The following is a 56,550-nucleotide window of genomic DNA, read 5'->3' as shown; positions in this document are numbered from 1 at the left end:
ACCTCGACCCCGGCTACCTCGCCGATCTCGGCCTGATCATGGGCAATATGGCACTGGCCCTGATCGGACGTTTCGCCGCGGGCACCCTGCCGATCACCGAGATCCTGGCCACCTTGGAACGCACGGCCTACCGGATGACGGCCGACAACGAGGCCGCGTCCCGGCGTAACGCCACGACCCGCTGACCGCATCAGGACGACTTCGGCAGATCCGTTCCCGCGCAAGCGATACCTGTTTCCGATCGGCATAACGGGGCATACGCCCGATGTGGCGGCCTATCCCGGCACATCCCCACGTAGATCCCATACCGAACAGGTGAGCTCAATGATCATTCTCGGCGCAATTCTCCTCATCCTCGGACTCGTCCTCGGCATCTCGCTGCTGACCACCATCGGCGTGATCCTGCTGGTGATCGGCGTCGTCCTCGCCCTGGTCGGCGGCATGGGCCGTCCGGTCGGCGGCCGGCGGCACTGGTACTGATCCCCGGCCGGACTAGCTCGGAGGAAACATCATGTATCTGTCCCGCATCATTCCGATTCTGGTGCTGGTGTGGCTGGTGATCGGCGTGATCGCCGCAGGTCAGCGTGGCTATCTCACCGATCGTGAGCAGAACTGCGCGACGTTGGGCACCATCGCGGTGACGATGATCGCCGGTCCGTTGAACTACATGGGGGTCAACCCCAAGGTCGACGACTGCAAGCTGCCCGAACCCAGCCAGTAGTCCGTGGCGGTCAGCTCCGGCGCGGCCACTGCCTGCCGCCGCCGGACAGGGTGGCCGGGCCGGAGCCGCGCCGGTCGCCGCCGGACGCGCGCCGCAGCGGCGCGCGCCCGGCCCGGTCCTCGGCGTTGACGTCCAGCTCGGCCAGCCCGACCACGATCAGCAGACCGATGACGACCAGCGAGACGGTGGCGATCAACGGCAGCAGCAGCTGCACCGGCGCCACCCCGTCGACCGCCGGTACTCCGGCACCGTGGCGCGCCCGCATCGCCGCCATCGCGGTGTAGTGCATGCCGCACACCGCGACACTCATGACCAGCGCCGCGCCCGCGGTCTTCACCAGACCACGCACATGCAGCTGGAACCACAGCGCCGCCGTGGCCGCGACCACCGCGATCACGATCGACAACACCACCAGCTCCGGCCGATAGGCGATCTCGGCCCCGGTGCGCACGGCCCGCATGCCCAGGTAGTGCATGGCGGCCACCCCGAGGCCGGTGATCGCGCCGCCCAGCGGCAACGTCACCGGCTGCCGCCGTCCCCGCGTCACGATGGTCAGCCCGATCAGGACGACACCGATCGCGATGACCGCGCTCAGCAAGGTCATCGGCACGTCGTAGCGGATCGGCGCCCCGGCGATGCTGACACCGAGCATGGCCGTGAAATGCATGACCCAGATCGCGGCCCCGCCGATCGCGACCGCCGCGGCGATCAACCACCCGATCGGCGCGGCCGACGATTTGGCGTGCACCGCGCAGCGCAATCCCAATACCGAGCCGATGAACGACAGGCAAAAGGCGAGGACCGGATTCATCCAGCCATTGCCGAAGTGCTCGATGTGCAGCACGTTGTCCCCCGGAGTTCGATCAATTCCGCATTTCCGATGGCTAGAGAGTAGTCCACCAGGCCCGCATACACGCGTTATAGCGAAAGACCGATGAATGTGATTCGAATTCCGTTCCGGCACATTCGAATTCGGCTTTTCATTCCGCATCCCACACAGTCCGGATCCCCGGAATCAGCGCCCCGAATATTGGGGTCAGTTATTTCGAACCGACCGGTTGCAATTATCCGATCGAGGCTCTCATGACTTCTGCGCGCGAGCCCGGATCAAATTCGCCAGCCGCTCCAGCGATTCCTGGTTGCGCGCGGCGAAGACGAGGTCCTGGGCCAGTCCGGGGATCAGCTGTGCCGGACCGCCGGAAGCCCGCTCGGTCATCCGGATGGTGGTGTGGCCCGGCTCCTCCTCGGTCAGCGTCAGCCGGATCCAGGCCGACCCCACCGACCACAGCCGCGCCTCCAGTTCCAGCCGATGCGGCGGGTCGACGGCCCGCACCACCGTGGTGTCACTGATCAGCACCGGCCACAGCCCGAATCGGTAGTGGATGCGGCTGCCGACGGCGGGCCAGTCCGGGTCGACCCGGCCGATATGCGAGGCGCCGACCACCCAGCTCGCGTACAGCCAGCCGTCGGACAGGGTCGAGAAGGCCGCGCTCCGGTCCACCGGCACCGTGACTTCGGCAGTCAGCATGTCTGATTTCCTCGTCCGTCGCGGGAGTCGGGCCACTCCAGCGTAATTGGCGCGCGAGCCCGCCGCGCACCGAGTTCGGCCGAGGTGAGACGGCACGGCGCGCCGGACCCCCGAAGATGCGGGAAAATTGCTGTACACCGTTTGGACGTGGGATCGTTCCCCTATGTCCACCGAAGAAACGCGGCTCGGCGACCCGCCGGGCCCCGCCGACGAGGCTGCCGAACGCACCCTGTTCGGTCATCCGATCGGTTTGACCAACCTGTTCGGCGTCGAGCTGTGGGAGCGTTTCTCCTTCTACGGCATGCTCACGATCCTGGGCTACTACCTCTACTACTCGACCACCGAGGGCGGGCTCGGCCTCGACCAGAGCACGGCGCTCGGCATCGTCGGCGCGTACGGCGGCCTGGTGTATCTGTCCACCGTGCTCGGCGGCTGGATTGCCGACCGGGTGCTGGGTATGGAGCGCACCGTCTTCTACGGCGGCGTCGTGGTGATGGCGGGCCATATCGCGCTGGCGGTGCTGCCGGGGCTGACCGGTGTCGGTGCCGGTCTCGTGCTCGTCGCGCTCGGCAGCGGCGCGCTGAAGGCGAACGCGTCGTCGCTGCTCGGCACGCTGTACGCGCCCTCGGACGCCCGCGTCGACGGTGGCTTCACGCTGTTCTACCTCGGCATCAATATCGGCGCGTTCACCGGACCGCTGCTCACCGGTCTGCTGCAGCGCGAGTGGGGCTTCCACGCCGGCTTCGCCGCCGCCGCGGTCGGTATGGCGCTCGGCCTGACCCAGTACGTGATCTTCCGGCGCAACCTGGGCACCCACGGCCGTGACGTGCCCAACCCGGTCACCCGCCATGAGCTGACCCCGGTGCTGATCGGTGTCGCCGTCGCCGCGGTCGTGGTGGCGGTGGCCGTCGCGGCCGGGCTGATCACGCTGGACAATCTCTCCGACGTCACCACCGGCGTCATCGTGCTGGCCTCGATCGCCTACTTCTGGGTGCTGCTCACCAGCGCCAAGGTGACCCCGGTCGAGCGCACCAGGGTGCTCGCCTTCATTCCGCTGTTCATCGCCAACGCGGTGTTCTGGTCGCTGTTCCAGCAGATGTTCACCATGCTCGCGGTGTACTCCGACGAGCGCGTCGACTGGCGGATCTTCGGCTGGGAAGCGCCCGCGAGCTGGATCGGCTCGGTCGAGCCGGTGTGGATCATCGCGCTCTCGCCGCTGTTCGCGCTCATGTGGACCAAGCTCGGCAACCGGGCGCCGAGCACCCCGATCAAGTTCGCGCTCGGTGTCATCGGCATGGGCATCGCGTTCTGGCTGTTCGCGCTGCTGAGCGGATTCGAGGGCAAGACCGTCCCGGTACTCGCGGTGTTCGTCATCCTCGGCGGCTTCGCCGTCTCCGAACTGCTGCTCTCGCCGATCGGTCTCGCGGTGACCACCCATCTCGCGCCCGCCGCGTTCCGCTCCCAGATGATGGCCCTGTACTTCTTCTCGGTCGGTATCGGCACCTCGATGGCAGGCACCCTGGCCCGTTTCTACAGCCCCGACAGCGAGACCGCCTACTTCGGGATCAGCGGCGCCGCCGCCATCGCGGCAGGCCTCGTCGTGGTCGCGTGCGCCCCCTGGATCAAGCGCCACATGCAGGGCGTGCACTGACCTGCCTCCGGGTACTCCCCGAAGACGTTCGCACAGAAGGAGAAAGACCGTGCCGACACCGGAAGCCACACCAGCGGCAGGCCGCAGCAGCGGATTGTTCCGCACCAAATCCGTCGAGCAATCGATTCTCGACACCGACGAACCGGATTCCAAACTCCGCAAAGACCTGACGGCGTGGGATCTCACGATCTTCGGTGTCGCGGTGGTCGTCGGCGCCGGTATCTTCACGCTCACCGCGCGCACCGCGGGCAATGTGGCAGGCCCGTCGGTCTCGCTGGCTTTCGTGTTCGCCGCGATCGCCTGTGGCCTCACCGCGTTCTGCTACGCCGAATTCGCCTCGACGGTGCCGGTCGCCGGTAGCGCCTACACCTATTCCTATGCCACCTTCGGTGAATTGGTCGCCTGGATCATCGGCTGGGACCTCATTCTCGAATTCGCGCTCGCCGCGTCGGTGGTGGCCAAGGGCTGGTCGCAATATCTGGGCACGGTCTTCGGATTCGAGTCCGCCACCATGCAACTCGGCTCGGTCACCTTCGACTGGGGCGCGGTCACGCTGATCGCGGTGCTCGGCGTGCTGCTTGCCATCGGCACCAAGGTGTCCTCGCGGGTGTCGGCGATCGCGGTGGCGATCAAGCTCGGCGTCATCGCGCTGGTGCTCGTCCTCGGCATCACCTACTTCAAGGCGTCGAACCTGAGCCCCTACATCCCGCCGTCGCAGCCGGCCGAAGAAGGCACGAGCGGACTGCACCAGTCGCTGTTCTCGTTCCTCACCGGCGCGGGCGACAGCAACTTCGGCTGGTACGGCCTACTCGCCGCGGCCAGCCTGGTGTTCTTCGCGTTCATCGGTTTCGACGTCGTCGCCACCGCCGCCGAGGAGACGAAGAACCCGCAGAAGGCGGTGCCGCGCGGCATCCTCGGTTCGCTGCTCATCGTGACTGTGCTCTATGTCGCGGTGTCGCTGGTGCTCACCGGCATGGTGCCCTACACCGATCTGGCCGGTGAGAACGCCACGCTGGCAACGGCCTTCGCGATCCACGGCGTCGACTGGGCCAAGAACGTCATCTCCATCGGCGCGCTGGCCGGCCTGACCACCGTGGTGATGGTGCTGTTCCTCGGCCAGACCCGCGTGCTGTTCGCGATGGCGCGCGACGGGCTGCTACCGCGCTGGCTGGCCCACACCGGTTCGCGCGGCACCCCGGTCCGCCTGACCGTCATCGTCGGCGTCGTCTGCTGCGTGCTGGCCGGCTTCGTCGACTTCGGCACCCTCGAAGAAATGGTGAACATCGGCACGCTGTTCGCCTTCGTCCTGGTCTCGGTCGGCGTCATCATCCTGCGCCGCACCCGCCCCGACCTCCCCCGCGGCTTCCGCGTCCCCCTGGTCCCCCTCGTCCCCATCCTGGCCGTCCTGTCCTGCCTGTGGCTGATGGTCAACCTCTCGGTGGACACCTGGATCCGCTTCATCGTCTGGATGGCCATCGGCTTCGTCGTCTACTTCGCCTACAGCCGCCGCAACTCCATCCTCGGCAAGAAGTCGCCGACAACCGACTGACCGGCACTGTCGGCGATAAGGTCGGACCGGCGCGGTCATCGGCGACACGCCGGGCCGACCTTGTCTACCGACACGATTCCGGTACACCCGTACGAGTCGCTAGGCTGTCCGGGACGCCCCTATAGCCCAATTGGCAGAGGCAGCGGACTTAAAATCCGCGCAGTCTGGGTTCGAGTCCCAGTGGGGGCACTCAAGAAGACCCATGTAGATGGGTCGCGGCGTCATTTCCTTGCAGTTCGACGGGCTTTCGCCCCACCCCCGTGCCACCCCAGAGCGGTCAGGCGTCCCCGGCAGTCGCGGGTGGCCCGTGCAGCGGCTTGGTCGTCCGCGTGACGATGGCAAGCCGATGACAGGCATGGCAAGAACACTCAGCCTAGAATCCCTTCCGGCTTGAAAACTGAATGGAGAATCACATGGATGATCCCGCCATCGGCGCTCTCTTCGCTGCCGCAATGACGGTCGGTATTGTCTTCGGGTGCGTCAGCCTGGCCATCGCCGAGCGGAAGCGCCGCAGCCCTGGCGGATTCTTCCTCGTGGGGTTCCTCTTGGGGCCGATCGGCGTTCTGGCAGCGGTGCTGGCAGCGCCCGGCGAACCGGCACCGCCAGTCGGCATGCGCGCTGTGCTGTGCCCTCGGTGCAACGCACGCCAGAACATAGCCAGGGGCCAGGCCGAATTCGAGTGCTGGCAGTGCAAGCTGGTCAGCCCGCCCCCAGCGGCGAACCGGGCGCGGTGACCGGGCTACCGACGCGCTTTTCGCCCGGCCGAGCTGGCAGCTGCCGACTTGCGCATGTCTGTGCAGCGATCGGCTCGATTCGGCGTGCGGCTTAGGCGACTCCGCTGACCGTGTGGCGACCAGCGCGGCGGCGATCGGTAGAGCGGTAGTTGAGGTATCGAATTCCATCAGGTGTCCCCTTCGGTTCGGCGGTCAAGTGCGATTTCGACGTGTGCGACGTCGACAGATGTGGCACCGCTGTCGCGAGCAATGCGCTCGGCGACTTCCAGCACGCGCTGCAGCGCAGGCGAATACAGCGCGTCGAGGTCGAGCGCTACCGGGCTTGGCTCGGCTGGGTCGGCGATCGCGGCCAGCGCTCCCGCGATATCGGCGTACAGGTCGTCGTCGGGGTGAGGCCCGGCAGCGCAGGCCGGTCTAACGTGGCCGGTCTCGTCGATCGGTGCCCAGGTGTTGAGCCAGCCCGCGACCCCGGGCCGGTCGGCTTGGACGACTTCGCGCATCGCGTCGATGACCGCCGACCGCGCTGCCGGGAGCGTGCCCGGCTCGTGATCAGTACCCGACACGACGATCCAGCCTCATCAGGCCGGCACCGACCAAGACATTGATCGCGGCCATTTTTCGAGGACAGATGGTTCCATCACAGCCGCGATGGGCCTGAAACGTCTTGCGCGCCTGGTCGATCGAGAACCGCTTCAGCGGTGCCGAGTGCACGATCACCGCGGTGCGCCCGGTCTGCTCGTCGTCCTGGGCAATCGTGGCTTGGGCCGCTTCGCGGGCGATCCGCGCCTGTATCGCGTCGACCGTCAACGCTCGTTTCCCGGGCCTAGTTCGTCCCCACACTGTGGGCTCCCCTCGTCGGTGACTGGCTCCCGCCGCCGGGGATTGCTCGACCCGGCGGCGGGGCTGGAATCAGATTCGCCGCAGGCAGGAGCTCCGAAGGACAGTGAAGGGACAGCGCCGGTGACAATGCGCGACACAGTGGCGTACCTGCCCGTACGCTCGAATACATGGGGACGCATGTAGGGCAGGCCATAGCGTCGGAACGGAAGATCGCGGGCCTGAGTCAACGACAGCTGGCGACCCGTGCCGCGTACAGCCTGAGCATGGTCAAGGCCGTGGAGCAGGGTCGCGAACTGGCCTCCCCCGGATTCGTATCCGCCGTCGCACGCGCGCTGCGCATCACCCCTGAGCAGTTGACCGGCGCCCCCTTCAACGACGGCAAGCCCTTGGCCGACGCGGTGAACGGCCTCTCGATACTGCTGGCCGAGGGCCGATACGCCCGCGCCGAGGAACCGGGCAGCCTGGCCCAGCTCGACACCGACCTCACCGCCGCACAGGATCTCTACCGCCGCGACCGCACCCGCCAGACAATCGAGGTACTACCCGCAATCATCCGCCGCCTGCACGGCGCGGTGCGCGCGCTCAACGGCGACGACCGAGCCCGCGCGTATTCACTGCTCGCGTCGGCCTACATCCTGGCCGAGTGGTCCGCCCGCCGCACTGGGCATCTCATGCTGGCGTTGCCCGCGCTCGACCTCGCCGACAGTTATGCGCCCCACGCCGACGACCCGAACTACCAGGCGTTTTCCGCGCTGGCCCGGGCCCGGATCCTCACCCACTACGGGGAATCCGAGGTCGCTGCACAGCTTATCGACCAGTCGATCGGCGCGGCTGACAACACCAGGCCAGGCATGGTCCTGGCCGGATACTCGCATTTGGCCGGCGCGATCAACGATGCCCGGAAGCTCGATTACTCCGGTGCCGTCGCCCACGTCGATGCCGCGCGGGAGCTAGCGGCGCACACCGGCGAGACTGATCTGTATATGACCGCATTCGGACCGCTGAACGTCGATATCCACTCCCACGCAATCGAGCTCGAGGCAGGCGACCCGAACCGGGCAGCGATCGGCGGTGACGGCCTGGCCTATAGCGCCGATGCACCGCCTACCCGCGTTGCGCACCACTGGCAGGACAACGCCCGCGCCTGGCTCATGAGCGGCAAGCCCGATCGTGCGCTGGCCGCGCTGAACAAGGCCCGCGCCGCCGCTCCCCAACAGACCCGGTTGCACCCGTCTGTGCGGGAAACCATGTACGGGATCGCCGCCGCCCAGCGGCGACAGTCCGAGAGCTTGCTCGGGTTCGCGCACTGGCTCGGCGCGACCCTGTGACCGCGGGTCCACGCGTCGCCGACGGTGGACAGACAGGTCCTGGCTGGAATTCGGATGCCACGACCGATTAGACGCTTCGCACCCTGTGCGGAGTGTTTTCCTTTGTTGCACAATCGATTTCGATGACAAGCCGTAAGCCGGAAGGGATGATCGATACGCCGATCGACAGGTCGTCGACGCGCACACAGCAAGGGGGCTAGCTGTCATGGGGAAGGTCGATACCAAGGGCGTGTGGACGCGCGTCAGTGTGGACGAATCACAGTTTCAGGGGCTGCGGGAACCCGGCACCGTATCGAGCAGCGGTGTCAGGGCCGGCATCAGATGGGGTACCGGTGGAGACGGCGTGCCGAGCGGCTACGACTTCACCGGCCTCACCGGCGTCGACGCGCGCCTGGACGGCAAGAACTTCAATCTGGGCATCTTCACCCACTACAACCACCGAGTCGTGGTGCAGCACAGTCAGTTCTGGGTGTATTTGCGGGTGACGGTGGACTTCCTGGACGAAGGATTCGACCACACGTTCACCTTGCGTTTCCGCCACGACGAGACACCCAACGTCCCCGGGGACGTGGACGATCGGATCAAGCTGCCGATCGTCGACGAGCACGACATCGTCCGCGTCGACGGTGCCGAGTATCAGGTAACCATCAGCGGTTTCCGGGATCACGGAGGCGAGGGAGAGGTACAACCGAGCTTCCCCAACCCCGAAGGCTCGATCAAACGAGTGTGGCTCGTTGCCCGATTCGAGCCGATTGTCGAGCCTGGTTCCTGAACCTCGGCACATCGCCGAATTTGCGCAGTCCGGATTCGAGTCCCAGTGGGGCACTGTCCGCTAAGGTGTGCCGTTGGCCGGGCCGATCTTCGGGCTCGGCCGCGGTGACCTGTACGCGTGGATTCTTCGACAGCTCGAAGGGATCGGCATGCATTCGGTGGTGGCCTTGATCGTCCGCATGGGTTGTGTGCTGGCCATGGTCTCGGGCGCGGTGGGGTTCGCCGCGCCCGCGTCCGCGGATCCGCCGGACTCACCGCTGTGCGCGTGGCGATTCATGTCCAACAGCACCATGCTGAATGTGGCTTTCCCCGACGCAAACTCGACGTACTGGCTGATGCCCTACGCGCTGGGGCCCGGCGATTCGATCGAGTTGTCCGGTTCCTATCCGGCCGCCCGGTATTTCTCGCTGAACACCTACGGGACCGACCTCGACACGGTGGACACGTTGCGCGACAACCAGATCGTCGCCGACCCGGGCAGCGCCAATCCGTACATCGATGCCGGCGCCGCATCGCTGCCCGCGTCGCAACAGCGCTGGCACGCGAGGTTGGTCAACGGACCGGCCGATCACAGCCGCAACGAGCTCCAGGCCGTCGCGAGTGGACAGAGCACGCCGATCGGGTTCGCCATCGTCCGCGTCTATGTTCCCGACGACCCGGCCTCGCTCAGTGGCGGCGTCGCGCTGCCGGAGGTGAAGCTCTCGATCGCGGGCGCCGACGTGCCGAGCCAGCCGTGCGCGCAGACCTTCGACCCGTCCGGCTACACCGGCCCGGTCGCCGATGTGGCCAAGGACGCCTTCGATCGGGCGATCGCCGCGGCGGCGTCGGGCGCGTTCCCCGGCAACAGGCCCGAGGCGTCGTTCGGCAATCCGGCGAGCACCGCCGGGCTCTTCCCGAACGGCGACAACAAATACGTCGGGACGCGCATCAGCTATCAGCCGGGTCGGCTGCTGGTGGTGCGTGGCAAGGCGCCGATCTTCCCGGATACCCGGGCGGGGCAATCGCCTACCGATCCAAGCCAGCAGGTGCGGTATTGGTCGATGTGCCAGAACGACTTGCTCTCGCCCTATCCCGTTGTCGACTGCGCGGCCGACTTCCAGACCGCGCTCGACGAGTCCGGCTACTACACCTATGTGGTCGCCGCGCCCGCGGACGTGCCTGCGAACCTCGATCCGGAGGTGACGGTGATTCCCTGGGGCAGCACCGACGTGGACAAGGTGCTGTTCCTGCGGAACATGATCCCGAGCGCGGAGTTCTATCCGTTTTCGGTCCAAGCGTCCCAGGACTCCGGCAGCGACCCGGCCACCACGATGGGCCCGTATTACCCGCGAGCCGCCTATTGCAGCGCCGAAACTCTCGCTGCGGGCGGCGCCGGAGCCTGTCTCGGCGCCTGACCGTTCGGGTCGCACAGGTGGCGTGATGCGGCTACGGGCAGTCCGGGGCCGGGGCGTCCACGAAGAGCGGTTCATTCGCGCGGTTGACGTACGCGACATACAGCTCAGCAGGCTCGGTGCCGAGGTTGCTTCCGGTATGTACGTGATCCGGGCCGACAGTCTCGGACAAACCCTCGCCAGCGGCGTACGTCGTCGGCACGCAATCCGTCTCATAGCGCGTCACCTGGCCCGCTGTCACGACAGCGAAGACATTGCTGTCGTGGTAGTGCCAGCCGAGTGACCCTCCGGGCGCGATGGTGATGCGCCGGAAGGTGAACTTGCTCGGCAACGAGGTGAAGGGGCTGAATCCGCTCACATCGACCTGCGCCAGCGGTTCGACGGTCACGCCGGAGGACGGCGTGGCCGAAGCCGAGGGCGCGAGGGCGGCGACCGCGGCGGCGACCACAACGGCGCCGGCAAGGGCATTCCGGTGGATTCGCATCTTCCGAGTATACGAGCGGGCTACCAGCCCGAACCGCTGAAAATGACTACCCGGCGATCAGGCCCTTGGCGATATGGGTGACCTGGATTTCATTGCTGCCCGCGTAGATCATCAGCGACTTGGCGTCGCGGGCGAGCTGTTCGACCTTGTACTCGGCCATGTAGCCGTTGCCACCGAACAGTTGCACGGCCTCCATCGCGACCTCGGTGGCGGCGCGGGAGGAATACAGCTTCATCGCCGATGCCTCGGCGAGGGTCACCTTGTCACCCGCGGCGGTGCGTTCGATGGCGTTGAACACCATGTTCTGCACGTTGATTCGCGCGATCTCCATCTCTGCCAGTTTCAGCTGGATGAGCTGGAACTGCGCGATCTCCTTGCCCCACAGCTTGCGGGATTTCGCGTAATCGATGCACAGGCGGTGACATTCGTTGATGATGCCGAGCGCGAGTGAGGCGATGCCGATGCGTTCGGCCGCGAAAGATTCCTTGGCGCTGTCCTTTCCGTCACCCTTGGCCGGGTTCTCGGATTCGCCGAGCAGCCGGTCGGGGGTGATGCGGACATTTTCGAAGAACAGTTCGCCGGTGGGCGAGGAGTTCATGCCCATCTTCTTGAACGCGGGGCTCTGCACGAAGCCGGGCATGCCCTTGTCCAGGACGAATGTCAGCACCTTGCGGTCGCGGCGGTCGGTGCCGTCTTCCTCGTCCAGCTTGGCGTAGACGACGGTGACGTCGGCATACGGACCGTTGGTGATGAACGTCTTGCGGCCGTTGAGGATGTAGTCCTCGCCGTCGCGACGGACGTAGGACTTCATGCCACCGAACGCGTCCGACCCCGAATCGGGCTCGGTGATGGCCCAGGCGCCGACCTTCGCCATGGTGACCAGTTCGGGCAGCCAGCGCTTCTTCTGCGCGAGGGTGCCGCGGCTGCGGATGGTGCCCGCGGTGAGACCCAGGCTCACACCCATCGAGGCCACCAGGCCCAGGCTGACGCCGGCGAGCTCGCTGTTGAGGATGACGCCCATGCTGCCCGCACCGCTGAACCCGCCGCCCGATTTGCCTGACCCGGTGGTGCCCGCTTCTTCGCGGGCGATAGCCCTCTCGAGCCCTTCCCGCGCCATCTCGTCCAGCCCGAAGGTGGCGTAGAGCTTGCGGATGATGTCGAACGGCGGCAGTGCGCCGCTCTCCAGCTGGTCGACGTGCGGGGTGACCTCCTTGGCGATGAAGCCGCGCACAGCCTCGCGGAACATCAGGTCTTCGTCGGACCACTGGTACATCTCTGGACTCCCGAGGGCTCGCCGGAACTTTGCCTCAAATATAGAACACGTTCTAGTTCTCTGGGGATCGGCGGCCGCCCGGCGTAGGTTGATGGGTAAGCGAATCGTCGACACGAAGAGGTGTTATCGATGCGGGTTGCCAATCGAATCAGGGGACTCACCAAGGTAATTGGGAAAGCTCGGCGCAATCGGGGGGATCTGGCCGGCTGGCTCGGGCGGCGGCCACAGATCGTAGTCGCGATCATGACTTATGAGACAGCGTTGCTGTTCAGCAACAAGCTCGATCCCCGGCTCAAAGAACTCGCCGAGCTCAAGACGGCAGGGTTGGTCGCCTGCCAGTTCTGTCTCGACATCGGATCGGCGGTGGCGCATACCAGCGGACTGACCCGCGAGCAGATCACCGATCTTCCCCGCTACCGGACCAGCGATGCCTATACCGAGCTGGAGAAGCTGGTGATCGCGTTCGCCGAAGCGATGACGTCGACCCCGGCGGTCGAGATCGACGAACTGCGCGACACCCTGCTCACCCACCTGTCGAAGGCCCAGCTGACCGAGCTGGCCGCCGCCATCGCCTGGGAGAACCACCGGGGACGCCTCAACCAAGGCCTGGGCATACAGCCGACCGGCATGGCCGACGGCATGGTGTGCGCGATGCCGGAACCGCGCACCGAGCACACCGGGCTGAAGACGCAACCTGGTTCCTGACGCTCGATGGACTAGCGGTCCGCCCAGGTGGGGGCGGTGCGGGTGATGATCGGGGCGACGAATTCCTGAAGCATGGCGTGTTCGTCGGTGTCGTCGCGGCCGGGGGTGGCCAGGAACGAGACGATGATGCGGGTCAGCCAGCGGGCGAGGCGGCTGCGTTCGGGGTCGCTGAGGTCGGTGTCGGCGAACATGGCCGCGGCGAGGGATTCGATGACGTCGGAGTCCTGGCTGATGCGGCCCGCCGTGCCGGAGTCGCCGGGGCGGAACCAGGCGATGAGCAGCGGGTCCGCGCGGACTGCCGCGATGGCGCCGAGCATCGCGGCGATGATGCGCTCGCCGGGGTCGGCGATGTCGCGGACCTGTTCGGCCAGGTCGGCGACGATGCGGCGGGTCTCGCGGTGCACGAAGGCGATGCGCACGGCGTGGCGATTGTCGAAATAGCGATACAGGGTCGCCCTGGAGCACCCGGCCGCGGCGGCGATATCGCGCATCCCCACCGCGGCCACCCCGTGTTCGGCGAACAGTTCGGCGGCCGCGTCGAGGATGCGCTCGGCGGCCAGATCGGCCCGGTCGGTGGCCAGCCAGTCGCCGCTCACGCGCCCACCGCCTGGAACGGCACCGCGACGGGCCAGCGCACGTAGTTGCCCTGCGACCAGCGCACCGCGTCGAGGTCGACGGTGAAGTCGGGACAGCGGGCGAGCAGTTCCTCGAGCGCGACGCGCGCCTGCATGCGGGCGGCCGCCGCGCCGAGGCAGTGGTGGTGGCCGTGACTGAAGGTGAGAATGCGCTTGGGGTTGCGGCGGATGTCGAGTTCGGCTGCGGTAGGGCCGAATTCGCGTTCGTCGCGGTTGGCCGAGCCATAGAGCAGCAGCACGCGACGGCCCGCGGGGATGGTGGTGTCGTGCAGTTCGACATCGCGGGTGGTGGTGCGGGCCAGGCCCTGCACCGGCGAGGTCATGCGGAGGAACTCCTCGATGGAGTCGGGGATGAGCGACGGGTCGTCGATGAGCAGCCTGCGCTGGTCGGGACGAGCGGTGAGCAGCTGGACCGCGCCGCCCAGATTGCCGGTGGTGGTGTCGTTGCCGCCGGTGATCATCGTGAACGCGAATCCGAGGATCGCGATCAAGCCCTCGTTGTCACCCTCGTCGCCGAGGCCGGAGGCCAGCAGGTGCGAGATCGTGTCGTCGCCCGGTTCGACGCGGCGGCGGGCGATCAGCTCGCTGAAGTAGCCCACCAGCTCGCCGACGGCGGTGAAGGCGTTCTGGTCACCCGCGGCCAGCCCCGCGCCCGCGACCGCGCCACCGACGATGTTCTCCGTCCACTCGTCGAACTTGCCGTGATCCTGTTCCGGCACCCCCAGATAGTGGGCGACCACCATCGTGGGCAGCGGCTTGAACAGCTCCCCGACGATGTCGCCCCCGCCCGCTGCGCGCAGCCGCTCGATGCGCTCGACGACGAACCTGCGCACCGCGGGCTCCACCGAATTCACTTGGCGGGGAGTGAATCCCGGTGCCACCCGGCGCCGGAAGTCGGTGTGCTCGGGCGGATCCATGAACACGAACGGCTTGACCGCGCCGAAGCCGGCTGCCGCCAGGTCGACATAGTCCACGGTCAGCCCCGATGCGGAGGAGAAGGTCTCGGGGTCCTTGGCGGCCGCCCACACATCGGCATGGCGCGACAGCACATAGAAGTCGTCGGCTTCCAGCTCTTCGGGGATCACCCGGTGGACCGGATCCTTGTCACGCAGCGCGGAATACATGGACCAGGGGTCGCGCCAGGTTTCCCCGGAGCGCAGCTCGAACCCGACCACATGAGACGTCGTTGAACTCATGCCTCCAAAGTAAGACAAAAGTAAGCATATGTCTAACACGAGTTTCTGTCCGTGACCGGCGCGCCGGGCACGGCAAGGAGGTCAGAGCAGCCCGGGTGTGGTGCCCGGTACCGCGGGCGGCGCGTCGGGTTCGCGCACCATCCGGAACGAATTGAGCAGGCCGAGCAGTCCGGCCAGGATCGGCACGAGCAGCGCCGCCTGTAGCGCGAGTGGCCGTGCGTCGGTGTTGATCCGGACGATCTCCTCGCGGATCGCCGGGGGCTGACCAGCGAGCAGCGACTCGAGTTCGGTATTGCTCATGACCTGCGCGTCGTCCTCGAGGACCTGGGCGACGTGCTCCTGCTCCGCGGGTGGGAGCACCTCGCTCGACTTCGTCATCGCGGTGAAAGTGAGCGAGAGCGTGGCCAGCATGACCGCGCCGGCGAACGCCAGCCCGAACGAGAGCCCGAACGACCCGGCGGCGGAGTTGGTGCCCGAGGCTTCGCTGACCCGTTCCTCCGAGATCGGCGCGAGCGTGTAGTTGTTCAGCTGCGAGACGAGCAGACCCAAGCCCGCGCCTGCGACGACGAGCGGCGGCAGCAGCGCCCACCCGAACTCCGCGCGGGGCACCAGCGGGAGGAGCACCGCGATACCGACGGTGACCAGGACGAACCCCCACCGGATGATCGGCGCCGAACGCCGAGCCCCTGCCTTCTTCCCCGCGAGCAGCGCGACGGCGAACATGCTCAGCGACAGCGGAGCCAGCGACAGGCCCGCCTGCATCGCGTTGTACTCGAGCACCATCTGCAGGTAGATCGGCAGTGCGATCATCGTGCCGCCCAACGCGATCTGCTGGAGCATCTGCCCAGTTATTCCGAGCCGGAACACCTTGGACCGGAACAGGTCCGGATCCATCAGAGCGGGTTCGCCGCGCCGTTTCCGGCGGATCAGCCAGAACGCGAGCCCGATCAACGCCGCCGCACCGGCCACCAGGAAGGCCCCGACGGCCTCCCCACCTTCCTGCCACACCAGGATCCCCAGCACAATGCCACCCATGCCGACGACCGACAGCGCGGCACCGACCACATCCACTCCGCGCGCCCCCGTGTAGGGCACGTCGCGAACCAGCCCGATACCGGACAGGACGGCGGCGATGATCACCACCTCGAGCGCGAACCCGACGCGCCACGACAGGTAGGTCGTGACGAAGCCGCCGAGCAGTGGTCCCACCGCGGCGGCGATCGCGGCCGCCGCGCCGACGAGTGCGTACACCTTCTTCTGCGCGGCCCCGTGGAAGTTGCCGTGCACCAGGGACTGCATGGCGGGCAACAGCAGGGACGCACCGATGCCACCGACCACGGCCCACAGCACGATCACCGCGGTCAGACTCTGCGCGAAGGTCATCGCGGTCGCCCCGGTCGCGTAGCCGAGCAGGCCCAGCACGTAGGCGCGTCTGCGGCCGATCAGATCCCCGACTTTGCTGCCGATCAGGATGAAGGCCGCCGACACCAACGCCTCGAGCGCGATCGCGGACTGCACACCACTGACGGTGGTGTCGAGGTCGCGCACCACCGCCGAGATCGACACGTTCATCAGCGACGTGTCCACGACGAGGACGAACATCGCCATCGCCAGCAAGACCGCCAGCAGCCGTCGGCTACCTGACCAATGATCAGCACCCCCGGAAACCGCCTCGTCGACCATGGCAGTCCCACCACCTCGCTCGTCGTGAACCGGCGGCAAACCCGGTTCGGGCCATCCCACTGCTGAACCAGAGAGTAGGCCGCTCGAGACCCCGATGCCCGCAACCAGCCACCAACCGTTACGAGGAGCCCACTTCGGCGCCGACAAGCACCGCCCGCGTCGGAAAAGCGATTGCCCGCGTCGGAAAAGCGATTGCCCGGGTACCGGGCGATGTGGCCTCCTTGGGGGGATGAAAAGACAGCGGCCGGGGAATGCCCGGGATATCGCAGACGGGTTGAAACTGCATCGGTATACGGTGCGGGGAGTTCGTGGTGTGCGGACGGTGATCGTGCCGCGGCCAGGGACGCACGCCCGGTTCAGTACGAACCGGTTCCATGAGACGTGGCATGTGCTGTCGGACGACCATGGGGCGAAGCTGTTGTCCCGGCTGCTGTGGGGGCTGTCGTATCAATCGCGGCCGGGGACCGTGATCCTCATCGACCGGGAGTTCCTGATGCCGACGCCGTTCGACGCCGATCCCGCCGATCCCATCGTGCTGGTGCCGGGATGGTTCACCCGGTTCGACGATCAGGCCGCCGCGGCATTGAGCCAACAGGTACGGAGAGGGAATCCGGAGGGGACTGTGCGGTGGCGGTCCTTCGGACTGGACCGAACGCTGGAACCTGGGGCGTTCGACAGCTGGGCGACCCGGCAGCACTATCGACGAACGCGGGGCGACATCGTTCGCCGGCGCGGAATGCTGGTGCTCACCCCGCGCACGCCCGACGACTGCCGCGCGTGGGCGATCGGCGCGGCGCGACTCGATTCCGCGGGCTACGGTTCCGATCACGTGTATCTGGACGAATGGAATCGCGGCCACGACGGCGAAATCCAGATCTTTCGCGCATTTCGCCCAATGGTCGGGGTCGCCAGGGAGGCGCGGGCCCGCGTCCTCGCCCGCGATGAAATACCTTCGTCCCCGGACGACTTGCGTGCCGCCGTCTGGAACGAGGCGGAATCCGTTCGGGGCGATGCGCACTTGCGAATTCGCGAATACTACGGACGCGGTGCCGAACTCGGCCACGCCGCCGCGGCGATGCTCGCCAACGCCGATGTGCGTTCGCTGGACGATCTCACCGAACTCGGCGCCGTCGAAACCTACCGGCGGCTGCGCGCGGCCGAGGTGAAAGGCCTGAACCTGGAGATGCTCTGGGCGCTCGATGGGGCGCTCACCTATCGCGACCGCCGACTGATCGGGCCGGAGCGGCGCCGGGAGCTGGTCGCCGCGCTCGGGCCTGCGCCCGTACGAGAGCGGATCGCCCTGCGCCGCTATCGCGCTCCGGTCCGGCGCGCGGCGAGGGCTCCGCGACTCGCCCGAGGTGAATAGGGCGCGCAAGGATATCCATCCAACGGGGCGGGCGGTCCGAATAGTGGGTGTTCATCGACCACGAATTTCGAATTCACCCGAGGGGTCGAATTCTTCGGGCGAATTCGGAGAGGGAGTTTCTCCGATATGTTCCAGAACTCGAGTTCCAGCGTGGGACGCCGGATGCTCGCTGCCGTGTTGCCGGTAGCGGTGGCTGTCACGTTCGCCGGTGTCGCCTCGGCCGAGGTCGATGCCGATCACCAGGCGCGCTTCGCCCAGGGCTTGTCCTCGGTGGGTAATGCCGAAGGGATCGGCTACAGCACCGCGGTGACGCCGGACCTGCGCACCGTCACGGCGACCGTCGACGACGGGCGCTTCGTCCTCGGGCCGGACGGCACACTGACCGTCGAATCCGCGACCGGCAGCCCGATCGCCCAGGTGCCGACCAGCTTCGGCACGGTCGGCGGCAACACCATCACCGTGGCCACCGAGATCTCCGCCGACGGGCGCACGCTCGCGGCGACCCCGCAGGTGTCCCAGTCCGCGGCCCCCGAACTGAAGACGATCGCCACCAATCCGGCCGCGCAGAACTCCGACCCGATCCAGAACGCCGCCGCCCTCGGTGCCGGGGTAGGCCTGATGTCCGCCGCGATCATGTGCGTGCCTGCGGTCATGGCCGTTCTCGTGTACGCGGTGTGTGCCGGGATGATCGGCCTGCCCAATGCCCTCATCGGCGCGCTCATCGGCGCGGCCGTCGGCGCCGTGGCACCCGAGATCATCCCGCAGGTGCTTCCCTGATCCTGATCGCCTCATCGCCGCGCACCGAAAGCATCACGGTGCGCGGCGATGTCGTGTCAGGCGGGCCGGGCCGCTCAGCCGAGGATCGACATCGCGATGCCGTCGAGGATGTCGTGCTCGCTCACGACCAGCTCGGAAACACCGGCGCGGCGGGCCAGTTCGTCGGCCAGCACCTCGGTGATGACAGCGCCGCCGCCGATCACGTCGACCCGGCCCGGGTGCATGGGGCCGAGGGCGGCGCGCTGGTCGTGGTCCATGCCGATCAGGCGGTCGCACACCTCGTGCACCTCGGCCAGGCTCAGCCGGGTGAGATGAACTCGGGTCGAGTCGTATTCGGGCAGGTCGAGGGCAACGGCGGTGATCGTTGTCATGGTGCCGGCGACGCCGACCCAGGTGTGCACGTTGTCGACCGGAACCTTGGCGAAGGCCTCGTCCAGCTTGGTCTGCGCGAATTCCCGTGCGGCGTCGACCTGTTCGGCCGTCGGCGGGTTACCGGGCAGGCAGCGCTCGGTGACGCGCACGCAACCGATATCGGCGGAATACGCCGCCTGGACGCCGTCACCGTCGCCGACGACCAGTTCGGTGGACCCACCGCCCAGGTCGACGACGACGAAAGGCCCTGCGTCAGCGGACAGTTCGCCGACCGCTCCCGCGAAGGACAGTCGCGCTTCTTCGTCGCCGGTGATCACCTCGGCGACGGCGCCGTCGACGACCCGGCCGAGTTCGGCGCGGGTCATCTCGAAGAAGTCGTCCCGGTTGGCGGCGTCGCGGGTGGCCGAGGTGGCGACCATCCGGACACGCGAAACATCCTGCGCGAGCATCAGATCGACGTAATCTGCCAGCGCGACACGCGTCCGCTCGATCGCCTCCGGCGCGAGCCTGCCGGTGGCGTCGACGCCCTGGCCGAGCCGCACGATCCGCATCTCGCGGTGCACATCGGTGAGACCACCGTCGGCGCCGACCTCGGCGATCAGCAGACGGATCGAATTGGTGCCGCAGTCCACCGCGGCGATGCGCTCAGTCATGATGTTCCTCCTGGTCGGCCCGAGCGCCGTGCGAGGGGGTGCAGGCGCCGCGTGCTGTCCGCGATTATGCCGGTTCGCCGGACTGGCGGGCGGCGGGCCAGTCGGCGGGGATCGCGGTGCCGCGCAGGCCTGCGTCGGCCGCCAGTGCCACGGCCTCGTCACCGAACGGGTTGACGCCAGGGCCCTTGGCCAGCGAATGCGCGATCAGCACGTGCAGGCACTTCACCCGGTCGGGCATGCCGCCGCCGGTGAAATCGGTGCCGAGCGACTCGATCTCGTTCCGCTCGGCCAGGTAGCTCTCGTGCGCGGCGCGGTAGGCCGCGGCCAGCTCGGGGTCGGCGGCGAGACGTTCGGTCATCTCGCGCATCACCCCGGCCGACTCCTGCCTGCTCGCCTCGGCGGTCAGCCGCGGGTCGGTCAGGTAGTAGAGGGTGGGGAACGGCGTGCCGTCGGGCAGCCGGGGCGCGGTCTTCACCACGGCGGGCAGGCCGTCGGGGGTGCGGTAGGCGACGGCGAGGACACCGCGCGGCTCGCGGCCCAGCTGCTGGGCGATGATCTCGAGGTCGCGCTCGTTCGGTGCGGTCACCTTGGTCCTTCCGGGGCCGGTTCGGAGATGCTGCGCCACAGGTCGGTGTACCAGGGGTCGGGCGCCGCTGTTCGGGTGCTCATCGGCGGCGGCGCCGGTGCTTCGATGCCGGGAATCTGCACGATGTAGGGGGTTTCGCCGGGCATCACCAGGCGCAACCGGTCGCGGGCCTCGGAGCGGATGTAGGCCGGATCCTGCTGCTGGGCCCGGCGATCACGCAGGACCGCCAGGTCGGCGTCCAGTTCCGCACGCTGCTGGGCCAGCGCCGTCGCTTCGGCGCGCTGACTGAAGTAGGTGCGGGTCGGCACGGCCAGGGTCAGCGCAAGGCCGCACAGCACGGCGGCGAGGATCACCGCCTTGCCGGTCGAGAGACCGAGGATGGTGTGCTCGCTGCGCTCGAGCTTGCCGCTCGGCTTGCGCTTGCTCGTTGTCGCGCCGGTGGCGGATTCGGGGCGGCGCCGGGTGGTGCGTTTGGCCGCGGCGGGGCGGCCGGGAGCGTCGAGATGACTGGGGCGGGAGCGTGCGGCGCGCGACGTGCGGCGGTCACCTCGTCCACCCGGACTGGTTCCACGCGCACGTCGCTCGGTCATTCGCTACCGCCCCGTCATCTCAACCTGTACTGCAATACTGCTGATCTCAGAATTCGCCGGTGAAACGCGGGAAGGCCACGTCACCCGCGTAGCGTGCCGAGTCACCGAGGGCGTCCTCGATGCGCAGCAGCTGGTTGTACTTGGCGACCCGCTCGGAACGCGCGGGGGCGCCGGTCTTGATCTGGCCCGAACCGACGGCGACCGCGAGGTCGGCGATGGTGGTGTCCTCGGTCTCGCCCGAACGGTGCGACATCATGGTCTTGTAGCCGTTGCGGTGCGCGAGCTCGACGGCGTCGAGGGTCTCGGTCAGCGTGCCGATCTGGTTGACCTTCACCAGCAGCGCGTTGGCGGCACCCTTGGCGATGCCCTCTTCGAGGCGCTCGGGGTTGGTGACGAACAGGTCGTCGCCGACCAGCTGCACCTTGTCGCCGATGGCGTCGGTCAGCGCGACCCAGCCGTCCCAGTCGTCTTCCGACAGCGGGTCCTCGATGGAGACCAGCGGGTACCGGGTGAGCAGATCGGCGTAGAACTCGCCCATCTCGGCGGCCGTGCGGACCTGGCCCTCGAACTTGTAGCCCTCACCGGGGGTGTAGAACTCGGTGGCGGCCACATCGAGCGCCAGCGCGACATCGGTGCCGAGCTTGTAGCCCGCGCGCTCGATGGCGACGCTGATCAGGTCGAGAGCCTCCACGGTGCCCGCGACGTCAGGGGCGAAGCCACCCTCGTCACCGAGACCGGTGGACAGGCCCTTCTCCTTGAGGACGGCCTTGAGCGAGTGGTACACCTCGGTGCCCCAGCGCAGCGCCTCACGGAAGGTGGGGGCGCCGATCGGGGCGACCATGAACTCCTGGACATCGACGCCGGTGTCGGCGTGCGCGCCACCATTGAGGATGTTCATCATGGGCACGGGCAGCACGTGGGCGTTCGGGCCGCCCAGGTAGCGGAACAGCTCCAGGCCCGAGGACTCGGCCGCGCCGCGGGCCACGGCCAGCGAGACGCCGAGCAGGGCGTTCGCGCCGAGGCGGGACTTGTCGGGGGTGCCGTCCAGATCCAGCAGGACCTGGTCGACGGTGCGCTGCTCGACGGCGTCGAGGCCGATGATGGCGGGCGCGATCTCGTCGAGGACACCCTCGACGGCCTTGGTGACACCCTTGCCGTTGTAGCGATCGCCACCGTCACGCAGCTCGACGGCCTCGTGCTCACCGGTGGACGCGCCGGACGGAACGTCCGCCCTGGTCAGGGTGCCGTCGTCGAGGGCGATCTCGACCTCGACAGTGGGATTGCCGCGCGAATCCAGAATCTCGCGCGCTCCGACCTGTTCGATGATGGCCACGAAAACGACTCCTTACGACTGAAGGCACGGTAGGTCTCACGGCTTGGTCCGTGCGGGTGCGAGCCTATCGTCTCGACGTGACGTGGAGTAACCGGCACTCCGGGCCGGAGCCGACTACACGCGGCGGCCGATGCTGTAGGTGGCCGCCCTGTCCCGTACGACCCGCATGTACTTGTTCGACTGGTTGTAGGCGAACAGGGCACGCTGCCAGCCGTCGGCCGAGGTCAGGTCGCCGCCGCGGATGCACAGATACCGGGCGGCGGTGAGGGCGGCGTCGTCGATGTTCTGCGGGTCGAGCACGCCGTCGCCGTTGGCGTCGACCGCCCAGCGCCGCCAGGTCTCCGGGATGAACTGCAACGGCCCGACCGCCCGGTCGTAGGTGGTGTCGCCGTCGAGGCTGCCGCCGTCGGTGTCGCGGATGACGGCATTGCCCTTGGTGCCGTCGAGGGCGACACCGATGATCGCCGGGCGCACCGTCCCGTCGGCGTCGACGCCGGCGCCGCGATGGGTGCCGTGCCCGCTCTCCACACTCGCGATCCCGGCCAGCGTGGTCCAGGCGATTCCGCATTCGGGCTTGGATCGCGCGAGCACCGCCGCCGCGTAGCCATAGGCCTCGAGCGCCACCGGTTCGATGCCGACCGCGCCCGACTGCTCGTCGGCCCAGCCGCGTAACTGCTCGGCCGCGCGACCCGGCGCGTCCACATCGATCACGGGCAGCGCGGCACCCGGCCCCGGCGGCATGTCGCCGGGAATCGACGCGAGCGAACTACACCCGGCGAGCAGCGCGGTCATCGCCACGGCGGCGAGGACGCCGACTTTCTGCACAGACACTCAACCCATCATCCAGGTCCGCGGCGTCGACGGCACCTCTCACAGCGACTTCTCAGAGTGAGCCAAGGCAGATCGTCGTACCTCGCCGGGTGAACAGGCCACGCCTTCGGAGTTCCGGCCGGTCGTCAGCCCATCAGATCCGCTGTCGCCTGATGGGCCGGTGCGGCGAGAACCTCTGCTGGAACACCTGATTCGACAATGCGACCGTGATCCAGCACGAGGAGTCCGGTGCAGTGCCTGGCGACCAGGGCCATGTCGTGGCTGATCAGCAGGACGGTGGTGCCGCGGTCGGCGCGGAGGTGGTCGAGGAGGGTCATGATCGCGGCGGCGGTCGCGGTGTCGAGGGCGGTGGTGATCTCGTCACAGATCAGGACGGCGGGGTCGGCGGCGAGGGCTCTGGCGAGGGCGACGCGCTGGCGTTGGCCGCCGGAGAGTTCGCGGGGATGGCGGGTCGCGAGGTCGGTGGGGAGTTCGACTGCGGTGAGCAGGGATTCGACGTGGGACCGGACCTCGGTCTTCGGTACCCGGGCGATGCGGCGGAGTGGGCGTGCGAGGGTCTGTTCGACGGTGCGGCGGGGATTCAGTGCCGCGAGCGGGTTCTGAGTGACCAGCTGGATGCCGTTGATGCCCACCGTGATTCGGCGTCGGCGGCCGAGCTGGATCGGCGCACCCCGCAAGTCGAGCGATCCCGAGGCGGTGTTGTGCAGACCCGCGATCACCCGCGCAAGGGTCGTCTTCCCCGCGCCGGACGGGCCGACCACGGCCAGCGCTTCACCCGCGCGCACGGTGAAATCGATGTCGCCAAGGATCTCGTGGCCGTCGGCTACGGCGCTGATCCCGTTGACGCGCAAGACAGTCGCGCCGTTCTCCCGCGACACCGTCGCACTGGCAGGACCGGCGGCTCCGCTCGCCCGCGAGGTCGGCGCCGTGGCCGGCTGTGCCGTTCCGTCGACCGGCAAAGCTGTGCCGCCGTCGGATCGGTCGACACGTGACCGCGATGTCGCTGTTCCTGTGCCGTGGGGTCGTGCGCCCTCGGTCGCGCCGGTGTCTCCCGCCGCGCCGCCGACGCCGACATCGTCGAATCGACGTGGGGTCTTGCCTGCGCACGGGAGAGCGGTCCCCGGCTCGGACGCTCCGGCGCCCCCGGCCTCGTCGATAACCGGCATCCCGCCGGGCGGTTGAACCTCGACCACGGTGTCCGCGATGGCGTGGACCGTGGTGGTGTCGTGACCGGAGAGGAGGACGGCGGTCGATTCGCGGACGGCGAGGTCGGCGATGAGGCGGGCGATGTCGGTGCGCAGGGCACCGTGCAGGCCCGCGAGTGGCTCGTCGAGGACGAGTACCTCGGGGCGGCGGAGGAAGGCGCGGGCGAGCGCGACGCGACGTTGCTGGCCGCCGGACAGACGGCCGCAGCGGCGGCGCAGGTGGGCGGCGTCGAGGCCGACCAATTCGAGGGCGGCGCGGCGATCGGCGTCGGACGCGGTGGGCGCGGCCTCGGCCAGCAGTGCGCGCACTCGCAGCAGTGGATTCAGTTCGGAGCCGGGGTCCTGGCCGACATAGGCGATCCGCGTGCGCCGGAATGTCCGCAGCGCACGGGAATCCAGCGCGAACACCTCGTGCCCGGCGACAACCACCGCACCTTCCTGCCTGGCGCCTGCGGGGAGATGGCCGAGCAGCGCCCGCATCGCGGTCGACTTACCCGCCCCCGACGGACCGGTCAGCGCCGTGACAGTGCCCGCCTTCAATCGGAAGGACAACGGCGCCAATAACACCGCCCCGGTTTCAGCGACCACGGTCAGCCCTTCGATCACCGCCGCATCCCCTGCGTCGACCACCGAAATACCACGGTCGTCCCGGCGCCCGTGCTTCTCAGCTTGCACACCATCGGTCCGCTCGCGACCGGCTGCGGCCCGCGCTGGATCGGCGGCGCGCGTAGCCGCTCGGCGGTCGGTCGCGCCGGTTGTCGACCGGCTTTGCCCCGGCCCACCGGTGACCACCAGATTCACCCCGACCGCGACCACCGCGATCGCCGCGCTGGGCGCGAGTACCGCCCACGGGTTGAGCAGCAGTCCGGAAGCGTTATCGCGCACCATGTTCGCCCAGTTGTTGTCATCGAGCGCGGGCACACCGAGGAAGGAGACGGTACTGACGAGGTAGACGGCGACGACGAAGCGCAGGCCGAGCTGGGTGGTGAAGACCGAGCGCAGGTTGGGGAGAATCTCCCGGAAAACCAAGTGCGGCAGCGACTCTCCGCTGGCGATCGCCGCTTCGACATAGCCGCTGGTCGCGACGCTCGACGCGGCGGCCACGAAGATCCTGGCGCAATAGGGCACACCGAACAGCAGCGACACCGTGATCAGCGCGAACACCCCGCCCTGCGGCCACGCGGTGAGGACGAGCAGGATGCCGAGCACCGCCGGCAGCAGGATCACCAGATCGCCACCGAGTTCGATCACCACACCCGCACGCGGCCGGACCGCGGCCACCGCACCGAGCACCGCCGACAGCACAGTCACCACCGCCGCGATCACCACCGACACCAGCAGCAGCTGAGTTCCACCGGTGAGCAGATGACTCAGCACATCCCGGCCGAGCCGATCGGTGCCGAGCGCCGCTCCCCCACCGGGCTCCGCGAACGGCATCCCCACCGCCCGCTCCGCCGGATGGGGCGCAAGCACCGGCCCCACCATCGCGACCAGCACGACAACAGCCACCCCGGCCACCGCCGACCATCGCCACCAGACCCGCCTGGACAGGTGATCACCACGCCGTGATGGCGGCATCGGCCGAGTAACTCCCGCCACCACGGCGTGTTGATCTTGTTCGGGACGCATCGGCTGGGCGGCGTTCATCGCGCACCTGCCGATGCCCAGTTGCGGACGAAGTCGGCCACCGCGAGCAGGGCCATGATGACGACGGCGGTGAGGGCGACGACCGCGGCGACGGTCGCGGTGTCGCGGTCGGCGACCGAACCGGCCAGCACCGCGCCCACTCCCGGGTAGTTGAAGAGGGTTTCCACGACCAGCGCGCCGCCGAAGAGCATGCCGACGGAGGTGGCGTAGCCGGCGACGATGGCGGGCGCCGCGAAGGGCAGCATGTGCCGCAACAGGACGGTGCGGGCCGGAAGTCCGTCCAGCACAGCACTCTCCACGTGCGGCGCGGTGGCGACATCGTGCAGTGCCGAGCGCACCAGCCGGGCGTTCCAGCCGATCTGCGGTATCGCCAGGGCGAGCACCGGCAGGATCAGCATCTCCGGGCCGGCGGGGAAACCGGAGCGGTCGGTGATGGTGACCGCGGGTAGCAAACCCGTGGCCAACGAGAACACCAGGATCAGCAGTGTGCCGCAGACGAATTCGGGCACCGCGACGGCGACGGTGCTGGCGGGCTGCAAGATCCGCGCACCGAGAGCGGTCGGCCGCACCGCCCACCAGCAGCCGAGCGCCAGCGAGGTCACGACGGTGAGCACTAGCGCGATCCCACCGAGCAGCAGGGTCTGCGGGAATTTGTCGGCCAGCAACGTCGCGATCGAGTTGCCGCGCGCGGTCTGCCCGAAATCACCGGTCAGCACCCCGGAGAGCCAGTGCCAGAACTGCACCGGCACTGCGCGGTCGAGGCCGAGCTCGTGTTCCTTCGCGGCGAGCTCGGCCTGTTCGACGTCCCGGCCCAGCGCCGAACGGGCCGCGCTGCCGGGCAGCAAATCCACCGCAACGAAGACGATGGCCAGCAATGCCAGCAGCAGCGCGATCCGCCGGAGCAGGGGCAGGGCGAAGGTTTTCACGGCGATCACGCCAGCCAGGCGCGTTCCAGCTGGACGCGGGCGAAGCCGCCGAGGGTGGGCAGACCGCGTACCGGCGCGGCGGCGATATCGATGCCGTCGGCCATGCCCCACACCAGATAGCCGCCGCGCTCGAACTCGATGCGCTGGATGTCGCGGACCGCCTTGGTGTAATCGTCACCTGACGCGGCGAGCGCCTTGGCGGTGGCCGCGTCGAACTCCGGATCGCGGAAGGCGGTTTCGTTGCGGTTGGACCCCGAGGTCAACAGCTTGTCGGCGTAGAAGAGCACCGAATCGTTGGTTCCCCACGACACCGTGTAGAGCGGCGCGTTGAGCCAGGTCTTGTCGTAGAAGGACGTGGGTTCGACCACCTGCACTTCCAGGCGGACGCCGATCTCGGCGAGCTGGGTGGCGATCACCTTCGCCGATTCCACCTCGCCTGGTATCTCGGCCTTCGTCACGAACGGGTAGCCGCGGCCGGTATCGAAATTCGCTTCGCGCAGCAGGGTTTTGGCGCGCTCGATGTCGCGGTCGCGGCGCGCGAGCGCGGTGTCGTAGAGCGGGTCGGCGGTGCCGAGGACGTCGCCGGCGGTGGTGCCGTAGCCGGAATGCACCTGGTTGACCAGCGCGGTCCGGTCGACACCGAGACGCAGCGCGGTGCGCACCCGCGCGTCGGCGAACGGGCCGTCGGCCACGCGCATCGCCACGCCGAGCATGGTGTCGTTCGCGCGCCGGATTACCTGTAGGTCGCCACGGCCCGCCGCGGTGCGGCCTGCGATCGCGCCCACATTGGAGGCCAGGTCGATCTGACCGCCGAGCGCGGCATTGCCGAGCGCGGTGACGCTGTCGAACATGGTCACCTCGATCGCGTCGAGCAGCGGCGGGGTGCCGTGCCACTGCTCGTTGCGGACCAGCCTGGCATTGCCGCCCTGGAAGGACTCGAGCCGGAACGGACCGGTGCCGATCGCGGCGGTGAAGTCGGTGGTGCCCTGCGGCACAGTGAAGGTCATGAGCCGAAGCAGCAGCGGCAGTTGAGTATTGGGCGCCGACAGGGTGAACACGACGCGGTTCGGGCCGTCGGCGGCGATATCGTTCTCGGCCACCGGCATCTTCGACGCGCCGCCGACCGAGCGCAGCCGGCGCATCGACCACACCACGTCCTCGGCGGTGACCGGTGCGCCGTTGTGGAACTTCGCGCCGTCGGCGATCGTGAACGTCCAGCGGCGGTTGTCGGCGGAGGATTCCCAGCGCGAGGCCAGCCGCGGCGCGACGTTCGGGTCGGCGCCGGGGACGGTGAGCGCGTCGTAGACCAGCGAGGCGATCAGGAAGTCGCTGTCGTTGCTGAGGTTGGCGTGCGGGTCGCGTTCTATACGGGCGGCGGTGCCGAGCGCGCCGACACGCAGCGTGCCTCCCTTCTTGGCGGGCCCATCGGCCCCTTCGTCGCTCGCGCACGCGGCCGCCAGCAGTAGCGCGGTGACGCCGAGCCCGGATTGCAGGAGCTGCCTGCGTGTGAAACCCATCGTGTTGCCTCCCTCGAACCGCGTGCGCCGCACCACTTTTCCTGGCGTCGCAAACTAGGCGAGGCTAACCTGAAACGCGGGGCGAGTGGTGGTGATCCTCGCGACCGTCGCCGAACCGCAGCCGGGTTGAACACCCCCGGATGTCGCACGTTCCGGCACTTCGGGTAAAACACTTCGTTATATGGTTTAGCTATTTCCCAGCTGTCATATTAGGTAAGTCTTGCCTAATTAGAATACAAGCACTACCTTCGCTCATCGAGTCTCCGATCACCCATGTTCGACCGATGCGAAGAAGGGAAGGCCGGTGAAAAGCGTTCTGTCCGAACGTATGACAATTCACCTGCACGACATCGAACATCGCGAGCTGCCTCCCGACGCCGCCTCGGCCGTCCGCGCGCTCGCGACCGACATCCGACACCGATTAGGTGACGCACCCCACACCGAGACCCTGCACGACCCCGTGTTGCTGGCCCAGGTGCGCGAGCGCGCCACCGAACTCCCCGACGCCGTCCGCAACGCCGTGCGACCGCCGGCCACCGCGGCGGGCGCCACCGTCGTGCGCGGCCTGTGCGTCGACGACGCCGAATTCGGCCCGACCCCGTCGCACTGGCAGGCCGCGGCCACCGCGGCGGCCGATCCCCGGCATACCGGCTCGCTCGAACTCGACATCGCGCTGCTGCTGCTGGCACGGTGCGCGGGCGAGCCGTTCGGGTGGCAGGGCCAGCAGAACGGCAGGCTGGTCAACAACATCCTGCCCGCCGTCGGCCACGAGGACGAGCAGTCGGGCGCGAGCAGCTCCACCCTGCTCAGCCCGCACACCGAGGACGCCTTCCACGCCGCGCGCGCGAACCTGCTGATGCTGACCTGCCTGCGCAATCCCGACCGGGTCGCGACCACGGTGTCGTCGGTGGGTCAGGTGCGGTTGCCCGAGGAGGATCTGCGCACGCTCGCCGTGCCGACGGTGCCGATCCTGCCCGACGTGTCCTACGGCACCGGGTTCGATCAGCCCGCACCCGCGCTGCCGACCATCTGGTTCGACGAAACCGGCAGTCCCACACTGCGTTACGATCCCGCCTATACCCCGCTCGACGATGCCGACCCGGCATTCCGAGCGGCCTATGCCCGCCTCACCGCCGAGCTCGGCCGGGTCTGCCACGCGCCCGCGCTGGCTCCGGGTGAGGTCCTGCTGGTGGACAACGACGTGGCCGTCCACGGCCGGGTGCCGTTCCGCGCCCGCTACGACGGCACCGATCGCTGGCTCAAACGCGTCAATGTCCGGTTGCCCGAACGTCGCAGGCGCGCGCAGGAGTCGTCCGAGAATGGGTATGGGCAACAGGTGGTCGCGCCTTTCCGGGCGACCACTGATCGGACAGCAGAGCGGGGCAAGACAGATGAACGAGGATCCGTTGAACAACCGTGACCGGAGCATCCCGCTGCGGGTGCTCTCGCGCAGCGACCTGGCCGACGTGCCGATCACCCCGGCGGAGGTGGTCAGGGCCGTCGAGGAGGCGTATCTCGCCTTCGCGGCAGGCGAATCCGACAATCCACGCAAACTGAGCGTCGCCGATCCCGGCGGCTCCTCGGTGTCCTACGCGATGCTCGGCCGCGACGGCAGGCGCCGGGTGGTGGCCATGAAGACCTCCTACAAGTTCGATCCCGGTCACGACCGCAGCACCAAGCGGTACTACACCACCATCACCCTCTACGACGACACCACCGGCGCGCCCATCGCGATGATGGACTGCGCGCGAGTCGGCGCCTTACGCACCCCCGCGGTGTCCGCGCTGCTGGTGCGGGAAACCGTGCGGCGGGGTGCCGAGAGCGCGCTGCTCATCGGCACCGGCACCCAGGGCCGCAATGCCCTGCCGCATCTGCTGGCGGTGAATCCGCAACTGCGCAAGCTGATGGTGTTCGGCACCCACCCGGAGGGTTTGGCCGCGGTGCACACCCATCTCGCCGACGCGGCGCCGCACGCGCTGCTCGAGGTGGTCGACGACCCGTACGCGGCGGCGGCCAACGCCGACGTGGTGCTGGCGACCGCGGGACCAGGCACCGAGGTCGCCCTCGAATCCGCCCATCTCGCACCGGGTTCGGTGGCGGTGCTGGTCGGTTACGGGCTCGCGCCGTCGACGCTGGTCGAGGCGGATCGAGTGGTCGCCACCAGTGCCGCGCAGATGGCGCTGACCGGCACCGATATGGCCGGTCCCGACGGCACACTGCGCAGAGTCGATGCCGAACTGCCGCAGATCCTCACCCGCAGCACACCCGCGCGGCGCAGCGAGGACGAGAAGATCTTCGTCTACAACAGTGGGCTGGTGCTCACCGACATCGCGGTCGCGCACGCGTTGGCCGCCCGCGCCATCGCCGAGGGACGGGGTGTCGAGGTGCCGTTGTGGGACTGACGGGGACCCGTCCCGGTGGCGGCGTCGGCGGAGCGACCGCTGACGCCGCCGTCCTGCGTGCGGAAAGCGCGCCGCGGCCGACGCACTGCGCACCGCCGATGCCCGCGCTGGTGAGCGCGGTGGAACAGCGGCTGATCGACGATCCGCAGCTGCTCGGCGATATCGCGGAGGTGGTCGGGGGGCCGTTTCACGTGCTGTTTCCCGATCGAGTCGCGGTGAATGTCACCGGGTTCCAGGCGGCGTTCGCGACGGCGGACGTCGACGGGTTCGTCTACTTCGGGAAGAAGGCGAACAAGGCGGCGTGCGTGGCGCGGGTGTGCGCCGAGCACGGGGCCGGCATCGATGTCGCCAGTACCGGTGAGCTGGTCGCGGCGCTGGCGCAGGGCGTGCGCGGCGAGGACCTGATGGTGACCGGACCCGCGAAGTCCGACGAGTTGTTGTGGCTGGCCGCGCGGCATCGGGCGCTGATCGCCATCGATGCGATCGACGAGCTCGACCGGCTCGCCGCGCTCGACCTTCCTGCCCGCATCCTGCTGCGCGTGCTGCCCGACGGCTCGACCAGCCGCTTCGGCCTCGACCCCGTCGAACTGGAACAGGCCGTGCAGGCGGTCGCGGCGGACGGCCCGATCACGCTGTCCGGCTTCAGTTTCCATCTGTCCGGCTACGACGCCGTGGCCCGTGCCGAACAGGCGGTCACGCTGGTCGGGCACTGCCTGCGGGCGCGAGCGGACGGTCACCCGGCCGACACGATCTCGATCGGTGGCGGCTTCGGGGTCGACTACCTCGATGCCGAGGCGTGGTCGAGGTTCCAGAACGACCTGAGCGACAACTGGTTTCACGGCGAGTCGCCCACCGGCGGCTACTACCCGTACCACTTCCCCGTCCCCGGCGCGGACATGCTCGCCGCCATCCTGGCCCACAATGGCCTCGCAGGCCTGTTGCGCGGCAATGGAATCCAGCTCGCGGTCGAACCCGGCCGGGCGCTGCTGGATCGGGCAGGCAGCTCGGTGTTCCGCGTGCAAGGCGTGAAAACCCGTACCGTACAAGGCGAGCCGTACGACATCCTCACCGTCGACGGCACCAGCCTGAGCCTGTCCGAGCAGTGGTTCGCCAGCGAATACCTGCCCGATCCCGTGCTGTGGCCGCCACGATCCGGCCATCGCACCCCCACCTGTGTCGGCGCCACCACCTGCCTGGAGTCCGACCTGCTGAGCAGGCGGCGGATCCCGCTGCCGCGCCGCGCCCGCGTCGGCGATCTGCTGATCTACCCGAACACCGCCGGGTATCAGATGGACTCCAACGAGTCCCCGTTCCACGAACTCCCGCTCCCGCCCAAGGTCGTCGTGCGCGCGGCCGGTGACCGGTTGCGCTGGAGTATGGACACCCGCTGATCCACCCGAGCTCCCAATCCGATGGAGGAATTTCCCATGGCTCTCGTCACGCGCGTGACGGATCTGATCGGCCGCACTCCCCTGTTCGAACTCGCCGTCACCGACTCCGGTACCCGGCTGCTGCTCAAGCTCGAACAGTTCAATCCGACCGGCGCCGCCAAGATCAGAATGGCCAGGTCGATGGTGCTCGACGCGGAGCGGCGGGGTTTGCTGCGCGATGGCGGGCATATCATCGAGTCGACGTCCGGCAACACCGGGCTCGGCTTGGCGGTGGTCGCGGCCGAACGTGGCTATCGGTTCACCGCCGTGGTCGACAACCACGCATGTAAGGACAAACTGCGCGCGATGCGGGCCATGGGCACCGACCTGGTGTTCGTCGCCGACGACGGTGACGACGAGCTGGCCACCTCGGCACGAGAGGACCTCGCCGAGGCGATGGCGGCCGCCCGCGACGACGCCTACTTCACCGAACAGCACAACAACGACGCCAATGCCGTCGGCTACTACGCGGTGGCCGAGGAATTGCTGGCCGAGGTCGAGCGGGTCGACATCCTGCTCTCGGCGGTCGGCACCGGCGGCTCGCTGTTCGGCACGGCCACCCGGCTGCGCGAGCTCGGTCAGCCCGCCAGGGTGATCGGCGTCGAGCCGGTCGGTTCCATCGCCTTCGGCGGCGAGGGCGGCCCGTACTGGCAGTCGGGCACCGGGACCCCGCCCGGCGCGACCATCGGCACCGCCGTCGACTATTCCCAGCTCGACGAGGGCGTGAAGGTCAGCGATGTCGACGCCTTCGCCACCGCGCGCGCCGTCGCCAGGACACACGGTCTGCTGATCGGCGGTTCGGCGGGCGGTTCGGTGCACAATGCCTTGGCGCGGCTCGAGGAATTCCCGGCCGGGTCGACCGTGGTCACCATCGTGTGCGACGGTGGCGAGAAGTATCTCGACACGGTGTTCGACGACGACTGGATGGCCGCGCGCGACCTGCTCGACCCCGCCGCCGAATGCGAGATCACCACGCTGCTGCGCCGCTACTCGCCGCTGCGGCGCCACGACGAACTGCTGGAGGTCAGGTGAGCGCGATCGCGCGCCACACGAACAGCCGCCCCGGGGCGGCCCGGAGCCCGCGGGTCAGCGCTCAGGGGCGCCACCTGTGGAACCGTTCCGGAGCGAGCGGGTGATCGGCACCCGGGCAGACAGCGGCGCACTGGCCAGGCTGGCGACGCCGATCGCGTTGACGCAGCTGGCGCAGATCGCGGTCTCGACCACCAACCTCGCGCTGATGGGCACGCTCGGGGTGGCCGAGGTCGCCGCCGGTGGCCTGGCGCTGGTGCTGTTCAACCAGATCCGCACCATGTGCGTCGGGTTGATCACCGGCACCGGCAACCAGATCGCCGGGGCGCTCGGCGCGGCGGGTAAGCGCGGCGACTCGGCCGACGACGAGATCCGCGGCGTCGTGCGCGCTGCCTTCGTCATCGCCACCATCGCGGGCCTGCTCGGTGGGGCCGTGCTGATCGGGCTCGGCTGGGCGCTGTCGTGGCTGGGTCAGGACGAGGGTGTGCTCGCCCTCGCCAGGCCGATGATGATCGCGCTGGCGCCCGGCCTGCTGCCGTGCCTGTGGTTCCAGGTGCTGCGCCAGTACACCGTCGGCATGCAGCGACCGCAGGCACTGCTGCTGGTGACGCTCGGTTCGGTCGCGCTGAACCTGGTGCTCGCGCTGACCTTCATCCACGGCTGGGCCGGGATTCCGGCCAGCGGCCTGACCGGCGTCGGCATCGCGACCTCGCTGGTCTTCCTGATCACCTGTGCGGTGTTCTGGGCGATGGTGCGCCACGACGAGCGACTCGGCCCGACACTGCCGTCGACGCCGTGGCCGGTGCGCTGGGCGACCGTGCGCGAGGAACTGCGCCTCGGCACCCCGATCGCGCTGACCTACGGGTCGGAAGCGGGCATGTTCTCGGTGCTGGCGCTGGTGATGGGCAGCTTCGGACCGGCCGCGCTTGCCGCGCACAATGTCGTCTACCAGATCATCTACATCGTGTTCCAGGTGGCGATCGGGCTCTCGCACGGTGCGTCGATCCTGGTCAGCCATGCCGTGGCGCGCGACGAGTTCAGCCATGCCAGGGCGCTGGCCTGGCTGGCGCTGCGGCATGCCGGCGTACTCGCCGCGGTCACCGGCGCCGTGTACGTGGTCGCCCCGGATCTGGTGCTCGCGCCGTTCCTCGACGCCTCCGACACCGACACCATCGCCGTCGCGCACACCCTGCTGCTCATCGGCATCGTGCTGCAGTTCTTCGATGCCGCGCAGAACATCGGCACCGGCCTGCTGCGCGGGCTCAAGGAGACCTCGGCGGGCTTCCGGCTGTCGCTGGTCGGCTACTGGGGCGTCGGCCTCCCCGCGGCCCTGCTGTTCGCGTTCCCGCTCGGCCTAGGCGCCGCGGGCGTGTGGTGGGGCCTCACGGCGGGCCTGGCCACCACCGCGGTGCTCATGCTGCGCAAATACTTCGCCCTGCTGGATCAGGCGAGTACAACACCGGCAGTGCGCGTACCTGCCACCCAATCGCACTAGTACCCCGCACACCCCGACCTCGAGGAGGGGCCGCCGCGCAGCGGCGGTTCGCGGCCGTCCCGGCGGTCAGGTGCCGTTGCGTACGCGACGAAGGAGCAAGCAACGGTGCCTGACCGGCGGGACAGGGGGGCCGCGAACACGCGGGCCCCGGCCCGCATCAAATATTGACGCCGTAGTCGCGGGCGATGCCCGCCAGGCCGGAGGCGTAGCCCTGGCCGATCGCGCGGAACTTCCACTCGTTGTTGTGGCGGTACAGCTCGCCGAAGACCATGGCGGTCTCGGTGGAGGCGTCCTCGGACAGGTCGTAGCGGGCCAGTTCGACGCCGGTGTTGGCGTCGGTGACGCGGATGTAGGCGTTACGGATCTGGCCGAAGGACTGGCCTCGGGCCTGGGCGTCGTGGATCGAGACCGGGAAGAAGATGTTGGTGATCGCCGGTGGGGTGGCGGCCAGGTCGACGTTGATCACCTCGTCGTCACCGTCGCCCGCACCGGTCAGGTTGTCACCGGTGTGCTCGATGGTGCCTTCCGGCGAGCGCAGGTTGTTGTAGAAGACGAAGTGCTGGTCGGAGAGCACCTTCAGGTTGGCGCCGGTCGCCAGCGCGCTGGCGTCGAGGTCGTGATCGGCGCCGGTGGTCGTCCGCACGTCCCAGCCCAGACCCACCGCCACCTTGGTGAGGTTGTCGGTCTGCTTCGACAGCGAGACATTGCCGCCCTTGGCGAGCGTGACAGTCATCTCAGTTTCCTTTCTCTGCCCAGGTCCGCAGGGTTTCGACCCGGCCCTCCAGTGCGCGCAGTTCGGACTCGTCGAGCACGGTGCGCTGGATGCCGCGGTCCACCGCGAAGGCCGACTGCCGATGGTCGTCGATGACGTCCACGTCGAGCTGCACGGCGGTGTAGTCGTCCGCCGACGGCATCTGCTCGGCGATCACCGTCGCCCGTCCGCGCGCGCACAGCGCGACATTGCCACCGCCGAGGATGAGCAGGGCCACCTCGGGCTGAGCCCGCAACCGGGCCAGCGAGCCGCGATCGGACTTGAGGCTGATGAGAATCCGCCGGTCATCCGCGCGCACCGGCCACGACACGGGAATCGCGTGCGGCGCGGGATCGGTCGTGACCAGCACCGCGATCGTCTCCTGCGGCCACACCGGCAACACGTCGAGCTCGGGATGATCGGTCGTGTAATCCTGCTCGGCCGGATCGACTTCTGTTGCCATCTACCTCACCTCGACGATCGTCGGACACCACATGGCCCGCCGCGAACGGCGAGCGCACCCCCGAGTCTAAATCGGTGTGCCACTTGCTCGCTGACTCGCGGCGGATTGTCCGGCAGATCTCAGCAACGTCTCAGCCGTCACCTGCGCGAACAATCGGATTAGCTGACCGGTAACTCCTTCGGCCAGTAGGCGCGCCATTCCCGCGCGGCCAACGGGAGACGTTCGCCACGTGCGGATTCCGCGGCGTCCTCGGCGGCCCGGATGGCGGTGGCGAAGTCGAGGGTGGCCTTACGCAGGCGTTCCTCGGCCGAATCGGGGCCGCCCAGCTCGACTACGCGCAGCGCTTCCGGGACGAGGTCATCGGGCAGACCGGCTCTGGCACTGCGCGAGCGCACCTTTTCTGCCAGCGCCAGCGCGGGCTGGGCCATCGCGATGCCGTCGAGGCAGGAACGGCGCGCCTTCTCCGCGGATTTGCGCTCCTCCCACGCCTTTTCCTGGGCGGCGATCTTGTCGGCCACCGAGGTGCCGGCGGGCAGGTCGGCCGCGATCAGGTGCGGGCTGCGGTTGACCAGCTTGCCGACCAATGTCGCGGCGACCTCGTCGACGGTGAATTCGCCTGCGGCTTCGGCGATCCGGGAATGGAACAGCACCTGCAGCAGCAGGTCGCCGAGTTCTTCCTTGATGGTCTCGTAGTCGCCCGCCTGGATGGCGTCGAGCAGCTCGTAGGTCTCCTCGAGCAGGTAGGGCCGCAGCGAGTCGTGGGTCTGGGTGGTCTCCCAGCCGCCGAAATGCCACAGCCGGTCCATCACCTCGACCGCGCCCGCGAGACCGGCCGCGACCACGGCGGTGTCGGCCGCCTCCTGGGTAGCCTCGCCGCCCATCAGACCGGCGTCGCTTCCGTCGGCACCGAAAGATCCACCATGCCTTGCGGTTTGCCGTCCAGTGCGAGCAGCAGGTCGGCGACGAACTGCAGCACGGTGACATCGCGCACCCGGTCGGCGCCGACGCTGTCGGTGATCCGGGGCAGCGGCAACTGCACAAGACCGCTGGCGGCGCGGTAGGTCGCGCTCGGGTAGAGCCGCTTGAGCCGGAGCTGTTTGGAATCGGGCAGAGTCAGCGGCGCGATCTTGAGTGTCGTTCCGGTGACCACGATCTCGGACACGTCGTAGGCGCGGGCGAGCAGGCGCAGCTTGGCCACCGACACCAGCCTGCCGACCTCGACCGGCAGCGGGCCGTACCGGTCGACGAGCTCCTCCACGACCGCGGCCAGCGCCGGATCGTCCTGCGCGGCGGCGAGTTTGCGGTAGGCCTCGAGCCGCAGCCGGTCGCTGGCGATGTAGTCGGGCGGGATGTGCGCGTCCACCGGCAGGTCGATGCGCACCTCCTTGGTCTCCTCGGTGACGATCGGCTTGCCGTCGGCGGCCGCGCGATACGCCTCGACGGCCTCGCCGACCAGGCGCACATACAGGTCGAAACCGACGCCTGCCACATGGCCGGACTGCTCGGCGCCGAGCACATTGCCCGCGCCGCGGATCTCGAGGTCCTTCATCGCCACGGCCATACCGGCGCCGAGGTCGGAATTCTGGGCGATGGTGGCCAGGCGGTCGTAGGCGGTCTCGGTGAGGGGCTTCTCCGGCGGGTACAGGAAATAGGCGTAGCCGCGCTCGCGGGACCGGCCGACGCGGCCACGCAGCTGGTGCAGCTGCGACAGGCCGAGGGAGTCGGCGCGTTCCACGAGCAGGGTGTTGGCGTTGGAGATGTCGAGGCCGGTCTCGATGATCGTGGTGCAGACCAGCACGTCGTATTCGCGCTGCCAGAAACCCTGCACGGTGCGCTCGAGCTGGTCCTCGTTCATCTGCCCGTGCGCGACGACGACGCGCGCCTCGGGCACCAGGTCGCGAATCTTCTTGGCCGCCTTGTCGATCGAGGACACCCGGTTGTGCACGTAGAACACCTGGCCGTCGCGCATCAGCTCACGGCGGATGGCGGCGGTGACCTGCTTGTCGTTGTAGGCGCCGACATAGGTGAGGACGGGGTGCCGCTCCTCGGGCGGGGTGAGGATGGTCGACATCTCGCGGATGCCCGCCAGGCTCATCTCCAGGGTGCGCGGGATCGGGGTGGCCGACATGGTGAGCACGTCGACGTGGGTGCGCAGGGCCTTGATGTGTTCCTTGTGTTCGACGCCGAAGCGCTGCTCCTCGTCGACGATGACCAGGCCGAGGTCCTTCCAGCGCACGCCGGTCTGCAGCAGCCGGTGCGTGCCGACCACGATGTCCACCGCGCCGTCGGCCATCCCGGCCATGATCTCCTTGGACTCGGCCGCGTCGGTGAACCGCGACAGGCCCTTCACCGTCACCGGGAATCCGGCGACCCGCTCGGTGAACGTCTGCAGGTGCTGCTGGGCCAGCAGGGTGGTCGGCACCAGTACGACGACCTGTTTGCCGTCCTGGACCGCCTTGAACGCGGCGCGCACGGCGATCTCGGTCTTGCCGTAGCCGACGTCGCCGCACACCACGCGGTCCATCGGGACCGCCTTCTCCATGTCGGCCTTGACGTCGGTGATGGCGGTCATCTGGTCGACGGTCTCGGTGAACGCGAACGCGTCCTCCATCTCCTGCTGCCAGGGTGTGTCCGGGGCGAAGGCGTGACCGGGCGCCGCCTGACGGGCCGCGTAGAGCTGCACCAGCTCGCCGGCGATCTCGCGAACGGCCTTGCGCGCCTTGCGTTTCGTGTTCGCCCAGTCGGAACCGCCGAGCTTGGACAGGCTCGGCAGCTCGCCGCCGACGTAGCGGGAGAGCTGATCGAGCGATTCCATCGGCACGAACAGCCGGTCGCCGGGCTGGCCACGCTTGCCCGGTGCGTACTCGATGACGAGGTACTCGCGGCGGGCGCCGCCGATGGTGCGCTCGATCATCTCCACGAAGCGGCCGATGCCGTGCTGGTCGTGTACGACCATGTCGCCCGCGGTGAGCGCCAGCGGGTCGACCTGGTTGCGGCGCTTGGCGGGCAGCCGCTTGCCCTCGGTGGGGGCGGTGACCCGGTTGCCGGTCAGATCGGATTCGGCGACGACCACCAGGCTCACGTCGTCGAAGATCAGGCCGTCGTGCAGCGAACCGCACAGCACCCCGACCACGCCCGGTTCCGGCACCGCGCCCGCCGCCAGCGCCGCGGCGGGCACCTCGGCGTCGGCGAGCCGTTCCAGAATGCGTTGCGCCGTACCGTGTCCGGTCACCACGACGACCGCGCGGCCGCCGGTGGCCACGTGCGCGCGCAGCGACGCGAACATGGTGGCGACCAGTTCCTCGGACCCGCGCGCGGTGGGACCGGGCAGCACGGGCAGGTTCACCTCGACCGGGTCGCCGGAGCTGAGCGGGCTCAGCGTCCACCACGGCAGGCCGAGCTCGTCGGCACTGGTGTGCAGTTCGGGCAGGCCGCGGTAGCCGGAGGCGGCCAGGTCGAGGCCGTGCGCGCCCAGCGGCGCGTCGCTGCCGAAAGACGCCGCGGTCCATGATGCTTCGAGGAATTCCTCGCCGGTGCGCACGAGATCGGCGGCGCGGGTGCGGATCTTCTCCGGATCGCACAGCAGCAGGTGGGTGCCCGCGGGCAGGGCCTCGGTGAGCAGGCTCAGCTTGCCGGGCGCGAGGACAGGAAGCAGGGCTTCCATGCCGTCGACCGGGATGCCCTCGGCGATCTTGTCCAGCATCTCGACCAGGGCGGCATCGGCGGCGTTGTCGGCGGCGACGGCGGCGGCGCGTTCGCGTACCGGCTCGGTGAGCAGCAGTTCGCGACAGGGCGGCGCGACGATGGTGTCGAGAGTGTGCTCGCTCAGCGAGCGCTGATCGGCCACCGAGAACGGGCGGAGCTCGGTGACCTCGTCGCCCCAGAACTCCACGCGCACAGGGTGATCCGCGGTCGGCGGGAACAGGTCGAGGATGCCGCCGCGCACCGCGAACTCGCCGCGCTTGCCGACCATGTCGACCCGGGTGTAGGCGAATTCCACCAGGCGGGCGAGCAGGGCGCCGAAGTCGTAGTCGGCGCCGACGCGTAGCACGATCGGTTCGATATCGCCGAGGCCCGCCGTCATCGGCTGCATCAGCGAGCGCACCGTGGTCACCACGACGCGCAGCGGTTCCGGGTAGACCGGGTCGTCGGGATGGGCCAGCCTGCGCAGCACCTCGAGCCTGCGGCCCACCGTGTCGGGGCCGGGCGAGAGCCGTTCGTGCGGCAGCGTCTCCCAGGACGGGAACATCGCCACCGACGGGCCGAGCATCTCGGCCAGCTCGACGGTCAGATCGTCGGCCTCGCGGCCGGTCGCGGTGACCACGACCAGCGGCTGTTGCGCCGCGATCGTCCCGGCGACGAACGGGCGCACCGCCGAGGGCGCGACCAGTTCCACCCCGGACTTGCCGACCAGGTCGGCAACCGTCCGCAGCGCGGCGTCACCCCCAGCCGCCTCGGCCAGACCGGCGAGCGGAGGACGAAGGGAGGACATGAACGCTCCTGATACGCAGACGGGATGTTCCGGGTCGAGTCTAATCACCGGCCCCGACACGTTCGGCGCACGCCTCCCGCCCCGCCCCGGTGGCGGCGACCGCGTACCGTCGAGGTCGTGAGTCTGGCTCAGCGGGAACGCCACGCCCTGGTGGCGACAATGATCGAAGCGGGGCCGTCGGCCCCGACCCTGTGCGGCACCTGGACGGTGCACGACCTTGCCGCCCATCTGGTGGTCAGGGAACGCAGGCCGGATGCCTCGCTCGGCATCCTGGTGAAGCCGCTGGCCGGATACCTCGAGGCGGCCCAGGACAAGATCGCGCAGCGGCCCTTCGCCGAACTCGCCGAACTGGTCCGCACCGGACCGCCCTGGTGGTCACCGCTGCGGCCGGTCGACGCATTCGCAAACCTCACCGAGATGTTCGTGCATCACGAGGACGTCCGCCGAGCCGAACCCGGCTGGACGCCACGGGAATTGGCGGCGAGCGACGAGTCGCGGCTGTGGTCGGCGCTGCGCACGGTCGCCCGTGCCGCCTATCGCAAGGCACCGGTGGCGGTGGCGCTGGCGACGCCGACCGGCGACCGGATCACCGCGCACAAGGCGCCCGGCGCCGAGGTCGTGCTCACCGGCAAGCCGTCGGAGCTGTTGCTGCACGCGTTCGGCCGCAACGAGGTCAGGATCGAGACCACCGGCGACGAGGCCGACGTGCGCGCGGTGCTCGCCACCGACCGCAGCGTCTAGAGCACGTAGCGGCGCAGGCGGCGGGCGGCGAACTCGCGGAAGTACGACAGCTTCTCCGGCGGCACGATCGAGGGCAGCAGGAAGTACCAGGCACGTTCCATCCTGGCCGCCATCTCGTCCATCGACTCGGTGCCGACGGCCACGATGTGCACGCCCGCCGTCAGCTCGTGCAGCAGCAGGCCGACCACGTCGGCGTCCAGGTCGGCGTTCAGATCGCCCTGGGCGATGGCGCGCTCGGCCAGCACCCGGTACGTCTCACTCCAGACCTTGGCGATGTTGTCGCCCTGGGCGCCGCGATAGTCGCCGATCTGATGGTTGAGCTTGAGCATCGCCCCGACCATCGGATCGTTCATCGACAGGTCGGCCACCACATAGGTGATCCCGATGCACGCCTCCAGCGCGGGTACCCGGGAATCGAAGAATCCCTGGCACGAGCCGACCAGGCGCTCGTTGCCCTGATCGACCACCGCCCTGGCCAGCTCCTCCTTGGAGCCGAAGTGAAAGTACAAGGCGCCCTTGGTCACATTGGACTGCGCGATGATTTCGCTGAGGCTCGCGTTGGCGTAGCCCAAGCGGAGAAAGACATCGGCAGCGCCAGCAAGGACGGAGTCGCGGGTGATCTCCGCGCGCGCTTGCCTAGCCATCAGATCCGCCTGTCATCCAATAATCCAGCCATCCTGAAGTAGACCGACATCCCGAAGTTTGATCGACATACCGCCCGGCAGCACCCAAAAGGATGGGTGAACCGTACCACCAGGCGGCTACAGGGCAGCCGAATCCTGGATTCACTGTGGCAGTAGGCGCTATCGTCCGGTTACCCCGCCGATCCGCCTGCCTGCCCGGTATTCCATTCGGAGCTGAGCCCCGGTTCGGCTTCCAAGTGGCTCAATCCGTTCCAGCACAGATTGACCAGATGCGCCGCGACCACTTCTTTCGGCGGTTCACGCTCGTCGAGCCACCACGTCGCGGCGGTGGACACCATGCCGACGAGTGCCTGCGCGTAGAGCGGGGCGAGGCTGGTGTCGAGATCACGGCGCGCGAAATCGCTCGCCAGCAGGTGGGCGACCTGGTTGACGGCTTCGTTGAGCAGGCTGGAATAGCGGCCGTCGGCATTGGCGGCAGGCTGATCGCGCACCAGGATCCGGAAGCCGTCGGTGCGCTCCTCGATGTAGGTGAGCAGCGCCAGCGCCACCTGCTCGAGCCGGACCCGCGAGCGATTCTGGGTGAGCGAGGAGGTGATCATGTCCAGCAGCATCGACATCTCGCGGTCGACGACCACCGCGTAGAGCCCCTCCTTGCCGCCGAAATGCTCGTAGACCACCGGCTTGGACACCTGTGCACGCTGCGCGATCTCCTCGATCGATGTCGCGTCATACCCCCGCTCGGCGAACAACGCGCGACCGATCTCGATCAGCTGCTGCCGCCGCTGCGTACCGGTCATCCTCGGCCTCGACATACGGGCCGACTCGCTGGAAGACAACGTCCTCCCCCGCCTCTCCGCGACTCTTGCCGGTCTTCAGGTGGTACTCCACTACCGCGTCGGGCCGGCAGACGTGTGCGGGTGGAGTGCTGGGCGTCCCCGACGAGTTACCCATGTGCTCACGAGATCAGTACGTACGTTCCAGAAGGTTAGCAACGGCTCGCCACGGCGAGCACGACAGGCACGGACAAGATTCGCCCGGGAGGCGGGAACTGTGCGAGGATCATGGCCGTGCCGTAGCACAGTGGTGGGCTCTCACGGCCCACTGGTGTGGCGATCCGCCGTAGTGTAATGGCAGCACCTCTGATTTTGGTTCAGATAGTTCAGGTTCGAGTCCTGGCGGCGGAGCACACACGGACACAGTGACGTATCGTCGGCCCGCACCATCACCGACCGAACCCGCCACAGCACACTCGCTGACAGGCAGCCGAGGGAGATCCATGCCACCGCAGACCGCCGTCGTCGTTCTCGCAGCGGGTGCTGGGACGCGAATGCGGTCGAAGACTCCGAAAGTGCTGCATCCATTGGCAGGCCGGTCGATGCTCTCGCACGCGCTGCACGCCGCCGCCGAGATCGATCCGACGCACCTGATCACCGTGGTCGGCCACGACCGCGACAAGGTCGGCGCCGCCGTCGCCGAGGTCGGCAAGGAACTCGGCCGCGAGATCGTCAGCGCGGTGCAGGAGGAGCAGCTCGGTACCGGCCACGCGGTGCAGTGCGCACTGAGCTCGGTGCCCCCGGACTTCGACGGCGATCTGCTCGTCACCTCGGCCGACGTGCCACTGCTCGACGGGCACACGCTCGCCGCGCTGCTCGACGAGCACCGCAGCTACGCCGAACGGCCCGCCGTCACCGTGCTGACCTTCGTCCCCGACGACCCCAACGGCTACGGCCGGATCGTGCGCGACGCCGACGGCCAGGTCGCCGAGATCGTCGAGCACGCCGACGCGACGCCAGCCCAGGCCAAGATCAAAGAGGTCAACTCCGGCGTCTACGCCTTCGACGCCTCCGTGCTGCGCACCATGATCGGACGGCTGTCCACCGCCAACGCCCAGCACGAGCTCTACCTGACCGACGTGCTGCGGCTGGCGCGCGAGGCCGGGCATCCCGTGCACGGCGCGCGACTCGTCGACTCCAACAAGGTGACCGGGGTCAACGACCGGGTGCAGCTGTCCGAGGCGGGCGCAACCCTCAACCGGTACATCCTCGAACGGCACATGCGCGCCGGCGTCACGATCATCGATCCGGCGACGACCTGGATCGACGCGACCGTGCGGATCGGGCGCGACGCCGTGCTCCGTCCCGGCACCCAGCTGTTCGGCGAGACCCACATCGGCGAGGACGCCGAGGTCGGGCCGGACACCACGCTCACCGACGTCGTCGTCGGGGCCGGCGCGAGCGTCATCCGTACACACGGCGAGCGCGCCGAGATCGGTGACGGCGCGACCATCGGCCCGTTCAGTTACCTGCGGCCCGGCACTGTCGTCGGCGACGCGGGCAAGCTCGGCGCCTTCGTCGAAACCAAGAACGCCACGATCGGAGCGCACTCGAAGGTGCCGCACCTGACCTACGTCGGCGACGCGACGATCGGCGAGCACAGCAACATCGGCGCTTCCAGCGTCTTTGTGAACTATGACGGCGTCAACAAGCATCACACTGTGGTCGGTTCCCACGTGCGGACCGGTAGCGACACCATGTTCATCGCCCCGGTCACCGTGGGTGACGGAGCCTATACCGGAGCGGGTACTGTGCTGCGTAGAAGCGTTCCACCGGGGGCACTGGCCGTGTCGGGTGGGCCACAGCGCATCATTGAGAACTGGGTGCAGCGTTACCGTCCAGGAACCGCTGCGGCGCGCGCGGCGGCGGATGCCATCGCGGCAAACGAGACGTCTGATCAGACAATCGAGCAAAAGGATGGCAACCAGCAGTGACCGCGTTCTCGATCGACAACCAGAAGAACTTGATGCTCTTCGCCGGCCGGTCACATCCTGAGCTGGCCGAGCAGGTCGCCAAGGAACTGGACGTCGACATCACGCCGCAGACCGCGCGCGATTTCGCCAACGGCGAGATCTTCGTTCGGTTCGAGGAGTCGGTGCGCGGTTCCGATGCCTTCGTGCTGCAGAGCTTCCCCGCTCCGCTGAACCAGTGGCTGATGGAACAGCTGATCATGATCGACGCGCTCAAGCGTGGTTCGGCCAAGCGGATCACCGCGGTGCTGCCGTTCTACCCGTACGCGCGCCAGGACAAGAAGCACCGCGGCCGCGAGCCGATCTCGGCCCGCCTCGTCGCCGACCTGCTCAAGACCGCGGGCGCCGACCGCATCATCACCGTCGACCTGCACACCGACCAGATCCAGGGCTTCTTCGACGGCCCCGTCGATCACATGCACGCGCTGGTGCAGCTCTCGGAGTACATCCGCACCAACTACCAGTCGGACAACCTGGCCGTCGTCTCCCCCGACGCCGGTCGCGTGAAGGTCGCCGAGAAGTGGGCCGACTCGCTCGGCGGCACGCCGCTGGCGTTCATCCACAAGACCCGCGACCCGCTGGTGCCCAACCAGGTGAAGTCCAACCGCGTCGTCGGTGACGTCGAGGGCCGCACCTGCGTGCTGATCGACGACATGATCGACACCGGTGGCACCATCGCGGGCGCGGTGAAGGTCCTCAAGGAGGCCGGCGCCGGCGATGTCATCATCGCCGCCACGCACGGCGTGCTGAGCGACCCGGCCGCCGAGCGCCTGGCCAACTGTGGTGCCAGGGAAGTCGTCATCACCAACACCCTGCCGATCAGCGAGGAGAAGAAGTTCCCCACGCTGACCGTGCTGTCCATCGCGCCGCTGCTGGCGCGCACCATCCGCGAGGTCTTCGAGAACGGCTCGGTCACCGGCCTGTTCAACGGCAACGCATAGGCTGTTCCGCCTCTCCGCGACTTTGGCCAGACTGGGGTGCGGGGTGGGTTGGGGACGCGGCAAGCCTTTGGGAGTGGTTGGGCTAGCCCGTACCCGGTGAGTTACCCATGTTCTCTCGAGATCAGTCGGTGCGCTTTGTCTTCGACGTGGCGCGCCGGCTGGTCTCGAGGCATGGTGGTCCTGTAAGTCGGGACGTGGCAGGGGGGACATGAGTACCGAACCGGAACGCCGGGTAGAGCTCGGTAAGGATCGGGTGCAGGACGCGCCCGAGTCATCCGCGCCGCCGCCCGCGCCGACCGAGCGGATGTGGGTGAACGACGCGCCGCCCGCCGAACTTCCACCGCCCGCGCCCGCGCAGCCCGAGCTGCCGTGGGCCGGGATCGAGCGTCCGGCGCCGCCGGTCGAGCTGCCGCCGTATCCGCCGCCACCGCCAGCGCCGCTCTATCCGCAGGCGTATCCCGTTCCGGGTCGGGTCGGTTATGGTGCGCCGCGGTATCCGCTGCCCTATCAGCCCGTGCCGATGCAGCGCTACGGGTATGCCGACAGCACACCCATCTGGTCGATCATCAGCTTCTGCTGTGTCGCGGCGTCGGTGGTCGGCGGGGCGATGCTGTGTGGGCTGCCGATCCTGGTGACCGCGCCGACCGGGATCGTGCTCGGGATCGTCGGGCACGCCAAGGGCGAGCAGATGGGTAAATGGGCGGCGATCGCCAACGGCGTCGTCGCGGCGCTGGCCGCGCTGGCCGTCGTGCTGTTCGTGGTGGCGCTCGGCAGTCTCTGACCGGCGCGGGCGATACTGCATCGATGGACGCTTTCACCGGGTTCCCGCTGGCGGCCCTCGACTTCTACGAGGACCTCGAGGCCGACAATTCCAAAGCATTCTGGACCGCGCACAAGCAAACCTACGACGAGGCGGTGCGCGCGCCGATGACCGCGCTCGCCGCCGAACTCGAACCGGAGTTCGGGCAGGCCAAGATCTTCCGGCCCTACCGCGACGTCCGCTTCTCCGCCGACAAGACGCCGTACAAGAACCATCAGGGCGCGGTGGCGGGCACGGCGCCCGGTGTCGGCTGGTACGTGCAGATCAACGCGGCGGGGCTGTTCGTCGCCGGCGGCTGCTACCAGATGTCGCCCGCGGCGCTGGCGACGCTGCGGGCCACCATCGACGACGACGTCCGCGGCGCCGAACTCGAGGCCATCCTCGCGGCGGCGACCGCGGCGGGTTACACCATCGGCGGTGACCGCCTCAAGACCAAGCCGAAGGGCTACGCCATCGACCATCCCCGCATCGAACTGCTGCGGCACAAATCGCTCATCGCGAACCGCGAGTTCGGCGCGCCCGACTGGCTGACGACCCCGGCGGCGGCCACCGAGATCCGGCGGGCGTGGACCGACCTGCGGCCGCTGGTCGAGTGGTTCACCGGCGTCTTCGAGGGCGTCGAGCACTGACCGCCGGGCGTGGCTACGGTGACGGACGCCGACCGGAGGCCGATACTGGGCCTATGAGCCGTGAACCGCTGGACATGGACATGGGCGACGACGATCAGGCCGACGACATCGTCGAATACGAGCGGTACGTCGAGGACCCGCCGGAGGACTACGTGATCCGCAATCACGAAGCCGACGCCGACGGCTTCCTCGGCATCAACGAGGAAGTCGGCGAGGAGTGGACCGAGAACGGCGCCGCCCGCGAGGCGGTCCAAGAGGACGAACGCCCCGCCGAGGTCTCCGCCGTCCGGATAGTCAGCGACGACGGCGTCGACGGTGACCTCTACGACGACGACGCGATCGACGGCGAAGAGGGCGTCGAACGCGACCTCGAGGGCGACGAGAACCTCACCGCCGGCGAGTACCTCGCCGACGAGCTCGACCTGTAGCCCTCAGCGTCGTTCGGCCAGGACCAGGGCGAACCGGTCGTCCTGGTCGGTCCAGGTGTGTGCCGTGGTGAAGCCCGCGGCGTCCAGCTCCGCGCGCAGGCCGTCAGGGCGGAACTTGGCCGAGATCTCGGTGCGCATCTGCTCGCCCGCCGCGAAGTCGACGGTCAGGTCCAGGTCGGCGACGCGCGCGGTCATCGCCTCGGTGGCGCGCAGACGCATCTCGATCCACTCGTTCTCGGCGTCCCACAGGGCGATGTGCTCGAACTTGTCCGGGTCGAAGTCGGCGCCGAGGCGGTGGTTGAGCACGTGCAGGACATTGCGGTTGAATTCGGCGGTGACACCGGCGGCGTCGTCGTAGGCGGGGACGAGGACGGCCGGGTCGATCACCAGGCCCGCGCCGAGCAACAGCAGCTCGCCGGGTTCGAGCACCTCGTTGATACCGGCCAGGAACTCGGCTCGCTCGGCGGGCACCAGGTTGCCGATGGTGCCGCCGAGGAAGGCGATCATCCGGCGGCCGCCGCGCGGCAGATTGTGCAGGGTGTCGGTGAAGTCGCTGACGACGCCGTGCACGGCCAGATTCGGGTACTCGGTCGCGATCTCGGTGGCCGCGCCACGCAGCGCCGAGGCCGAAACATCCTGCGGTACATAGGTTTTCAGCGAGCCTTCGGCCGTGAGCGCGTCGAGCAGCAGGCGGGTCTTGGCGGCCGAGCCGGACCCGAGTTCCACCAGCACCTCGGGGCGGGCTGCCGCGGCGATCTCGCGGACGACCCGCTGCAGCAGGGCCCGCTCGGTGCGGGTCGGGTAGTACTCGGGCAGTTCGGTGATCTGCTCGAACAGCTCGCTGCCGCGGGCATCGTAGAACCATTTGGGCGGCAGGGATTTCGGCGTGGCGGTCAAGCCGGTGCGGGCGTCGGTGCGCAAGGCCGCGGTGAGATCGTCGTCGGTGAGGTGGATGTCCAGCAGCGGCGCGGTCATGAACGGACCCTTTCGGTGACGGGAAGCTCGAGAGCGGTGATGGTGCAGTGGCCAGGGCCCGCGATCACCAGTTGGCGATCGGCGACCGGCTGCCACCGTGGATCGGCGTCGTACGGTTCGGAGCACAGCACGGTGTAGTCGTCGGCGACGAGGACCGACAGCGAGTGCCAGCAGGTGGTGGCCCACAGCTGTGTCCCGTTGCCGAGCAACAGGTTCAGGCGGGCGTTCGGCTGGTGCCGCAGTACCGCGGCGGTGAGCAGTCGCAGCGCAGCCGCGGCGTCGGTGATCGGGCCGCCGGGGTCGATTGCCCCGAGCAGGCCACGAAGCAGCACCCAGAGTGCCGCGGAATCGGTGAGCGACTCGGCATGCAGCAGCGCAGCGGGCGAACCGAACAGGGGTGCGGTCTCGGGGCGGATCCGCATCGCATCGACGGACGGCGCTGCACCGGCTTGCTGCCCGCCAGAAGACGACCCGGCAGGCGAACCCGACGGCACCGCACCATTTCTCTGTGCGTGAGACGCACCGGCGGGCGCACTGAATCCTGATGTGGAGGAGAACATCTCGTCCAGGTCGGCGAGTACGAGCGCCAGTGTTGTCCGCCAGTCGGGGACGACACCGTTGTGGCTGAAGGCCCAGTGCTCATCGACGAACGGCGCGCAGGCCGCGCGCTCCACCGGCATACCGACAGTGGCCGACCGGACGGAGGCGAGCACTGCGCGCGATTCCAGCTGACCGAGGACCTCGCCCACGGCCGGGTCGGTCCAGATGGGCGCGGCGTTGCGGTAGCGGGTGACCGCGTCGCGCGCGCCTTCGACGCCCACATCGGCCCGGCGCCACCAGGCGACGCCGAAACCGTCGGCATTGATCGTGCCGCCTGCCCGCATGTCGGTGGGCGCCCAGGATTGCTGGTAGAGCGAGTGGGAGCCGCGCACGACCAACTCACCGACCGGCACCGGCGGACCGAGGTATCCGAGGTGTCTGCACATCAGCGATCACCCGCCCGTCGTGCGGTCCGGCAACGACCGACGTTGTTCCCGGACATCAGCGTTCGTCCTCGCGCAGGTCGCGAGCCAGCCGGAACCCGGCGAAGATCTGGCGGCGGATCGGGTGGTCCCAGTTGCGGAAGGTACCGCGGCAGGCGACCTCGTCGGTGCCGAACGAACCGCCGCGCAGGATGCGGTAGTCGCCGCCGAAGAAGACCTCCGAGTATTCGCGGTACGGGAAGGCGCGGAACCCCGGGTACGCCTCGAAACCCGAAGCGCACCATTCCCAGACGTCGCCGATCAGCTGGTGCACGCCGGTCGCCGACACACCGGCCGGGTACGCGCCGACATCGGCGGGCTCGAGATGCCGCTGACCGAGATTGGCCAGGCGCTCGTCCGGCGTGTCCTCGCCCCACGGATAGCGCCGCGACGCGCCGGTGGCCGGATCGAATCGGGCCGCCTTCTCCCACTCGGCCTCGGTCGGCAATCGCTTGCCCGCCCAGCGCGCGTAGGCCTCCGCCTCGAACCAGCACACGTGCACCACCGGCTGCCGCGGCCGCAGCGGTGCGCTGACTCCGAAGGCCCGGCGCGTCCACCGCGTGCCGTCGCGCTCCCAGAACTGTGGTGCGACGAGCCCGGCTTCCTGGCGGTGCGCCCAGCCCCGATCCGACCACAGTTCGGGCCGCTCGTAGCCGCCGTCGGCGATGAAGGCCAGGTACTGCTCGTTGGTCACCGGCGCGACATCGATGGCGAAGCCGGGCACCTGCACCGGGTGGGCGGGGCGTTCGTTGTCCAGGGCCCACGGGTCGGCGGAGGTGCCCATCAGGAATTCGCCTGCGGGAACGACGACTTCGCCGCCGATCAGCGCCTGCGCGGTGGGCGCGGGCGGCGCGGACAGTACCGGCGCGCCGAGGCGCAGCTGGTGGGTGGCGAGCATGGTCTCGTCGTGCTGCTGCTCGTGCTGAGCGATCATGCCGAACGCGAAGCCGTTGTCCACCAGCGGATCACCCGACAGTGCGCTGGAACCCAGGACGTCCCACACCTTTTCGCGCACGGTGCCGACATAGCCGCGCGCCTGATCGGGATTCAGCAGCGGCAGCGCGGGGCGGTGCGCGCGGGCGTGCTTGAACGCGTCGTAGAGCTCGTCGATATCGGCCCGGACGGCCTCGCGGCCGCCGACATCGCGGACCAGCCAGAGTTCCTCCTGATTGCCGATGTGCGCGAGGTCCCAGACCAGCGGGCTCATCAGGGGCGAATGCTGGGCGACGAGGTCGGCCTCGTCGACGCTGTCGGTGAGGGTGGCGGTGCGGCGGCGGGCACGCTGCAGGACCTCGGCGATCCGGTCACGCATGCGGTCGCGGCTGCTGTGGTCGGCGGGGGCGGAAAGGGTCACGGGATCAGCTCCGAACGAAGAGGGCGACAACGACATCGGGGTCGGCGAGCGAGATCGTCACGATCCGTCGCGGGCCGGCTTCGCCAGGGTGAGCGGGCTGCGGCCGGACCGGCACCGGCGGGCGGCGAGTGCCGATTCCTGTGCGGCAGTGATCGATCGGGCGTGCTGCTCGGCCAGTTCGAGCAGATCCACTGCCGCTCGGCGTAATTGAGGGTCCTGCAGACCGGTGCGCGCGGCGCCGAGCCACTCCCCTGCCGTCGGGGCGGCGATGGCTGTCGCCTCCTCGACCACCGCCGGTGTCGACAACAGCGCGTCGACGACGTGGATCGGGGTGGTCCAGGTGTCGCCGGGCTGGGTGTCGAGGTAGCGGACCTCGAGGTGGCCCGAGGCCCTGACCGGTGGGAACAGGGTGGTCAGGTGATAGTCGAGGTCGGCGGTGCCCGGTCTGCGGCCCACCTCGTCGTCCAGTGCGCCCGCCAGCCAGTCGGCGAAGGTGGCGCCCGGCGGTGGCGACCAGTCGGCATCGCGCTCGGTGCAGCGCACACACAGCAGTGGCACGTCCAGCGCCCAGTGCGCGTAGGCGGCGATGGGATCACCCCAGTCGGCGACCGGTGGGCGGGTGCGGGAGGGGTCGAGCCGCAGCCAGGTGCGCATCCGCTGCGAGGCCCACTCGCCCTGCGGTGCGCCGTGCAGTACGGGCGAGCAGGCGAAGGCGGCGATCAGGGCCGGTCCGAGCGCGTAGAGCGCCGTCCAGCGCGCTCTGACCTCGTCGGCGTCGGCGCCCGCGTCGACGCTGACCTGGGTGGCGGCGGTATTGCACATCATGAGGCTGCCGAACGGGCCGACACCGGCGAACCGGCGTTCCATGGCGGCGTAGCGAGGGAGGCGAAGCAGTCTTTCGGCAGGTCGATCGGCATCGGCGGCGGCGGGGACGATGCCGATGCCCTGCGTGGCGAGCAGGTCCCGCAAACGGGCCGCATCAGCGCGCAGATTGTGCGTCAGCGCCTCGGCATCGGCGAAAGGGGCGCTGGAAAGTTCTATCTGACCACCGGGTTCGAGGGTGACCATGCTCCCGCCGGGCAGGGGTGCCGCGGCCGAAGCCGGGGCGATCGAGGTGGGCGCGTATGGCCCGAGGGCCGCTGCCATCAGCTCGAGCGAGGGGCGCGCACCGGTGGGCCCGGCGGTGAGCCACTCCAGTTCGGCGCCGATCAGCGCGGGTGGCCCGAGCTTGAAGCAGACACCGCCGACATAGGCCTCCGCCGCCGCCCTGGACGATAGTTCGCCCTGGTCAGTGGCGGAATCGGGCCACGAAGAACGTTCCAGAGTGACCGCCATGCCAACCTCCGCGTGCTGTGTACTACCGGGGGAATTCGCGTGTTCATGCAACCGACTCATTCCAGAGTAGCGACGGGCACCGACAGGAAAAGTGACGAATTGGGGAACGCCCCGTCGACGGTAGGGTCGTCGCCATGATGGATCTCGCCGCGATCAGAGCCGCCACGCCCGGACTCGCCACCGGACAGGTGTTCCTCGACAGCGCCGGATCCTCGCTGCCGCCGCGGGTCGTCACCGACACCGTCATCGGCCACCTGCGCCGGGAAGCGGAGATCGGCGGCTATCGCGCGGCTAACGAGCGTCTCGACGATCTCGCCGCGGTGAAGACCTCGATCGCGGCCCTGATCGGCGCGACCGCGGACACCATCGCGCTCAGCGACAGTGCGACAAGGTCATGGGCCGATTTCGCCTACTCACTGCCCCTGCGCCCCGGCGATCGCATCCTGATCTCGGGGGCCGACTACGCCAGCAACGCGATCGCCGCGCTCCAGCGCGCCAAGCAGACCGGGGCGGTGGTCGAGCACATCCCCAGCGACGACACCGGCCGCCTCGACACCGACGCGCTCGCGGCCATGCTCGACGAACGGGTACGGCTGGTCTCGCTCCAGCACGCGCCGACCAACGGCGGCCTGGTGAATCCCGTCGCCGAGGCCACCCGGATCGCCCACGAGGCGGGCGCGCTGGTCCTGCTCGACGCCTGCCAATCGATCGGCCAGCTGCCGATCGATGTCGCCGAACTCGGCGTCGACGCGCTCTCGGCCACCGGACGCAAGTGGCTGCGCGGCCCCCGCGGCACCGGATTCCTCTACGTCCGCGAGGAATTGGCGCGGACGATGGAACCGGCCAGGCTCGACCTGCACAGCGCCGAATGGGTGGGCGAGAGCGAATATCGCCTCGCCCCCGACGCGTCCCGTTTCGAATTCTGGGAATGCGACGTCGCCGCCCGCCTCGGCCTCGGCGCCGCCGTCGACTACCTGCTCGCCCTCGGCCCCGACGAGGTCTACGCCACCGTCGCCGAGCGCGCGGACTACCTCCGCAAAACCCTGCCCGAGCTGTCCGGAGTGACCGTCCGCGACCTCGGCACCGACCACAGCGGCATCGTCTCGTTCACCGCCGACAACCACAACCCCGTACACCTACGCGACCGGCTCGCCGACCACGCCGTCACCGTCACCGTCAGCCACGCCAGCTCCACCCTCCTCGACATGACCGCCCGCACCCTCCCCGCCGTCGTCCGCGCCTCCCCCCACTACTTCGTGAGCACCGAAGACCTCGACCGCTTCGTAGCGGCGCTCGCAGACATCATCCGCTAGCCGGAGAGATGCTCGCCGACGATCTCGTCGGCGAGCAGGCGCGGGTCCTGGCCCGGGGCAACGACTTCGAGGGTCCGGTTGGCGGCGATGGTGGCCATGCCGTGCACATTGGTCCACAGCATCAGGGCCTTGCGCGGCGCGTCGGCGGCCGGGTCGGCGGCGGCGATGAGCGCGATGATGCCCCCGAACAGCGGTTTCGTTGTCGCCCTGAGGTTCTCGCCGGAGCCTGCCAGCAGGTCGTGGCGGAACATCAGCGTGAACATCTCCGGCCGGGTGACGGCGAAGTCGACGTAGCCGATCGCCATCCGGCGCAAGCGTTCTCGCGGGTCGTCGATCGTGCCGAGCGCGGCGAACCGGTCGATCAACTCCGTGAAGCCGCGTGCGGCGATCGCCGCGAGCAATGCCGCGTGCGTCGGGAAATAGCGCCGCGGCGCGCCGTGCGAGACACCGGCGGCGCGCGCGATGGCCCGCAGCCCGAGTTCACCGACACCGTCGCGTTCGAGCAGGTCGACACCGGTGTCGATCAGGCGCTCGCGCAACGATTCGGGCATACGGGCAATTCTGCACATCCGGTGGTTCGCGCTCACCTTCGCATCCGTAGACAGTGTCTACTAAGGTGCGGTAGACACTGTCTACTCGGAGGTCGCCATGTGGTACCTGCTGTGCAAATACGTCGTCATCGGCCCGCTGCTGCGCCTGCTCGGACGCCCGCGGGTGGAAGGCATCGAACACGTGCCGCGCACCGGACCGGTGATCATCGCGGCCAACCACCTGGCCTTCATCGACTCGCTCTACCTGGCGCTGGTGATCCCGCGCCCGCTCACCTTCCTCGCGAAACAGGAGTACTTCACCGGCACCGGGTTGCGCGGGCGATGCACACGCTGGTTCTTCACCGCCGCCGGGCAGGTGCCGGTCGACCGGACCGGTGGTGACGCCGCCGCCGACGCGCTCGCGGCGGCCACCAGGATCCTCGCGGCGGGTGGCGCCTGGGCAATTCACCCGGAGGGCACACGGTCGATCGACGGCAGGGTCTATCGTGGTCGCACCGGGGCGCTACGCGTTGCCATGGCTACAGGGGCGCCGGTGGTGCCCGTGGTGCTGGACGGAACCGACCGCATGAACCCTCGCGGTCGGAAACTGTTGCGTTTCACCAAGGTGCGCATCAGTATCCAGCCGGCGCGGCGTTATCCGGCAGCGGTTCATCGCGCCCAGGTCAGAGTGGCAACTGATCAGCTGATGCGGGAAATGTCAGCACTATCGGGTAGACCATATGTGGACCGCTACGCTGCCACCTTCGCCGCCGAGAGCTGATCGGCGAGGGTGCTCGGGTGTCAGTCGGGGTTAACACCCGTTGGGCGGGCGGGGATTTTCTGTTGGGAGCACGGCCGTAACCGATCGTTGGCGTAAAGGGAGTCCGACGTTGAGCAGGTTCACCGACGAAATGTTTGCCACAGCGCTGACCAGCCCACGGGGGCTGGTCACCGGGGAACCGGAGGCGCCGCTGCGGCAGACCTGGGGGGAAATTCATCGCCAGGCACGGCGTATGGCGGGTGGTCTCGCGGCCGCCGGGATCGAGCACGGTGACGCCGTCGGCGTGCTCGCCGGGCTTCCCGTCGACATCGCGCCGGTCTGTCAGGCCATCTGGATGCGCGGCGCCTCCATCACAATGTTGCATCAGCCCACTCCACGCACCGATCTCGCGGTCTGGGTGCGCGATACCGAAACCGTCCTCGGCATGATCGAGGCCAAGGCCGTCGTGCTCGGCGCGCCGTTCGCCGCCGCCGAACCCGTGCTGCTCGAACGCGGGATCACCGTGGTCAAGATCGAGGAACTGCACACCGGCCCCGATACCGATCCGGTGCCGACCACCGAATCCGATATCGCCCTGCAGCAGTTGACCTCCGGGTCGACCGGGTCGCCCAAGGCCGTGCGAATCACCCACGGCAACTTCAACGTCAACGCGCACGCGATGTTCAATCGCGTGAAGTTCCAGCTCGTCGACGACGTCATGATCAGCTGGCTACCGCTGTTCCACGACATGGGCATGGTCGGATTCCTCAGCGTGCCCATGCAATTCGGTGCCGAGGTGGTCTGCGTGACCCCGCTGGACTTCCTGGCGAGGCCGCTGCTGTGGGCGGAACTGATCGACAAGTACCGCGGAACCGTCACCGCGGCACCGAACTTCGCCTACTCGCTGCTGGCCCGGCGGCTGCGGCAGGCCGAGCCGGGGTCGATGGACCTGTCCAGCGTGCGCTACATGTGGAACGGCGCCGAGCCGGTCGACCCGGACACGATGATCGCGCTCGCCGAGGCGGGCAAGAATTTCGGGCTCAACCCGATGGCGCTGACCCCCGTGTACGGCATGGCAGAGACGACGCTGGCCGTGTCGGTGCCCGACTGCGGCCACGGCATGGTGCTCGACATCATCGACGCGGATCTGCTCGAGGCCGTCGGCAAGGCGGTGCCGGTCGCCGAGACCGGCCACCACGGCACCCCGCGCAGGCTGCCCACGCTCGGCCACCTCGTCGACGATCTGGAGGGCCGGGTCGTCGACACCGAACGGCAGCCGCTGCCGGTCCGCACGGTGGGCATCATCGAATTGCGCGGTCCCGCGGTGACTTCGGGCTACGTGACCGTCGACGGGTTCCGGCCCGCCCAGGACGACGAGGGCTGGCTCGACACCGGCGACATCGGCTACTTCACCGACGCGGGCCTGATCGTGGTGTGCGGGCGGATGAAGGACGTCATCATCATGGGCGGCCGCAACATCTACCCGACCGATATCGAGCGGGCCGCGCTGCGCGTGACCGGCGTGCGTCCCGGCAATGCGGTGGCGGTGCGCCTGGACGCGGGCGAGAAGCGCGAAAGTTTCGCGGTGGTGGTGGAATCCAACGACTACCAGGAACCCGACGAGGTGAAGCGGATGGAGCGCGAGATCGTCCACGAGGTGTTCGCCGAGGTCGGCGCCCGCCCGCGCACGGTCGCGGTCCTCGGCCCCGGCGCCCTGCCGAAGACGTCGTCGGGCAAGCTCCGCCGCGCCGCCACCGCGGTACACCTGAGGTAGAACCGAACCGTCGCTGCCCGGCCCCGCCTCGCACTCCCCGACCTCGAGGAGGGGACGGCCACGAAGTGGCCGGTTCGCGGCCGTCCCGCCGGTCAGGCGCCGTTGCGCAGGCGACGAAGGAGCAAGC

54 protein-coding genes and 2 tRNA genes (1 of these 56 only partly in view) are annotated in these 56,550 nt (G+C 68.7%); 28 read left to right on the top strand and 28 right to left on the bottom strand.

Translation table 11 applies throughout. The annotated features are described in order from the left end of the window. From ACWF82_RS27605 to ACWF82_RS27595, 3 genes are all read left to right on the top strand, one after another. Positions 1-185: the 3' end of a TetR family transcriptional regulator gene (locus tag ACWF82_RS27605; protein ID WP_452505779.1), read on the top strand. The gene continues 406 nt to the left of window position 1, outside the view; 185 of the gene's 591 nt are visible here — the last part of the coding sequence; the start codon falls outside the window, past its left edge; the stop codon is at positions 183-185. Between the two features lie 139 nt (positions 186-324). After that, a complete protein-coding gene (locus ACWF82_RS27600; RefSeq protein ID WP_189026089.1) occupies positions 325-480 on the top strand; it encodes a DUF6131 family protein in 156 nt (51 codons plus the stop codon). A gap of 31 nt (positions 481-511) precedes the next feature. Continuing rightward, entirely contained in the window at positions 512-721 is a 210-nt protein-coding gene (locus ACWF82_RS27595; protein ID WP_452505777.1) for a hypothetical protein, read from the top strand. A gap of 10 nt (positions 722-731) precedes the next feature. Here ACWF82_RS27595 and ACWF82_RS27590 read toward each other — a convergent pair whose 3' ends face one another. Further along, entirely contained in the window at positions 732-1,565 is an 834-nt protein-coding gene (locus ACWF82_RS27590; RefSeq protein WP_452505775.1) for an MHYT domain-containing protein, read from the bottom strand. 237 nt (positions 1,566-1,802) lie between these two features. Further along, complete coding sequence (locus tag ACWF82_RS27585; RefSeq protein WP_452505774.1) at positions 1,803-2,249, bottom strand: SRPBCC family protein; 447 nt, start codon at positions 2,247-2,249, stop codon at positions 1,803-1,805. A gap of 163 nt (positions 2,250-2,412) precedes the next feature. Here ACWF82_RS27585 and ACWF82_RS27580 point away from each other — a divergent pair, with 163 nt between their 5' ends. The 4 genes from ACWF82_RS27580 (at position 2,413) to ACWF82_RS27565 (ending at position 6,183) form a co-directional block, all read left to right on the top strand. Next, positions 2,413-3,900, top strand: coding sequence for a peptide MFS transporter (locus ACWF82_RS27580; RefSeq protein ID WP_452505772.1), 1,488 nt, complete (start codon positions 2,413-2,415; stop codon positions 3,898-3,900). 49 nt (positions 3,901-3,949) lie between these two features. Then, on the top strand, positions 3,950-5,449 hold the full coding sequence (locus tag ACWF82_RS27575; protein WP_452505770.1) for an amino acid permease: 1,500 nt from the start codon (positions 3,950-3,952) through the stop codon (positions 5,447-5,449). Between the two features lie 115 nt (positions 5,450-5,564). Beyond that, a tRNA-Leu gene (locus tag ACWF82_RS27570) sits at positions 5,565-5,638 on the top strand. A 224-nt stretch (positions 5,639-5,862) separates the two neighbouring features. Then, positions 5,863-6,183 carry a hypothetical protein gene (locus ACWF82_RS27565; protein ID WP_452505768.1) on the top strand — a complete coding sequence of 107 codons (321 nt, stop codon included), beginning with the start codon at positions 5,863-5,865 and terminating at the stop codon, positions 6,181-6,183. Positions 6,184-6,350: 167 nt separating this feature from the next. On the opposite strand, the gene ACWF82_RS27560 is transcribed toward ACWF82_RS27565, so the two are convergent. Together ACWF82_RS27560 and ACWF82_RS27555 are read right to left on the bottom strand one after the other, a co-directional pair. Next, positions 6,351-6,746, bottom strand: a complete 396-nt coding sequence (locus ACWF82_RS27560) for a hypothetical protein (RefSeq protein WP_452505766.1) — start codon at positions 6,744-6,746, stop codon at positions 6,351-6,353. Then, on the bottom strand, positions 6,733-6,990 hold the full coding sequence (locus ACWF82_RS27555; protein WP_452505764.1) for a hypothetical protein: 258 nt from the start codon (positions 6,988-6,990) through the stop codon (positions 6,733-6,735). The genes ACWF82_RS27560 and ACWF82_RS27555 overlap by 14 nt, the downstream gene beginning before the upstream one ends. Positions 6,991-7,190: 200 nt before the next feature. Here ACWF82_RS27555 and ACWF82_RS27550 point away from each other — a divergent pair, with 200 nt between their 5' ends. The 3 genes from ACWF82_RS27550 (at position 7,191) to ACWF82_RS27540 (ending at position 10,516) form a co-directional block, all read left to right on the top strand. Beyond that, positions 7,191-8,351: a helix-turn-helix domain-containing protein gene (locus ACWF82_RS27550; protein ID WP_452505762.1), complete on the top strand. Its 1,161-nt coding sequence runs from the start codon at positions 7,191-7,193 to the stop codon at positions 8,349-8,351. 205 nt (positions 8,352-8,556) lie between these two features. Continuing rightward, positions 8,557-9,123, top strand: a complete 567-nt coding sequence (locus ACWF82_RS27545) for a choice-of-anchor K domain-containing protein (protein ID WP_452505760.1) — start codon at positions 8,557-8,559, stop codon at positions 9,121-9,123. Between the two features lie 148 nt (positions 9,124-9,271). Beyond that, on the top strand, positions 9,272-10,516 hold the full coding sequence (locus ACWF82_RS27540) for a hypothetical protein (RefSeq protein ID WP_452505827.1): 1,245 nt from the start codon (positions 9,272-9,274) through the stop codon (positions 10,514-10,516). 31 nt (positions 10,517-10,547) lie between these two features. Here ACWF82_RS27540 and ACWF82_RS27535 read toward each other — a convergent pair whose 3' ends face one another. Both ACWF82_RS27535 and ACWF82_RS27530 read right to left on the bottom strand, forming a co-directional pair. Then, a complete protein-coding gene (locus tag ACWF82_RS27535; RefSeq protein WP_452505758.1) occupies positions 10,548-10,997 on the bottom strand; it encodes a cupin domain-containing protein in 450 nt (149 codons plus the stop codon). 46 nt (positions 10,998-11,043) lie between these two features. Beyond that, on the bottom strand, positions 11,044-12,270 hold the full coding sequence (locus ACWF82_RS27530) for an acyl-CoA dehydrogenase family protein (RefSeq protein WP_452505756.1): 1,227 nt from the start codon (positions 12,268-12,270) through the stop codon (positions 11,044-11,046). Positions 12,271-12,513: 243 nt separating this feature from the next. Between ACWF82_RS27530 and ACWF82_RS27525 the strand changes: the two genes are divergently transcribed. Further along, the gene (locus ACWF82_RS27525) at positions 12,514-12,975 is read left to right on the top strand and encodes a carboxymuconolactone decarboxylase family protein (protein ID WP_452505754.1); all 462 of its coding nucleotides are present in this window, start codon (positions 12,514-12,516) and stop codon (positions 12,973-12,975) included. A gap of 11 nt (positions 12,976-12,986) precedes the next feature. On the opposite strand, the gene ACWF82_RS27520 is transcribed toward ACWF82_RS27525, so the two are convergent. From ACWF82_RS27520 to ACWF82_RS27510, 3 genes are all read right to left on the bottom strand, one after another. Continuing rightward, positions 12,987-13,571, bottom strand: coding sequence for a TetR/AcrR family transcriptional regulator (locus ACWF82_RS27520; RefSeq protein WP_452505752.1), 585 nt, complete (start codon positions 13,569-13,571; stop codon positions 12,987-12,989). After that, positions 13,568-14,806, bottom strand: coding sequence for a cytochrome P450 (locus tag ACWF82_RS27515; RefSeq protein WP_452505750.1), 1,239 nt, complete (start codon positions 14,804-14,806; stop codon positions 13,568-13,570). Before ACWF82_RS27515 ends, ACWF82_RS27520 begins: the two co-directional genes overlap by 4 nt. Positions 14,807-14,887: 81 nt before the next feature. Next, positions 14,888-16,489 carry an MFS transporter gene (locus ACWF82_RS27510; RefSeq protein WP_452505748.1) on the bottom strand — a complete coding sequence of 534 codons (1,602 nt, stop codon included), beginning with the start codon at positions 16,487-16,489 and terminating at the stop codon, positions 14,888-14,890. 313 nt (positions 16,490-16,802) lie between these two features. Here ACWF82_RS27510 and ACWF82_RS27505 point away from each other — a divergent pair, with 313 nt between their 5' ends. Both ACWF82_RS27505 and ACWF82_RS27500 read left to right on the top strand, forming a co-directional pair. Continuing rightward, complete coding sequence (locus ACWF82_RS27505) at positions 16,803-17,855, top strand: TfoX/Sxy family DNA transformation protein (protein WP_452505746.1); 1,053 nt, start codon at positions 16,803-16,805, stop codon at positions 17,853-17,855. Positions 17,856-17,981: 126 nt separating this feature from the next. Beyond that, the gene (locus ACWF82_RS27500; RefSeq protein ID WP_452505744.1) at positions 17,982-18,632 is read left to right on the top strand and encodes a hypothetical protein; all 651 of its coding nucleotides are present in this window, start codon (positions 17,982-17,984) and stop codon (positions 18,630-18,632) included. 74 nt (positions 18,633-18,706) lie between these two features. On the opposite strand, the gene ACWF82_RS27495 is transcribed toward ACWF82_RS27500, so the two are convergent. The 8 genes from ACWF82_RS27495 to ACWF82_RS27460 all read right to left on the bottom strand — a co-directional run bounded on the left by ACWF82_RS27495 (position 18,707) and on the right by ACWF82_RS27460 (position 28,292). Further along, complete coding sequence (locus tag ACWF82_RS27495) at positions 18,707-19,657, bottom strand: Ppx/GppA phosphatase family protein (RefSeq protein ID WP_452505742.1); 951 nt, start codon at positions 19,655-19,657, stop codon at positions 18,707-18,709. Positions 19,658-19,721: 64 nt separating this feature from the next. Then, the gene (locus ACWF82_RS27490; RefSeq protein WP_452505740.1) at positions 19,722-20,243 is read right to left on the bottom strand and encodes a DUF501 domain-containing protein; all 522 of its coding nucleotides are present in this window, start codon (positions 20,241-20,243) and stop codon (positions 19,722-19,724) included. Beyond that, complete coding sequence (locus tag ACWF82_RS27485; RefSeq protein ID WP_452505739.1) at positions 20,240-20,833, bottom strand: FtsB family cell division protein; 594 nt, start codon at positions 20,831-20,833, stop codon at positions 20,240-20,242. Before ACWF82_RS27485 ends, ACWF82_RS27490 begins: the two co-directional genes overlap by 4 nt. Positions 20,834-20,879: 46 nt before the next feature. After that, positions 20,880-22,166 (bottom strand): phosphopyruvate hydratase, encoded by a 1,287-nt coding sequence (gene eno / locus ACWF82_RS27480; protein ID WP_452505737.1) that lies wholly within the window; start codon positions 22,164-22,166, stop codon positions 20,880-20,882. Between the two features lie 114 nt (positions 22,167-22,280). Next, positions 22,281-22,991 (bottom strand): lytic transglycosylase domain-containing protein, encoded by a 711-nt coding sequence (locus tag ACWF82_RS27475; protein WP_452505825.1) that lies wholly within the window; start codon positions 22,989-22,991, stop codon positions 22,281-22,283. Between the two features lie 131 nt (positions 22,992-23,122). Next, positions 23,123-25,711, bottom strand: a complete 2,589-nt coding sequence (locus tag ACWF82_RS27470; protein WP_452505735.1) for an ABC transporter ATP-binding protein/permease — start codon at positions 25,709-25,711, stop codon at positions 23,123-23,125. Positions 25,712-25,845: 134 nt separating this feature from the next. Further along, complete coding sequence (locus ACWF82_RS27465; RefSeq protein ID WP_452505733.1) at positions 25,846-26,784, bottom strand: ABC transporter permease; 939 nt, start codon at positions 26,782-26,784, stop codon at positions 25,846-25,848. After that, positions 26,781-28,292: an ABC transporter substrate-binding protein gene (locus ACWF82_RS27460; protein WP_452505732.1), complete on the bottom strand. Its 1,512-nt coding sequence runs from the start codon at positions 28,290-28,292 to the stop codon at positions 26,781-26,783. The genes ACWF82_RS27465 and ACWF82_RS27460 overlap by 4 nt, the downstream gene beginning before the upstream one ends. Before the next feature lie 328 nt (positions 28,293-28,620). Between ACWF82_RS27460 and ACWF82_RS27455 the strand changes: the two genes are divergently transcribed. The 5 genes from ACWF82_RS27455 (at position 28,621) to ACWF82_RS27435 (ending at position 34,648) form a co-directional block, all read left to right on the top strand. Further along, positions 28,621-29,712, top strand: coding sequence for a TauD/TfdA family dioxygenase (locus ACWF82_RS27455; protein ID WP_452505730.1), 1,092 nt, complete (start codon positions 28,621-28,623; stop codon positions 29,710-29,712). Continuing rightward, on the top strand, positions 29,684-30,694 hold the full coding sequence (locus ACWF82_RS27450) for an ornithine cyclodeaminase family protein (protein ID WP_452505728.1): 1,011 nt from the start codon (positions 29,684-29,686) through the stop codon (positions 30,692-30,694). Before ACWF82_RS27455 ends, ACWF82_RS27450 begins: the two co-directional genes overlap by 29 nt. After that, positions 30,685-32,085: an alanine racemase gene (locus ACWF82_RS27445; RefSeq protein ID WP_452505727.1), complete on the top strand. Its 1,401-nt coding sequence runs from the start codon at positions 30,685-30,687 to the stop codon at positions 32,083-32,085. Before ACWF82_RS27450 ends, ACWF82_RS27445 begins: the two co-directional genes overlap by 10 nt. Positions 32,086-32,121: 36 nt before the next feature. Then, on the top strand, positions 32,122-33,156 hold the full coding sequence (locus tag ACWF82_RS27440) for a PLP-dependent cysteine synthase family protein (RefSeq protein WP_452505725.1): 1,035 nt from the start codon (positions 32,122-32,124) through the stop codon (positions 33,154-33,156). A 76-nt stretch (positions 33,157-33,232) separates the two neighbouring features. Continuing rightward, positions 33,233-34,648: an MATE family efflux transporter gene (locus ACWF82_RS27435; protein ID WP_452505724.1), complete on the top strand. Its 1,416-nt coding sequence runs from the start codon at positions 33,233-33,235 to the stop codon at positions 34,646-34,648. A 157-nt stretch (positions 34,649-34,805) separates the two neighbouring features. Here ACWF82_RS27435 and ACWF82_RS27430 read toward each other — a convergent pair whose 3' ends face one another. The 4 genes from ACWF82_RS27430 to mfd form a co-directional block, all read right to left on the bottom strand. Then, positions 34,806-35,381 (bottom strand): TerD family protein, encoded by a 576-nt coding sequence (locus ACWF82_RS27430; protein WP_452505722.1) that lies wholly within the window; start codon positions 35,379-35,381, stop codon positions 34,806-34,808. 1 nt (position 35,382) lies between these two features. Beyond that, positions 35,383-35,862, bottom strand: a complete 480-nt coding sequence (locus ACWF82_RS27425) for a hypothetical protein (RefSeq protein ID WP_452505720.1) — start codon at positions 35,860-35,862, stop codon at positions 35,383-35,385. 158 nt (positions 35,863-36,020) lie between these two features. Further along, positions 36,021-36,743, bottom strand: a complete 723-nt coding sequence (locus tag ACWF82_RS27420) for a MazG family protein (RefSeq protein WP_452505718.1) — start codon at positions 36,741-36,743, stop codon at positions 36,021-36,023. Beyond that, a complete protein-coding gene (mfd, locus tag ACWF82_RS27415; protein ID WP_452505716.1) occupies positions 36,743-40,354 on the bottom strand; it encodes a transcription-repair coupling factor in 3,612 nt (1,203 codons plus the stop codon). The genes ACWF82_RS27420 and mfd overlap by 1 nt, the downstream gene beginning before the upstream one ends. A 117-nt stretch (positions 40,355-40,471) precedes the next feature. On the opposite strand from mfd, the gene ACWF82_RS27410 reads away from it, so the two are divergent. Continuing rightward, the gene (locus ACWF82_RS27410; RefSeq protein WP_452505715.1) at positions 40,472-41,095 is read left to right on the top strand and encodes a TIGR03085 family metal-binding protein; all 624 of its coding nucleotides are present in this window, start codon (positions 40,472-40,474) and stop codon (positions 41,093-41,095) included. On the opposite strand, the gene ACWF82_RS27405 is transcribed toward ACWF82_RS27410, so the two are convergent. After that, positions 41,092-41,739, bottom strand: coding sequence for a TetR/AcrR family transcriptional regulator (locus ACWF82_RS27405; protein WP_189026025.1), 648 nt, complete (start codon positions 41,737-41,739; stop codon positions 41,092-41,094). The two genes, ACWF82_RS27410 and ACWF82_RS27405, sit on opposite strands and share 4 nt — an antisense overlap. 170 nt (positions 41,740-41,909) lie before the next feature. After that, on the bottom strand, positions 41,910-42,536 hold the full coding sequence (locus ACWF82_RS27400; RefSeq protein WP_379304811.1) for a TetR/AcrR family transcriptional regulator: 627 nt from the start codon (positions 42,534-42,536) through the stop codon (positions 41,910-41,912). Positions 42,537-42,852: 316 nt separating this feature from the next. Here ACWF82_RS27400 and ACWF82_RS27395 point away from each other — a divergent pair. The 6 genes from ACWF82_RS27395 (at position 42,853) to ACWF82_RS27370 (ending at position 47,360) form a co-directional block, all read left to right on the top strand. Continuing rightward, positions 42,853-42,923: transfer RNA gene (locus ACWF82_RS27395), tRNA-Gln, on the top strand. Between the two features lie 92 nt (positions 42,924-43,015). After that, positions 43,016-44,506, top strand: a complete 1,491-nt coding sequence (glmU, locus tag ACWF82_RS27390) for a bifunctional UDP-N-acetylglucosamine diphosphorylase/glucosamine-1-phosphate N-acetyltransferase GlmU (RefSeq protein WP_452505712.1) — start codon at positions 43,016-43,018, stop codon at positions 44,504-44,506. Continuing rightward, positions 44,503-45,483 (top strand): ribose-phosphate diphosphokinase, encoded by a 981-nt coding sequence (locus ACWF82_RS27385; RefSeq protein WP_379028460.1) that lies wholly within the window; start codon positions 44,503-44,505, stop codon positions 45,481-45,483. The genes glmU and ACWF82_RS27385 overlap by 4 nt, the downstream gene beginning before the upstream one ends. A 208-nt stretch (positions 45,484-45,691) precedes the next feature. Beyond that, positions 45,692-46,264 carry a hypothetical protein gene (locus tag ACWF82_RS27380; RefSeq protein WP_452505710.1) on the top strand — a complete coding sequence of 191 codons (573 nt, stop codon included), beginning with the start codon at positions 45,692-45,694 and terminating at the stop codon, positions 46,262-46,264. Positions 46,265-46,287: 23 nt separating this feature from the next. Continuing rightward, positions 46,288-46,932, top strand: a complete 645-nt coding sequence (locus ACWF82_RS27375; protein WP_452505709.1) for a DUF2461 domain-containing protein — start codon at positions 46,288-46,290, stop codon at positions 46,930-46,932. A 53-nt stretch (positions 46,933-46,985) separates the two neighbouring features. Beyond that, a complete protein-coding gene (locus ACWF82_RS27370; protein ID WP_452505707.1) occupies positions 46,986-47,360 on the top strand; it encodes a hypothetical protein in 375 nt (124 codons plus the stop codon). Positions 47,361-47,363: 3 nt separating this feature from the next. Here ACWF82_RS27370 and egtD read toward each other — a convergent pair whose 3' ends face one another. The 4 genes from egtD to egtA form a co-directional block, all read right to left on the bottom strand. Continuing rightward, a complete protein-coding gene (gene egtD, locus ACWF82_RS27365) occupies positions 47,364-48,335 on the bottom strand; it encodes an L-histidine N(alpha)-methyltransferase (protein WP_452505705.1) in 972 nt (323 codons plus the stop codon). Next, entirely contained in the window at positions 48,332-49,321 is a 990-nt protein-coding gene (locus ACWF82_RS27360) for a class II glutamine amidotransferase (protein WP_452505703.1), read from the bottom strand. Before ACWF82_RS27360 ends, egtD begins: the two co-directional genes overlap by 4 nt. A gap of 55 nt (positions 49,322-49,376) precedes the next feature. Next, a complete protein-coding gene (egtB, locus tag ACWF82_RS27355; protein ID WP_452505823.1) occupies positions 49,377-50,669 on the bottom strand; it encodes an ergothioneine biosynthesis protein EgtB in 1,293 nt (430 codons plus the stop codon). Between the two features lie 99 nt (positions 50,670-50,768). Further along, positions 50,769-52,046 carry an ergothioneine biosynthesis glutamate--cysteine ligase EgtA gene (egtA, locus tag ACWF82_RS27350; RefSeq protein ID WP_452505701.1) on the bottom strand — a complete coding sequence of 426 codons (1,278 nt, stop codon included), beginning with the start codon at positions 52,044-52,046 and terminating at the stop codon, positions 50,769-50,771. Between the two features lie 134 nt (positions 52,047-52,180). Between egtA and ACWF82_RS27345 the strand changes: the two genes are divergently transcribed. Then, positions 52,181-53,359 (top strand): aminotransferase class V-fold PLP-dependent enzyme, encoded by a 1,179-nt coding sequence (locus tag ACWF82_RS27345; protein WP_452505699.1) that lies wholly within the window; start codon positions 52,181-52,183, stop codon positions 53,357-53,359. Here ACWF82_RS27345 and ACWF82_RS27340 read toward each other — a convergent pair. Next, the gene (locus tag ACWF82_RS27340; RefSeq protein WP_452505697.1) at positions 53,356-53,910 is read right to left on the bottom strand and encodes a TetR/AcrR family transcriptional regulator; all 555 of its coding nucleotides are present in this window, start codon (positions 53,908-53,910) and stop codon (positions 53,356-53,358) included. The two genes, ACWF82_RS27345 and ACWF82_RS27340, sit on opposite strands and share 4 nt — an antisense overlap. A gap of 97 nt (positions 53,911-54,007) precedes the next feature. On the opposite strand from ACWF82_RS27340, the gene ACWF82_RS27335 reads away from it, so the two are divergent. Continuing rightward, complete coding sequence (locus ACWF82_RS27335) at positions 54,008-54,670, top strand: lysophospholipid acyltransferase family protein (RefSeq protein ID WP_452505695.1); 663 nt, start codon at positions 54,008-54,010, stop codon at positions 54,668-54,670. A gap of 109 nt (positions 54,671-54,779) precedes the next feature. Beyond that, positions 54,780-56,423, top strand: a complete 1,644-nt coding sequence (locus ACWF82_RS27330; RefSeq protein WP_452505693.1) for a fatty acyl-AMP ligase — start codon at positions 54,780-54,782, stop codon at positions 56,421-56,423. Positions 56,424-56,550 lie beyond the last annotated feature (127 nt).

The organism is Nocardia sp. NPDC055053, assembly GCF_053608285.1.
This window is presented reverse-complemented; position numbering and strand designations above follow the sequence as displayed.

Bases quoted from the DNA above. Each gene is read 5' to 3' on its own strand.
- ACWF82_RS27600 (WP_189026089.1), top strand. From the start codon at position 325: ATGATCATTCTCGGCGCAATTCTCCTCATCCTCGGACTCGTCCTCGGC.
- ACWF82_RS27595 (WP_452505777.1), top strand. From the start codon at position 512: ATGTATCTGTCCCGCATCATTCCGATTCTGGTGCTGGTGTGGCTGGTG.
- ACWF82_RS27585 (WP_452505774.1), bottom strand. From the start codon at position 2,249: ATGCTGACTGCCGAAGTCACGGTGCCGGTGGACCGGAGCGCGGCCTTC.
- ACWF82_RS27580 (WP_452505772.1), top strand. From the start codon at position 2,413: ATGTCCACCGAAGAAACGCGGCTCGGCGACCCGCCGGGCCCCGCCGAC.
- ACWF82_RS27565 (WP_452505768.1), top strand. From the start codon at position 5,863: ATGGATGATCCCGCCATCGGCGCTCTCTTCGCTGCCGCAATGACGGTC.
- ACWF82_RS27550 (WP_452505762.1), top strand. From the start codon at position 7,191: ATGGGGACGCATGTAGGGCAGGCCATAGCGTCGGAACGGAAGATCGCG.
- ACWF82_RS27545 (WP_452505760.1), top strand. From the start codon at position 8,557: ATGGGGAAGGTCGATACCAAGGGCGTGTGGACGCGCGTCAGTGTGGAC.
- ACWF82_RS27540 (WP_452505827.1), top strand. From the start codon at position 9,272: ATGCATTCGGTGGTGGCCTTGATCGTCCGCATGGGTTGTGTGCTGGCC.
- ACWF82_RS27535 (WP_452505758.1), bottom strand. From the start codon at position 10,997: ATGCGAATCCACCGGAATGCCCTTGCCGGCGCCGTTGTGGTCGCCGCC.
- ACWF82_RS27530 (WP_452505756.1), bottom strand. From the start codon at position 12,270: ATGTACCAGTGGTCCGACGAAGACCTGATGTTCCGCGAGGCTGTGCGC.
- ACWF82_RS27525 (WP_452505754.1), top strand. From the start codon at position 12,514: ATGACTTATGAGACAGCGTTGCTGTTCAGCAACAAGCTCGATCCCCGG.
- ACWF82_RS27515 (WP_452505750.1), bottom strand. From the start codon at position 14,806: ATGAGTTCAACGACGTCTCATGTGGTCGGGTTCGAGCTGCGCTCCGGG.
- ACWF82_RS27510 (WP_452505748.1), bottom strand. From the start codon at position 16,489: ATGGTCGACGAGGCGGTTTCCGGGGGTGCTGATCATTGGTCAGGTAGC.
- ACWF82_RS27500 (WP_452505744.1), top strand. From the start codon at position 17,982: ATGTTCCAGAACTCGAGTTCCAGCGTGGGACGCCGGATGCTCGCTGCC.
- ACWF82_RS27495 (WP_452505742.1), bottom strand. From the start codon at position 19,657: ATGACTGAGCGCATCGCCGCGGTGGACTGCGGCACCAATTCGATCCGT.
- ACWF82_RS27485 (WP_452505739.1), bottom strand. From the start codon at position 20,833: ATGACCGAGCGACGTGCGCGTGGAACCAGTCCGGGTGGACGAGGTGAC.
- ACWF82_RS27460 (WP_452505732.1), bottom strand. From the start codon at position 28,292: ATGGGTTTCACACGCAGGCAGCTCCTGCAATCCGGGCTCGGCGTCACC.
- ACWF82_RS27455 (WP_452505730.1), top strand. From the start codon at position 28,621: ATGACAATTCACCTGCACGACATCGAACATCGCGAGCTGCCTCCCGAC.
- ACWF82_RS27450 (WP_452505728.1), top strand. From the start codon at position 29,684: ATGAACGAGGATCCGTTGAACAACCGTGACCGGAGCATCCCGCTGCGG.
- ACWF82_RS27440 (WP_452505725.1), top strand. From the start codon at position 32,122: ATGGCTCTCGTCACGCGCGTGACGGATCTGATCGGCCGCACTCCCCTG.
- ACWF82_RS27430 (WP_452505722.1), bottom strand. From the start codon at position 35,381: ATGACTGTCACGCTCGCCAAGGGCGGCAATGTCTCGCTGTCGAAGCAG.
- ACWF82_RS27425 (WP_452505720.1), bottom strand. From the start codon at position 35,862: ATGGCAACAGAAGTCGATCCGGCCGAGCAGGATTACACGACCGATCAT.
- ACWF82_RS27420 (WP_452505718.1), bottom strand. From the start codon at position 36,743: ATGGGCGGCGAGGCTACCCAGGAGGCGGCCGACACCGCCGTGGTCGCG.
- mfd (WP_452505716.1), bottom strand. From the start codon at position 40,354: ATGTCCTCCCTTCGTCCTCCGCTCGCCGGTCTGGCCGAGGCGGCTGGG.
- ACWF82_RS27405 (WP_189026025.1), bottom strand. From the start codon at position 41,739: ATGGCTAGGCAAGCGCGCGCGGAGATCACCCGCGACTCCGTCCTTGCT.
- ACWF82_RS27400 (WP_379304811.1), bottom strand. From the start codon at position 42,536: ATGACCGGTACGCAGCGGCGGCAGCAGCTGATCGAGATCGGTCGCGCG.
- glmU (WP_452505712.1), top strand. From the start codon at position 43,016: ATGCCACCGCAGACCGCCGTCGTCGTTCTCGCAGCGGGTGCTGGGACG.
- ACWF82_RS27380 (WP_452505710.1), top strand. From the start codon at position 45,692: ATGAGTACCGAACCGGAACGCCGGGTAGAGCTCGGTAAGGATCGGGTG.
- ACWF82_RS27375 (WP_452505709.1), top strand. From the start codon at position 46,288: ATGGACGCTTTCACCGGGTTCCCGCTGGCGGCCCTCGACTTCTACGAG.
- ACWF82_RS27370 (WP_452505707.1), top strand. From the start codon at position 46,986: ATGAGCCGTGAACCGCTGGACATGGACATGGGCGACGACGATCAGGCC.
- egtD (WP_452505705.1), bottom strand. From the start codon at position 48,335: ATGACCGCGCCGCTGCTGGACATCCACCTCACCGACGACGATCTCACC.
- ACWF82_RS27360 (WP_452505703.1), bottom strand. From the start codon at position 49,321: ATGTGCAGACACCTCGGATACCTCGGTCCGCCGGTGCCGGTCGGTGAG.
- egtB (WP_452505823.1), bottom strand. From the start codon at position 50,669: ATGCGTGACCGGATCGCCGAGGTCCTGCAGCGTGCCCGCCGCCGCACC.
- egtA (WP_452505701.1), bottom strand. From the start codon at position 52,046: ATGGCGGTCACTCTGGAACGTTCTTCGTGGCCCGATTCCGCCACTGAC.
- ACWF82_RS27345 (WP_452505699.1), top strand. From the start codon at position 52,181: ATGATGGATCTCGCCGCGATCAGAGCCGCCACGCCCGGACTCGCCACC.
- ACWF82_RS27340 (WP_452505697.1), bottom strand. From the start codon at position 53,910: ATGCCCGAATCGTTGCGCGAGCGCCTGATCGACACCGGTGTCGACCTG.
- ACWF82_RS27335 (WP_452505695.1), top strand. From the start codon at position 54,008: ATGTGGTACCTGCTGTGCAAATACGTCGTCATCGGCCCGCTGCTGCGC.